Annotated in this window: 57 protein-coding genes and 1 tRNA gene (1 of these 58 only partly in view); 41 read left to right on the forward strand and 17 right to left on the reverse strand. The window is 52.5% G+C overall.

Annotated elements, in window-relative coordinates:
- Positions 1-471: 471 nt before the first annotated feature.
- Positions 472-1,356: a BglG family transcription antiterminator LicT gene (gene licT, locus ACESSO_RS13860; protein ID WP_373166102.1), complete on the forward strand. Its 885-nt coding sequence runs from the start codon at positions 472-474 to the stop codon at positions 1,354-1,356.
- Between the two features lie 6 nt (positions 1,357-1,362).
- A complete protein-coding gene (locus ACESSO_RS13865; RefSeq protein ID WP_373166104.1) occupies positions 1,363-3,468 on the forward strand; it encodes a glucose PTS transporter subunit IIA in 2,106 nt (701 codons plus the stop codon).
- Between the two features lie 109 nt (positions 3,469-3,577).
- Here ACESSO_RS13865 and ACESSO_RS13870 read toward each other — a convergent pair whose 3' ends face one another.
- Entirely contained in the window at positions 3,578-4,255 is a 678-nt protein-coding gene (locus tag ACESSO_RS13870; RefSeq protein ID WP_373166105.1) for a TIGR00266 family protein, read from the reverse strand.
- A gap of 729 nt (positions 4,256-4,984) precedes the next feature.
- Here ACESSO_RS13870 and ACESSO_RS13875 point away from each other — a divergent pair.
- The 11 genes from ACESSO_RS13875 (at position 4,985) to ACESSO_RS13925 (ending at position 14,218) form a co-directional block, all read left to right on the forward strand.
- Positions 4,985-5,668, forward strand: a complete 684-nt coding sequence (locus ACESSO_RS13875; protein WP_373166107.1) for a Crp/Fnr family transcriptional regulator — start codon at positions 4,985-4,987, stop codon at positions 5,666-5,668.
- An 11-nt stretch (positions 5,669-5,679) separates the two neighbouring features.
- Positions 5,680-6,441: a nucleoside phosphorylase gene (locus ACESSO_RS13880; RefSeq protein ID WP_373166108.1), complete on the forward strand. Its 762-nt coding sequence runs from the start codon at positions 5,680-5,682 to the stop codon at positions 6,439-6,441.
- Positions 6,441-7,058, forward strand: coding sequence for an ECF transporter S component (locus ACESSO_RS13885; RefSeq protein WP_373166109.1), 618 nt, complete (start codon positions 6,441-6,443; stop codon positions 7,056-7,058). Before ACESSO_RS13880 ends, ACESSO_RS13885 begins: the two co-directional genes overlap by 1 nt.
- Before the next feature lie 11 nt (positions 7,059-7,069).
- Positions 7,070-7,852, forward strand: coding sequence for an energy-coupling factor transporter transmembrane protein EcfT (locus ACESSO_RS13890; protein ID WP_373166110.1), 783 nt, complete (start codon positions 7,070-7,072; stop codon positions 7,850-7,852).
- Positions 7,834-8,670 carry an energy-coupling factor ABC transporter ATP-binding protein gene (locus ACESSO_RS13895; protein WP_373166111.1) on the forward strand — a complete coding sequence of 279 codons (837 nt, stop codon included), beginning with the start codon at positions 7,834-7,836 and terminating at the stop codon, positions 8,668-8,670. Before ACESSO_RS13890 ends, ACESSO_RS13895 begins: the two co-directional genes overlap by 19 nt.
- Before the next feature lie 13 nt (positions 8,671-8,683).
- Positions 8,684-9,481, forward strand: a complete 798-nt coding sequence (locus tag ACESSO_RS13900) for an energy-coupling factor ABC transporter ATP-binding protein (protein ID WP_373166112.1) — start codon at positions 8,684-8,686, stop codon at positions 9,479-9,481.
- 66 nt (positions 9,482-9,547) lie between these two features.
- Positions 9,548-10,714 carry a phosphopentomutase gene (locus ACESSO_RS13905; RefSeq protein WP_373166113.1) on the forward strand — a complete coding sequence of 389 codons (1,167 nt, stop codon included), beginning with the start codon at positions 9,548-9,550 and terminating at the stop codon, positions 10,712-10,714.
- A gap of 290 nt (positions 10,715-11,004) precedes the next feature.
- Positions 11,005-11,907, forward strand: a complete 903-nt coding sequence (locus ACESSO_RS13910) for a LysR family transcriptional regulator (RefSeq protein WP_373166114.1) — start codon at positions 11,005-11,007, stop codon at positions 11,905-11,907.
- Positions 11,908-12,052: 145 nt separating this feature from the next.
- Positions 12,053-12,577, forward strand: coding sequence for a flavodoxin (locus tag ACESSO_RS13915; protein ID WP_373166115.1), 525 nt, complete (start codon positions 12,053-12,055; stop codon positions 12,575-12,577).
- A gap of 3 nt (positions 12,578-12,580) precedes the next feature.
- Positions 12,581-13,408 carry an SDR family oxidoreductase gene (locus ACESSO_RS13920; protein ID WP_373166116.1) on the forward strand — a complete coding sequence of 276 codons (828 nt, stop codon included), beginning with the start codon at positions 12,581-12,583 and terminating at the stop codon, positions 13,406-13,408.
- Between the two features lie 357 nt (positions 13,409-13,765).
- Positions 13,766-14,218 (forward strand): low molecular weight protein-tyrosine-phosphatase, encoded by a 453-nt coding sequence (locus ACESSO_RS13925; RefSeq protein WP_373166117.1) that lies wholly within the window; start codon positions 13,766-13,768, stop codon positions 14,216-14,218.
- 270 nt (positions 14,219-14,488) lie between these two features.
- On the opposite strand, the gene ACESSO_RS13930 is transcribed toward ACESSO_RS13925, so the two are convergent.
- Both ACESSO_RS13930 and ACESSO_RS13935 read right to left on the reverse strand, forming a co-directional pair.
- On the reverse strand, positions 14,489-15,217 hold the full coding sequence (locus ACESSO_RS13930; protein WP_373166118.1) for a hypothetical protein: 729 nt from the start codon (positions 15,215-15,217) through the stop codon (positions 14,489-14,491).
- Positions 15,218-15,342: 125 nt separating this feature from the next.
- The gene (locus ACESSO_RS13935; protein WP_373166120.1) at positions 15,343-15,975 is read right to left on the reverse strand and encodes a copper amine oxidase N-terminal domain-containing protein; all 633 of its coding nucleotides are present in this window, start codon (positions 15,973-15,975) and stop codon (positions 15,343-15,345) included.
- A gap of 153 nt (positions 15,976-16,128) precedes the next feature.
- Here ACESSO_RS13935 and ACESSO_RS13940 point away from each other — a divergent pair, with 153 nt between their 5' ends.
- Together ACESSO_RS13940 and ACESSO_RS13945 are read left to right on the forward strand one after the other, a co-directional pair.
- On the forward strand, positions 16,129-16,713 hold the full coding sequence (locus ACESSO_RS13940; RefSeq protein WP_373166121.1) for an RNA polymerase sigma factor: 585 nt from the start codon (positions 16,129-16,131) through the stop codon (positions 16,711-16,713).
- 59 nt (positions 16,714-16,772) lie between these two features.
- On the forward strand, positions 16,773-17,765 hold the full coding sequence (locus tag ACESSO_RS13945) for a hypothetical protein (RefSeq protein WP_373166123.1): 993 nt from the start codon (positions 16,773-16,775) through the stop codon (positions 17,763-17,765).
- Positions 17,766-17,893: 128 nt separating this feature from the next.
- On the opposite strand, the gene ACESSO_RS13950 is transcribed toward ACESSO_RS13945, so the two are convergent.
- On the reverse strand, positions 17,894-18,922 hold the full coding sequence (locus tag ACESSO_RS13950) for a LacI family DNA-binding transcriptional regulator (RefSeq protein WP_373166125.1): 1,029 nt from the start codon (positions 18,920-18,922) through the stop codon (positions 17,894-17,896).
- Between the two features lie 332 nt (positions 18,923-19,254).
- Here ACESSO_RS13950 and ACESSO_RS13955 point away from each other — a divergent pair, with 332 nt between their 5' ends.
- The 10 genes from ACESSO_RS13955 to ACESSO_RS14000 all read left to right on the forward strand — a co-directional run bounded on the left by ACESSO_RS13955 (position 19,255) and on the right by ACESSO_RS14000 (position 29,962).
- Entirely contained in the window at positions 19,255-20,034 is a 780-nt protein-coding gene (locus ACESSO_RS13955; protein WP_373166127.1) for an SDR family oxidoreductase, read from the forward strand.
- A 22-nt stretch (positions 20,035-20,056) separates the two neighbouring features.
- Complete coding sequence (locus tag ACESSO_RS13960) at positions 20,057-20,881, forward strand: transketolase (protein ID WP_373166128.1); 825 nt, start codon at positions 20,057-20,059, stop codon at positions 20,879-20,881.
- A complete protein-coding gene (locus ACESSO_RS13965) occupies positions 20,874-21,809 on the forward strand; it encodes a transketolase family protein (protein ID WP_373166130.1) in 936 nt (311 codons plus the stop codon). The genes ACESSO_RS13960 and ACESSO_RS13965 overlap by 8 nt, the downstream gene beginning before the upstream one ends.
- 3 nt (positions 21,810-21,812) lie before the next feature.
- Complete coding sequence (locus ACESSO_RS13970; RefSeq protein ID WP_373166131.1) at positions 21,813-23,270, forward strand: glycerol kinase; 1,458 nt, start codon at positions 21,813-21,815, stop codon at positions 23,268-23,270.
- Between the two features lie 40 nt (positions 23,271-23,310).
- Positions 23,311-24,747: an alpha/beta hydrolase domain-containing protein gene (locus tag ACESSO_RS13975; protein WP_373166132.1), complete on the forward strand. Its 1,437-nt coding sequence runs from the start codon at positions 23,311-23,313 to the stop codon at positions 24,745-24,747.
- Positions 24,748-24,762: 15 nt separating this feature from the next.
- Entirely contained in the window at positions 24,763-25,890 is a 1,128-nt protein-coding gene (locus ACESSO_RS13980) for a PTS transporter subunit EIIC (protein ID WP_373166133.1), read from the forward strand.
- A 402-nt stretch (positions 25,891-26,292) separates the two neighbouring features.
- Entirely contained in the window at positions 26,293-27,846 is a 1,554-nt protein-coding gene (locus tag ACESSO_RS13985) for an ABC transporter permease (RefSeq protein ID WP_373166134.1), read from the forward strand.
- Positions 27,847-27,862: 16 nt separating this feature from the next.
- Positions 27,863-29,155, forward strand: a complete 1,293-nt coding sequence (locus tag ACESSO_RS13990; RefSeq protein WP_373166135.1) for an ABC transporter permease — start codon at positions 27,863-27,865, stop codon at positions 29,153-29,155.
- A 22-nt stretch (positions 29,156-29,177) separates the two neighbouring features.
- Positions 29,178-29,807 carry an ATP-binding cassette domain-containing protein gene (locus ACESSO_RS13995; protein WP_373166136.1) on the forward strand — a complete coding sequence of 210 codons (630 nt, stop codon included), beginning with the start codon at positions 29,178-29,180 and terminating at the stop codon, positions 29,805-29,807.
- A gap of 2 nt (positions 29,808-29,809) precedes the next feature.
- Entirely contained in the window at positions 29,810-29,962 is a 153-nt protein-coding gene (locus tag ACESSO_RS14000; protein ID WP_373166137.1) for a hypothetical protein, read from the forward strand.
- 16 nt (positions 29,963-29,978) lie between these two features.
- Here the strand turns inward: ACESSO_RS14000 and ACESSO_RS14005 are convergent, their stop codons facing one another.
- Genes ACESSO_RS14005 through ACESSO_RS14015 form a run of 3 tightly spaced genes read right to left on the reverse strand, consistent with a single transcriptional unit; the run spans position 29,979 to position 32,749 of the window.
- A complete protein-coding gene (locus ACESSO_RS14005; protein ID WP_373166138.1) occupies positions 29,979-30,623 on the reverse strand; it encodes a GntR family transcriptional regulator in 645 nt (214 codons plus the stop codon).
- Between the two features lie 60 nt (positions 30,624-30,683).
- On the reverse strand, positions 30,684-31,622 hold the full coding sequence (locus ACESSO_RS14010; RefSeq protein ID WP_373166139.1) for an AEC family transporter: 939 nt from the start codon (positions 31,620-31,622) through the stop codon (positions 30,684-30,686).
- Positions 31,622-32,749 carry an iron-containing alcohol dehydrogenase gene (locus tag ACESSO_RS14015; protein ID WP_373166140.1) on the reverse strand — a complete coding sequence of 376 codons (1,128 nt, stop codon included), beginning with the start codon at positions 32,747-32,749 and terminating at the stop codon, positions 31,622-31,624. Before ACESSO_RS14015 ends, ACESSO_RS14010 begins: the two co-directional genes overlap by 1 nt.
- Before the next feature lie 398 nt (positions 32,750-33,147).
- On the opposite strand from ACESSO_RS14015, the gene ACESSO_RS14020 reads away from it, so the two are divergent.
- From ACESSO_RS14020 to ACESSO_RS14045, 6 genes are all read left to right on the forward strand, one after another.
- Positions 33,148-33,873, forward strand: a complete 726-nt coding sequence (locus ACESSO_RS14020) for an amino acid ABC transporter ATP-binding protein (protein ID WP_373166222.1) — start codon at positions 33,148-33,150, stop codon at positions 33,871-33,873.
- A 50-nt stretch (positions 33,874-33,923) separates the two neighbouring features.
- Positions 33,924-34,631 (forward strand): amino acid ABC transporter permease, encoded by a 708-nt coding sequence (locus ACESSO_RS14025; RefSeq protein ID WP_373166142.1) that lies wholly within the window; start codon positions 33,924-33,926, stop codon positions 34,629-34,631.
- A 77-nt stretch (positions 34,632-34,708) separates the two neighbouring features.
- Positions 34,709-35,608, forward strand: coding sequence for a transporter substrate-binding domain-containing protein (locus ACESSO_RS14030; protein WP_373166143.1), 900 nt, complete (start codon positions 34,709-34,711; stop codon positions 35,606-35,608).
- A 96-nt stretch (positions 35,609-35,704) separates the two neighbouring features.
- Entirely contained in the window at positions 35,705-37,363 is a 1,659-nt protein-coding gene (locus tag ACESSO_RS14035) for a M20/M25/M40 family metallo-hydrolase (protein WP_373166144.1), read from the forward strand.
- Between the two features lies 1 nt (position 37,364).
- Complete coding sequence (locus ACESSO_RS14040) at positions 37,365-38,648, forward strand: aspartate aminotransferase family protein (protein ID WP_373166145.1); 1,284 nt, start codon at positions 37,365-37,367, stop codon at positions 38,646-38,648.
- Between the two features lie 12 nt (positions 38,649-38,660).
- Entirely contained in the window at positions 38,661-39,656 is a 996-nt protein-coding gene (locus ACESSO_RS14045) for an NAD(P)-dependent oxidoreductase (protein ID WP_373166146.1), read from the forward strand.
- 291 nt (positions 39,657-39,947) lie between these two features.
- Here ACESSO_RS14045 and ACESSO_RS14050 read toward each other — a convergent pair.
- The 6 genes from ACESSO_RS14050 to ACESSO_RS14075 all read right to left on the reverse strand — a co-directional run bounded on the left by ACESSO_RS14050 (position 39,948) and on the right by ACESSO_RS14075 (position 44,513).
- Positions 39,948-40,023: transfer RNA gene (locus tag ACESSO_RS14050), tRNA-Met, on the reverse strand.
- Positions 40,024-40,107: 84 nt separating this feature from the next.
- Entirely contained in the window at positions 40,108-41,670 is a 1,563-nt protein-coding gene (locus ACESSO_RS14055) for an ATP-binding protein (protein WP_373166147.1), read from the reverse strand.
- 2 nt (positions 41,671-41,672) lie between these two features.
- The gene (locus tag ACESSO_RS14060; RefSeq protein ID WP_373166148.1) at positions 41,673-42,353 is read right to left on the reverse strand and encodes a response regulator transcription factor; all 681 of its coding nucleotides are present in this window, start codon (positions 42,351-42,353) and stop codon (positions 41,673-41,675) included.
- Positions 42,354-42,481: 128 nt separating this feature from the next.
- Positions 42,482-43,354: a 16S rRNA (cytidine(1402)-2'-O)-methyltransferase gene (gene rsmI / locus ACESSO_RS14065; RefSeq protein WP_373166149.1), complete on the reverse strand. Its 873-nt coding sequence runs from the start codon at positions 43,352-43,354 to the stop codon at positions 42,482-42,484.
- 20 nt (positions 43,355-43,374) lie between these two features.
- A complete protein-coding gene (locus ACESSO_RS14070) occupies positions 43,375-44,064 on the reverse strand; it encodes a tRNA1(Val) (adenine(37)-N6)-methyltransferase (protein ID WP_373166150.1) in 690 nt (229 codons plus the stop codon).
- A 65-nt stretch (positions 44,065-44,129) separates the two neighbouring features.
- On the reverse strand, positions 44,130-44,513 hold the full coding sequence (locus ACESSO_RS14075; protein WP_373166151.1) for a metal-dependent transcriptional regulator: 384 nt from the start codon (positions 44,511-44,513) through the stop codon (positions 44,130-44,132).
- Positions 44,514-44,684: 171 nt separating this feature from the next.
- On the opposite strand from ACESSO_RS14075, the gene ACESSO_RS14080 reads away from it, so the two are divergent.
- The 5 genes from ACESSO_RS14080 to ACESSO_RS14100 all read left to right on the forward strand — a co-directional run bounded on the left by ACESSO_RS14080 (position 44,685) and on the right by ACESSO_RS14100 (position 49,011).
- Positions 44,685-45,584, forward strand: coding sequence for a precorrin-6B methylase (locus ACESSO_RS14080; protein WP_373166152.1), 900 nt, complete (start codon positions 44,685-44,687; stop codon positions 45,582-45,584).
- Between the two features lie 410 nt (positions 45,585-45,994).
- Positions 45,995-46,570: a 2-oxoacid:acceptor oxidoreductase family protein gene (locus ACESSO_RS14085; protein WP_373166154.1), complete on the forward strand. Its 576-nt coding sequence runs from the start codon at positions 45,995-45,997 to the stop codon at positions 46,568-46,570.
- Positions 46,570-46,875 carry a 4Fe-4S binding protein gene (locus tag ACESSO_RS14090; protein WP_373166155.1) on the forward strand — a complete coding sequence of 102 codons (306 nt, stop codon included), beginning with the start codon at positions 46,570-46,572 and terminating at the stop codon, positions 46,873-46,875. The genes ACESSO_RS14085 and ACESSO_RS14090 overlap by 1 nt, the downstream gene beginning before the upstream one ends.
- Positions 46,875-48,074, forward strand: a complete 1,200-nt coding sequence (gene porA / locus ACESSO_RS14095) for a pyruvate ferredoxin oxidoreductase (protein WP_373166156.1) — start codon at positions 46,875-46,877, stop codon at positions 48,072-48,074. The genes ACESSO_RS14090 and porA overlap by 1 nt, the downstream gene beginning before the upstream one ends.
- Before the next feature lies 1 nt (position 48,075).
- Complete coding sequence (locus ACESSO_RS14100) at positions 48,076-49,011, forward strand: thiamine pyrophosphate-dependent enzyme (protein ID WP_373166157.1); 936 nt, start codon at positions 48,076-48,078, stop codon at positions 49,009-49,011.
- Between the two features lie 135 nt (positions 49,012-49,146).
- Here the strand turns inward: ACESSO_RS14100 and ACESSO_RS14105 are convergent, their stop codons facing one another.
- Both ACESSO_RS14105 and ACESSO_RS14110 read right to left on the reverse strand, forming a co-directional pair.
- The gene (locus ACESSO_RS14105) at positions 49,147-50,058 is read right to left on the reverse strand and encodes a YitT family protein (protein WP_373166158.1); all 912 of its coding nucleotides are present in this window, start codon (positions 50,056-50,058) and stop codon (positions 49,147-49,149) included.
- 131 nt (positions 50,059-50,189) lie between these two features.
- Entirely contained in the window at positions 50,190-50,774 is a 585-nt protein-coding gene (locus tag ACESSO_RS14110; RefSeq protein WP_373166159.1) for a hypothetical protein, read from the reverse strand.
- 121 nt (positions 50,775-50,895) lie between these two features.
- On the opposite strand from ACESSO_RS14110, the gene aguA reads away from it, so the two are divergent.
- Both aguA and aguB read left to right on the forward strand, forming a co-directional pair.
- Positions 50,896-51,990 carry an agmatine deiminase gene (aguA, locus tag ACESSO_RS14115; protein ID WP_373166161.1) on the forward strand — a complete coding sequence of 365 codons (1,095 nt, stop codon included), beginning with the start codon at positions 50,896-50,898 and terminating at the stop codon, positions 51,988-51,990.
- Between the two features lie 36 nt (positions 51,991-52,026).
- Positions 52,027-52,890, forward strand: a complete 864-nt coding sequence (gene aguB / locus ACESSO_RS14120) for an N-carbamoylputrescine amidase (protein WP_373166162.1) — start codon at positions 52,027-52,029, stop codon at positions 52,888-52,890.
- A 70-nt stretch (positions 52,891-52,960) separates the two neighbouring features.
- On the opposite strand, the gene ACESSO_RS14125 is transcribed toward aguB, so the two are convergent.
- Both ACESSO_RS14125 and ACESSO_RS14130 read right to left on the reverse strand, forming a co-directional pair.
- Complete coding sequence (locus tag ACESSO_RS14125) at positions 52,961-53,392, reverse strand: hypothetical protein (protein WP_373166164.1); 432 nt, start codon at positions 53,390-53,392, stop codon at positions 52,961-52,963.
- Between the two features lie 57 nt (positions 53,393-53,449).
- Positions 53,450-54,118 (reverse strand): GntR family transcriptional regulator, encoded by a 669-nt coding sequence (locus ACESSO_RS14130; protein WP_373166165.1) that lies wholly within the window; start codon positions 54,116-54,118, stop codon positions 53,450-53,452.
- A 296-nt stretch (positions 54,119-54,414) separates the two neighbouring features.
- Between ACESSO_RS14130 and ACESSO_RS14135 the strand changes: the two genes are divergently transcribed.
- From ACESSO_RS14135 to ACESSO_RS14145, 3 genes are all read left to right on the forward strand, one after another.
- Positions 54,415-55,440, forward strand: coding sequence for a zinc-binding alcohol dehydrogenase family protein (locus ACESSO_RS14135; protein ID WP_373166166.1), 1,026 nt, complete (start codon positions 54,415-54,417; stop codon positions 55,438-55,440).
- A gap of 52 nt (positions 55,441-55,492) precedes the next feature.
- Entirely contained in the window at positions 55,493-56,560 is a 1,068-nt protein-coding gene (locus ACESSO_RS14140; RefSeq protein WP_373166167.1) for a C4-dicarboxylate TRAP transporter substrate-binding protein, read from the forward strand.
- A gap of 108 nt (positions 56,561-56,668) precedes the next feature.
- Positions 56,669-57,054, forward strand: the 5' portion of a protein-coding gene (locus ACESSO_RS14145; protein WP_373166168.1) for a TRAP transporter small permease. Its footprint extends 115 nt past the window's final position; the window shows 386 of its 501 coding nt (coding positions 1-386); the start codon lies at positions 56,669-56,671; the stop codon falls past the right edge of the window.

Below are 57,054 nucleotides of genomic sequence, written 5' to 3' on the forward strand. Positions count from 1 at the left end.
CGAACACAGTAGTTAAGCTCGTTTACGGTGACAATACTTGGCTGGCGACGGCCCGGGAAGATAACTCGACGCGCACATTAAAAACGCCGGTTTTTTGAACCGGCGTTTTTGTTTTCTCTATTCTCTGTATGGGAAAAAGACTGTCAAAATGTATAAAACATTGCGCTTTTCCTTGGATAATGCAACGAAATTCGCGTTTTTTGCAATAAATGAATTGACAAAAGGCGGGGAAACGCGTTATTCTTAATTTACAAAAAGATACAGGCTTGTGACTGCTGTGCAGGCAAGACCAAACGACCGAATAGGGATAGCTATATTCGGATGTTTGGTCTTTTTTGTTTTTTGAGGTAAGTTGCAGGAAAGGAGAATGGGGATGCGGCAGGGTGCAGACAAAGCGTATGACCTTAGCGATGCAGCATGGATGTATACAAGACCTGTAAAAAGAGAAAAATTTTTTTGGAGGGAGGCGTCATGACGGAACAAGCACAGGGCGGCGGTGCATATCGCATCAGTCGCGTGATCGGCAACAATTTCGTTTGTACGGTAGACGACAGCGGAAAAGAGATCATTTTGCGCGGACTGGGTATCGGGTTTAAAAAGCATGCGGGAGACCTGGTTCCTGCGCAGCAGGTGGAAAAGATTTACGATTTACGCGATCCGGAGAAATCCTCCCGACTGCGGGATTTGCTGGCGGATGTACAGCCGGAATTTCTGGATGTCAGTACAGAGATTATTGAGGCAGCGGAAAGCCGAATTGGGCGGCGGCTGAGCGAAAACATCTATATCACGCTGACCGACCATATCTGCTTTGCCGTGGAGCGGCTGCGAAGCGGCGTTCGCTACCCCAATCATCTGTTGTGGGAGATCACCAACTTTTATCCGGCGGAGTTTGCCATTGGAAAGCAGGCGCTTGATATCATTGAGGCAAGACTGGGGTTTCGGCTGCCGGAGGATGAGGCTGGGTTCATCGCGCTGCACATCGTCAACGCGGAAATCGACGGTAAAATGGCGGATATGGTGCGTATTACCGAGCTGATTCGCAAGATTATCGGCGTGGTGCAGGATTATTACGGCGTGGCGCTGGATGAGCAATCGCTCGATTACGGTCGGTTTATCACACATCTCAAATTCCTCGGGCAACGGATTACGCAAAACCGCTATGTTGCAGACGATGATTCGGAGTTTCAGGGCATGATAGTGCGGCGCTATCAGCAGGATTATCAGTGTGCGGAGAAAATCCGGGATCAGCTGCGGGAGTCGTTTTCTGTTCAGCTCCCATCCGAGGAGATGACGTTTTTGACCATTCATCTGCACCGGTTGGCGATATCTATGGGAATCACAGATCAAAAGGAGTAAAAGAATATGAAAGATAAGATTTTTGGCGTATTACAGCGCGTCGGCCGATCGTTTATGCTGCCGATTGCCATTCTGCCGGTTGCCGGTTTGTTCCTCGGTATCGGCGGATCGTTCACCAATCAAACCATGCTGGAAACCTATGGTTTGATGGGAATCATGGGTCCTGGCACCTTCATCAATGCAATTTTACAGGTGCTCAACGCGGCAGGCTCTATTGTCTTTGATAATCTGCACATTATCTTTGCAATGGGTGTCGCCATCGGTATGGCCAAGCAGGAGAAAGAAGTTGCGGCACTGTCTGCTGCGATTGCATTCTTCGTCATGCACGCCACCATCGGCGCATTGATTATCGATTTTGGCGCACCGAACCTGTCTGGTGCGACTGCGAGCGTGCTGGGCATCAACTCGCTGCAAATGGGCGTATTCGGCGGTATCATCGTCGGTTTGGGCGTTGCTGCGCTGCACAATAAGTATTACAAAATTCAGCTGCCGCAGGTGTTGAGCTTTTTCAGCGGCACACGCTTTGTACCGATTATCTCCGCGGCAGTTTATCTGGTCGTTGGCATTGCGATGTACTACATCTGGCCTGTCATCCAGACCGGCATCAACGCGCTGGGCGGCTTTGTATTGGCCTCCGGCTATGCCGGCACCTGGCTGTATGGCTTTATCGAGCGCGCGCTCATTCCCTTCGGCCTGCATCACGTGTTCTACATCCCCTTCTGGCAGACCGCGCTGGGCGGCACCGCTATGGTCAACGGTGTGCTGGTAGAGGGTGCGCAGAACATCTTCTTCGCCGAGCTGGCAACCCCCGGCATTCAGCATTTCTCGGTTGAGGCGACCCGCTTCATGGCCGGTAAGTTCCCGCTGATGATTTTCGGCCTGCCGGGTGCGGCGCTTGCACTGTACCGCTGTGCCAAGCCGGAGAATCGTAAGGCGGTCGGCGGTCTGCTGCTGTCTGCCGCATTGACCTCGATGCTGACCGGCATTACTGAGCCGCTGGAATTTACCTTCCTGTTTGTCGCTCCGGCAATGTATGTGGTGCACTGCGTATTGGCAGGCGCGTCCTACATGATTATGCATATACTCAACGTAGGCGTGGGCCTGACCTTCTCCGGTGGCCTTATCGACCTGACGCTGTTCGGCATCATGCAGGGCAACGCAAAGACCAGCTGGCTGTGGATTCCGGTCGTCGGCGTGGTATATTTCATTGTTTACTACTTCGTGTTCTCGTTCATGATTAAGAAGTTCGACTACAAGACGCCGGGCCGCGATGACAGCGAAATCAAGCTGTACACCCGTGCGGATGTGAACGCCCGTAAGGAAGGCGAAGCCGCAGCGGCGCAGAGCGGCGGCGATACCGCGCTGTCCCGTCAGATTATGATGGGTCTGGGCGGCAAGGCGAATATTTCGGACGTAGACTGCTGCATCACCCGTCTGCGCTGCACGGTGCATGACGCCTCCAAGGTTGACCAGCAGCTGCTCAAGGAAACGGGCGCGTCGGGTGTTATCTGCAAGGGCACGGGCGTACAGGTCGTGTACGGTCCGCGCGTATCGGTTATCAAGTCCGATTTGGAAGCGTTCCTTGCCTCTCCCGAAAGCAACGAGGCCGCTTCGCAGGCCGCTCCGGCGGCGGTGGAGGACAGCGCCCCAGCATCCTCCGGTGCGCATGTGATTGCCTCGCCGCTGACCGGCAACGTTATTCCGCTCGAACAGGTCGCGGACGGTGTGTTCTCTGAAAAGATGGTAGGCGAAGGTTTCGCCGTAGAGCCGGCAGACAATCAGGTGTACGCTCCGGCAGACTGCGAGGTGGTGACCGTGTTCGGCACCAAGCACGCCATCGGCCTGACCACGACGGACGGCGTAGAGCTGCTGATTCATTTGGGTATCGATACCGTGCAGATGAACGGCGCACCGTTCACCATCGACGTCAAGGAGGGCGATAAACTCAAGAAGGGTGCCAAAATCGGCAGCTTTGATGAAAAAATGATTATCGAGGCAGGCTATCGCACGGTAACGCCCGTGATCGTTACCAATTCGGATGCCTACACGAGCTTTACCCTGCAAAAGACCGGCAAGGTATCGGCAGGCGACGATGTGCTGACTGTCGAATAATCCAGTGATAAGGATAGCAAACCGCCCCCGTGCTGCGAAAGCAGCACGGGGGCGGTTTTATGTACAGTACAGAAATATTTTGCGCTGCCGCGGGCGGAAAGCGCGGAAATCAGCCGTTACCGGTGGGGATATAGGGCTGGATTGCGGATGCCACGCCTGCGATCGGCATGGTCTGCAGCCAGATTCTGCCCGGGCCGGTCAGCACGGTGTTGAAGAAGCCTTCTCCGCCGAGCAGCTTGTTCTTGATGCCCTTGACCTGCTGAATGTCAATGGAAACGCTGGAGTCGAAGCCCAGCACGTTGCCGGTGTCTACGACCATCTGCTGGCCGGATGCGAGCGTGTACTCGACCAGCTCGCCGTCGACCTCGACGAAGGCTGTGCCGTTACCGGACAGGCGCTGCATAATGAAACCTTCGCCGCCAAACAGGCCTGAGCCGAACTTCTTGTTGAAGTGGATGGAAAGCTGTACGCCTGCTTCGGACGCGAGAAACGCGGTTTTTTGCAGGATAAATTCGTGTCCAGCGTCAACCTCAAGCGCCAGAATACGGCCGGGGAAACTCGAACCGAAGGCAATCATGCCCGCGCCACGCGCGGTGTAGATGTTCTGGAACATGCTCTCACCGGAAAATGCCTTGGAAAACATTTTGCCCAGACCACCGCCGGTGGTCTCCATTTGCATGTTGGGCGTCATCCATACCATGGAACCCTTTTCCGTAATCATTTTTTCTCCGTCAGCCAGCTGGCATACGACGACCGGGAAAGCGCCGCCTTTGAGTTCATATTGCATCTTTTTTCTCCTTTCCTACGGGTGCAAAGTTATATCTGTTAAACGGGAGGTATGGCTCAGGCCGTCAGTCCCATATAACGCATCAGTATTTGCGCGGTTTGCGCGCGGCTTGTGTGTCATAAGCATCCTCTCCACTGGCATGTTTTTTCCTGTGGCGTGCCGCGGCTTGGGTATGTTCTATTGTATCACAGACTGCGGGACAAGTGGGGAAAAATATACATTTTGTTTTTCGATGAGGTGTTTTTGAAACGGCATGAGCTACAAGCCCCGACAAACCCTTTCGCTTTTGCAGGACTACGGTATGTATGGCACTTCCGCATGGCTAAACTGACAAAAGCTGTTTTAAAGAGAAAAAAACTATAGACACCTGCGTTCATATCGTGTAATCTTGGAGCGAGCGGTCAAGACAGGTGAGGACGGGCCGGGACAATATATTGTGGTTGGGAATGGAGCAAAAAAATTTTTTATGGCAAAATACCTATTAAACAGGTAATCATTCCGCTGAGAATTGGGCAAAAGGTAGATTTTGATTCTCGAGACATTTGTCTCGTGATGGCGAATAAAAATACAAATTCCTTGTCGGTTTTCTGGATATTGGAGACAGGATTCCTATCTATATAAAGTTATCAAATGTATAATAAAAGAAGCTGTAATGCCAAGTTGAGTTGATTATTTCAACCCGGCATGAGCCATTCAGGAAAAGGCGGGAGCGTGAAGGGAAGTGTAAAAATGAATCAGTCAAATTTTCTTGAGGTCATTTCCGTGCTGGAAGCGGACAGCAAGCTGTATGATATTTTCAAGCATTGCCCTTATGAGATTCTTCGGGAGGTACGCATCAAAAAATATCATAAAAATGCATTTCTTCTGGAACAAAATGAGGTGCACAACACGTTTTATCTGCTGGTCAAAGGCTATGTGGATGTGTTTGTGGTATCGGAACAGGGCAAAAAATACTATTTGAATACATATAGCAAGGGACAGTTCATTGGAGAACTGGAAATGTTTGAGCAAAAGCCGTACATGAGCCGCATCGAGTCCCGCGGATCGGTGACGATGCTGGAGCTGAGCCGGGAGAACTATTTGAAATGGCTGTCGCATGATTGCAATTTCTCCCAGTATGTTCTCAAAACGCTGTGCAACGGCACCTATGTTTCCATGCAGAAAATGGGAAATAATACGCTTTATACGTTAAAGCAGCGTATTTGCCAGTTTCTCATTGAAAGCTCCAATGAGAACGGCACGCTCCGTATCCCGCTGAGCGCAGAGCTGCTCAGCACACGCATGGCAGTGACCACAAGAAGCGTCAATCGCGTGTTGAAGGAACTGAGAGATAAGAAGATTCTGGAGATGTGCGGAACCCATGTCGTGATTCAGGATTACACCCGCCTATTCAAAGAAAAAGAGGAAAAATAGGAGGTTTTTGCATGAGTAACTTACAGCCCCACATTCGCTGCACGACAGAGGATGCCGCACCGTACGCGATTTTGCCCGGCGATCCGCAGCGGGTTGAACGGATCAAGGAATTTCTGACAGACGTCAGAGACATTGCTTTTAACCGGGAACATAAAAGTATTTCCGGCTATTATAAAGGCATCAAGATCATGGCGGTTTCCACGGGCATGGGCGGCCCTTCGACGGCCATCGCGGTGGAAGAGCTGGCGCGCATCGGCGTCAAAGCCATGATTCGCATCGGCAGCTGCGGCGCGCTCCGGCCGGGCATTGCGCTGGGCGACTTGGTCATTGTCAACGGCGCTGTAAGAGACGACGGCGCCTCCAAGTCCTATGTGGATGCCATCTTCCCCGCCATACCCGATACGCAGCTGTTGTTCCATGTGATGCAGGCGGCGAAAAATCAGGCTTTCCCGTCTCATGTGGGCATTGCGCGCAGCCATGATGCCCTCTATGCCGACCCGAAGCAGAATCTGGATGAGATTTGGGGGAAAAAGGGTGTCATCGGGTCGGATATGGAGACTGCTACACTCTTTGTGGTCGGCGGTCTGCGCGGTGTAAAGACGGCCTCCATTCTGAACAATGTGGTAGAGGTGCAAGGCAATCTGGAAGAAGAAATCAATCACTATGTAGACGGCGCATCCGCAGTGGCGGAAGGCGAGCGGCGTGAGATTGTGACGGCACTGGAGGCGCTGGTGGCGCTAGACAATGAGCGTGTATCGGGAGGGGCTTTGTGATGGCGCATAATAAGAGCTATAATAGTCCCTGGTCGTTGAAATTCAATACCGCGGCTTTGGTGCTGATTCCTGCCGCTGTCGGTATCAACTATCTGGGCAAGCTGTTTGTCGGTATGCTTCACCTGCCTCTTTGGATGGACTCCATCGGTACCTGCTTGGCGGGCTGTCTGGCTGGTCCTGTGGTGGGCGCCCTTTGCGGAGCGATTAACAATATCATTTATGGCCTGACGATGTCTCCCATTTCCATGGTTTACGCGCTGTCTCAGGCTGGAATCGGTATCGTTGTCGGTTTGATGGCCTATTACGGTCGGATGAGGACGATCGGCGGCGCGCTTCTGACCGGTCTGCTGGCGGGTCTTGCGGCTATCTGCATTTCCACTCCGCTGAATATCATCTTCTGGGGCGGAACAACCGGAAATATCTGGGGCGACGCGGTATATGCGGTGTGCCTGGCCAACAATCAACCGGTCTGGCTGGCATCCACATTCGACGAGATCATTGTGGACCTGCCGGATAAGATCGTCACCATTTTGATCGTAATGGGAATGTACAGCAATATGCCCAAGAGTCTGCTGTCGCTCTATCAGAGCAATGGCAAGATTGAAAGTTTGGACTAGGAGGAACCGCTATGAAAAGTCTGAGTCTCTATCAGGAGAACGGTACCGTTCTGAACAAGCTGCATTCGGATATCAAGCTCCTGTACGCTGTGGCTGCCATCCTTGTTCCCATTCTGATTTCGGGATTCCTTTCCTATGCATGTACCATTGTCATCAGCCTGATTCTGCTGGCATGTGGGCGTGTGCTGAAGAAAGCCGCTCCTGTGGTAAGCGTTTCCGGCGTTGTGCTGCTGACCATCGTTATCATTCAAGGGATGTTCTACTCCGCCAATTCGATAGAGGTTTTCCGTATCGGTCCGGCGGTGTTTTATCAGGAAGGCCTTTTATACAGCCTGGGTATTGTGCTGAATGTGTTTAATATTCTGCTGGCCATCTGTGTTCTGATTTTTAGCACCAAGCCCTCCGATATGATCGAGAGCTTTATTGAACGGGGCTTTTCACCGCAGATTGGATACGTCTTTATCTCTATCTTTCAGATTATTCCGCAGATGGCCGCTACGATGGGGACCATTACCGATGCACAGAGAAGCAGAGGTATGGAGGTTGAGGGCAGTTTAATGGTGCGCATCAAGGCGTTTCTGCCGTTAATTTCTCCCGTGGTCATGAGTTCTCTGGCAGATACCAAAGAGCGTGCGGTGGCATTGGAAGTCCGTGGGTTTAATTCCAAAAACAAAAAGGTGTTTTTGTATGAGCATAAAAAAACAACCTTGGACAAGGTGCTGCAAATCCTGTTGTTTCTGGCGATTATCGTGACCGTGATTTGGAGGGTAGTAATATGGCTAGGCTCGAAGTAACCAACTTAAAATATCGGTATCCATATACAGAGCGGCTTGCGCTGAACAATATTACATGTACCATCGAGCCGGGGGAGTTTATCGGCGTTATCGGAAAGAACGGCTCGGGTAAAAGCACGTTTTCGCAGGCCCTCACCGGTCTGGTTCCTAACTTTTATCGCGGTGCCTACGGCGGCAGCGTGAAGGTGGATGGAATCGATGTGCGGGATATTTCTGTGGATGATTTATGCCAGCGCGTGGGACTGGTGTTTCAGAACCCCTTCAATCAGGTCACGGGTTCCAAGCTGACCGTCTATGAAGAAATCTCGTTTGGATTGGAAAATATCGGCGTGCCGCGGGAAGAAATGCATAAGAGAATCCGAGAAGCGATGGAATTGCTGGATATCACGCGCTTTGCCGACCGCAATCCGTTTGATCTTTCGGGTGGCCAGATGCAGCGCATGGCCATTGCCAGCATCATCGCGATGAATCCGCAGGTCATTATTTTGGATGAGCCGACCTCGCAGCTGGATCCGCAGGGCAGCGAAGAGGTGTTCCGGGCAGTGCAGAATTTGAGCAAAAACGGCATTACAATCATCATGATTGAGCATAAAATGGAGAAAATTGCCGCATACAGTGACCGCGTGCTCCTTCTGGATGATGGGGAGATGGTCGCCTTTGACACCCCGCAGGCAGTCTTCTCGCGGGATGATTTGCCGCAGCACGGTATACAGGCGCCTGCTTTCACGCGGATTGGCAGAGGATTGGGATTGACCTGTCCCTCTACGCAGTTCTATCCGGTGACACTGGCGGAAGCCCAAGAAGTATTGCGTACATAAGGAGGAATAGCCCATGGGGCGACTGGAAATTCAAGATCTCCACTTCTCCTATACAGCCGGAGAAGAAATTCTAAAGGGAATTGATTTGGTGCTGGAGGGACGCTCCACTGCCATCATCGGTCAAAACGGCGCCGGAAAGACCACGTTTGTCAAGCTGCTCAAGGGACTTTTAAAGCCGACAGGCGGACGTATTCTGTATGACGGGACAGATTTGCAGGGGCTGACCGTCGCCCAGATTGCCCGCAGTATTGGCATGGTTTTTCAAAACCCGAATGACCAAATCTTTAAAAACAAGGTGCTCGACGAGGTGATGTTCGGCCCGATGCAGATCGGGATGTCCAAAAAGCAAGCGGAGGCCAAAGCGCAGGAAGCGCTGGAGATGGTTCATCTGTCCTCCATTCAAAAGGTCAATCCGTATGATTTGGGCCTGTCTGAGCGCAAGCTGATCTCGATTGCGGCAATTCTGGCGATGGACCCTGATGTTATGATTTTTGACGAGCCAACCATCGCACAGGACTATGCCGGAAAGTGCTGCATCGGCTCCATTGTCAGGCATTTGCAAGCGCAGGGCAAGCTGGTGCTCACCATTATCCATGATATGGATTTTGTTGCAGAGTACTTTGACCGTGCCATTGTTTTTGCAAAAGGGCGTGTCCTGCTGGACGATACGCCGGAAAAGGTGTTTGCGCAGCATGATATTCTGGAGCAGGCCTATCTGGAGCAGCCCAATGTGACACAGCTCTGCCATGCGCTGGGATATGAAAAAACCTTTTTGACCACCGATGCTTTTGTGGCGCATCTTCAAAAATAGAAGATTTTGCGGCTGAAAAGCACGGATGAAAACAGAAAACATTCTTATGCCATGAGAGGTGAAAAAATGAAACGAATTTTCTTGTTTGTGCTGGATTCCTTCGGTATTGGGCAGATGCCGGATGCTGAGAAATTCGGAGATGTGAATGTCAACACACTGGCTGCGTGTGCCGCATCGCCGGAATGCCGGATTCCGAATATGATTCAGGCCGGTTTGGGATGTATTGACGGCGTGACATGCCTGCCGAAGCCGGAGGGGGTACCCAGTGGGGCGTATGCCCGCCTGACAGAGGCGTCCATGGGAAAGGATACCACCATTGGACACTGGGAGCTGGCGGGTGTGATTTCCAAAAACCCGTTGCCCACGTATCCGAATGGGTTTCCGGAAGAAGTGCTCAAACCCTTTGAGGAGGCGACCGGAAGAGGCGTCCTTGCCAATATTCCCATTTCCGGCACGGAAGTGATTGCAAAATATGGCGATGAACATGTCCGTACCGGTAAGCTGATTGTGTATACCTCGGCCGATTCGGTATTTCAGATCGCCGCCCATGAAGACGTTGTTCCGTTGGAGGAGTTGTACCGATACTGCCGAATTGCGCGTCAGCAGCTTCAGGGAAAGCATGGCGTAGGACGTGTGATTGCCCGTCCCTTTGTGGGAACTTCGGGCGCATACACGCGTACGGCCAACCGGCATGATTTTTCGCTGGAACCGCCGGCCGAAACGATGCTGGACGCCATTCAGGCAGCGGGACTGGATTGCATTGCTGTGGGCAAAATATATGATATTTTTGCCGGGAGAGGCATTACAGAGAAGGTATATACCAAATCCAACGCCAATGGTTTGGAGTACGCGATGGAGTATGCCAAGCGTGATTTTCACGGTCTTTGCTTTATCAATCTGGTGGATTTTGATATGTTGTATGGCCATCGCCGCAACGTCGACGGTTATGCAAAGGCCCTCGCGGAATTTGATGCATGGCTGCCGGCGTTTATGGAGCAGATGGGAGAAGATGATGTGGTCATGATCACCGCAGACCATGGCTGCGACCCCTCTTATCAGGCTACCACCGATCATACCAGAGAATATGTGCCGCTGTTGGTCATGGGGCAGGGGATTAAGCCTGTCAATCTGGGAACGCGCACCAGTTTTTCCGATGTTGCGGCCACCATACTGGAGATGCTGCATGTTTCCGCAAATATTTCTGGCAGCAGCTTTGCACAGAAGCTGCAGTGAGAGCTTGTCGGGAACGGCCAATCCGCTTTCCCGTACGGTAATCCCGTATTGTATCGAAAGAAACCGAGCGGGAGAGCAAAGATGAGACGGGCTTTTGTTTGAAGCGAGAAAATAAGCGGCGATATTTCCTGACAGGAGTATCGCCGCTTGCTTCATTCATAAGAAAAAAATATGTTGCATAGAGTGACGCAGAGCTTAGTAAAAAGTTACTCTATTATTCTATATTGCTTTGGAAAGTTCACATTGATATGTTATAATGATAAAAATTGTTTTTCAGGGGAGGTATGTCCTTGCTGCGGCAGATCAAATACTTTCAAGCCGTTGTACGCAACAACAGCTTTTCAGAGGCGGCGGAAGAATGCCACATATCGCAGTCGGCCATATCTCAGCAGATTAAGGCGTTGGAAACAGAACTGGGGTTTCCGTTGTTGGAGCGGAAAAACCGAAAGTTTGTTTTGACTCCTGCCGGGGAACATTTCTACAAGAAGAGCCTGGTGCTGATCGCTGATTACGAGCAAATGTGCAGAGAGGCCGCAAAGATCGCCCATGGAGAAGCGGCGGTCTTAAAGATCGGCTACCTGCGCAGTTACAACAGCCCGGAGGTTCATCAGGCGCTGGACGAGTTTTCGGCAAAATACCCTGACATTTCCGTCCAGCTTTTGTACGGCAACCATGAAGAATTATTCACTCTGCTGCGTACCGGCGGCGCGGATCTGGTGCTCAACGATCAGCGCAGAGCCTTTTCCGATGAATATGTCAACCTGATTCTGGCTACTGGCAGGATGTATATTGAGCTGGCGGCCCGAAATCCAGTGGCCACACTTTCTTCGGTCACAGTGCAGGAACTGAAAAACATTCCCTGTATTCTGGTGGCCTCCAAAGAACAGCAGGCTATCGAAAAGGAGTTTTACCAGACGATTATCGGCATACAGGGCGAAATTCTCTATGCAGAAAATTTGGAGGAGGCTCGTATGATGGTCATCAGCGGACAGGGCTTCTTGCCGGTGGAGGGCAGCAGCCAGGCGATGACCTTTGGCGCTTCCATTCGCCGTGTGCCCCTTTGCCGCGGAGAGGAACAGATTACCCGCAACTATTGTCTGTTCTGGAAAAAGGATAACTCCGGCTATTATGTGGAGGCATTTTCTGATATCCTGCGAAGTAAATTTGAATCGTCAACCGGCGATGCTTTATGACTGCTCTCGCTTTGCGAGGGCAGTTTTTTTCGTATAAGATAAACTTATCAAACAGGGTCAAAACTTGAATTGATTGAGCGATTGCAGATTTTTATAATAAATAATAGACCGTTCAAAGGAATTTGAAAAATAAGGAGACATTCAAATGGCAAAACTGGTTGCGTTTTACTCACGAGCCGATGAAAATTATTTTGGCGGTCAATACCGCAGTGTTGCAGTGGGCAACACGGAAAAGGTCGCGAACATGATCGCGGAAGCTGTCGGCGGAGAACGGTTTAAAATCGAGCAGAAGGCGCCGTATGCCGCCGACTATCAGACCTGCATCCAACAGGCGAAGGCGGATCAGTGCAGCCATGCCCGGCCGGAGCTGACTGCGCTTCCGGACAGCTTGGACGGCTATGATGAAATTTATCTGGGCTACCCTAACTACTGGGGCGATATGCCGATGGCGGTTTACACCTTTCTGGAGGCTTTCGACTGGACGGGCAAAACCATCCATCCCTTCTGTACCCATGAAGGCAGCGGCCTGAGCGGGACTGAACGGAAGATTGCCCGCACCTGCAAAGGTGCCGACGTCAAAAAAGGTCTGGCAATCCACGGCTCCTATGTAGACCAAAGCGGCGAAGCGGTTTTGCAATGGCTTAAAAGCAATGGAAAGGACGGAACATGATAAATGGATCAAAAGGTAATGATTTTGACCGGCGCCGGCCAGATCGGTATGGCCATTGCTCGCCGGATGGGATATGGAATGAAAATCGTCGTCGGCGATAAAAAGCTGGAAAATGCCCAGAGCATCGCAAAAATCATGAATAACGCCGGATTTGATGTGGTACCGGTGGAGATGGACCTCTCCGGTCGGGCATCCGTCCAGCGCATCATCGCCGAGGCGCAGAAATACGGCGACATTACCATGATGGTCAATGCCGCCGGGGTCTCGCCTAGCCAAGCACCCATCGAGGCCATTTTGAAGGTGGATCTGTACGGCACGGCAGTGCTGCTGGAGGAAGTGGGCAAGGTAATTGCTCCCGACGGCGTGGGTGTGACCATCTCCAGCCAGTCCGGCCACCGGATGAAGCAGCTCACACCCGAGGAAGATGAACAGCTGGCGTGTACACCCACTGAAAAATTGCTGGAATTGCCTTTGCTCCAGCCCGAGAACATTCGTGACACCCTGCACGCGTACCAACTCGCCAAGCGGTGCAACGAAAAGCGTGTCATGGCGGAATCCGTTAAGTGGGGTGCAAAGGGAGCGCGGATCAACTCCATCTCTCCCGGTATTATTGTCACACCGCTGGCCATCGATGAGTTTAACGGTCCCCGTGGGGACTTCTACAAGAATATGTTTGCAAAGTGCCCCGCTGGGCGTCCGGGCACAGCGGACGAGGTGGCCAATGTCGCGGAACTGCTGATGAGTCATAAGGGCGCCTTCATCACTGGCGCCGACTTTCTCATTGATGGCGGAGCAACTGCCGCCTATTTCTATGGGCCGCTGAAACCTTAAATTTGCAAGCTGTTTGGGTTAGCAAACGGTCAGGATGAACGGCGCTTCGGGCAACACCGCCCCTCTTTCTTATCCCAAAAGGGGAGTGACGGAAACAGAATATCAGATAGCTATCCAGCATACCCATGACGCTTACTGCAAGGTTGTCACGCACCATACCGATGCCAACGCCTGAAATTTGTGGTATGAAAGGCTGCCGGAATATGGTACAATAGTTGATGCTACACCATTTGCCTGTGAAATTGCGTAGAATTACGCAGATTTGCGTGGGCAGAGTAGAAATCACAACGAAAAGAAAAAGCGCCGAAAAGCCAGTCATATCGGTGGTTTGAAGGCTTGTGAAGGGATATATACGAGATGAAAAAAATACTTTTCGTGTGCCACGGCAACATTTGCAGGAGCCCGATGGCTGCATATGTAATGAAAGACCTCGTAGAAAAGGCCGGTTTGCAGGATGATTTCGTGATTGACTCTGCAGCGACCAGCCGCGAGGAGTTGGGAAACCCCGTATATCCATCGGCCAAGCGTAAGCTGTTGGAGCATGGGATTTCATGTGAGGGCCATGCAGCCAGACAGATGCAAAGCAGTGACTACGAGCGGTATGATCTGCTGATCGGTATGGATCAGGCGAATATCCGCAATATGCAGCGCATTTGCAAGGGCGATCCCGATGAGAAGATGCACTTGTTGATGGATTATACAGAGCATTCCGGCAGAGAAGTCGCAGATCCCTGGTACACCAGAGACTTTGAGGCTACATGGAGAGATATCGAAGACGGCTGCAATGGATTGCTCCAAAAAATACAATGAAATATCGGTTGGCTTTAAAGCATGATTTGAATGGTAAAAACGGTGCGGTTTAGAAAACCACACCGTTTTTGGCTGCGCTGGCAGCAGCGAGATGGTTTATATAAAGAAAATACAACTTCAATCAGGCTGCTTTCACCAGTGTTAAACGTCGAACCCTGTTCCGTTGTCTTTGCGTATGGGTTTTGCATGATATCCGTATTTTGAGGAATACCATGTCAATACAGCTAGCAATCTGCCAAGCTCATACGGATTTTATTTTCATACCCCAAATCAAAAAACAGGGCAAGCAGAGGTCCTCGCAGATATGGTACCTATACCTTCTCCGGTAGATACCTTTTCAATAGTAACTTGTACATTTTGAGAATTCCCTGATGTAAATCTCCATGAAAAATCAGAATACGGTGCAATAGTGGTTTTAGTTGCTCCGCCCGCTAATGTTGTATAAGTAACATACAGTGGTTGCTTGCCTGTATTATTTATATACATTTTGCAAAATGGACGTTTGAAATCCAAATCAACCTGATAAACTTGCTTTTTCATCGTTGCATTAAATTGAATATTATCGATTGGTTTTTCATCGATATAGGTAGCATCGGATGGCAACAACTCAGGAGAAATATAATAGGGATTTGTAAATTCGGCATCAGTAGATGCACTAATTTTAAGGGAAATTTTTGCTGAGGTTCCATCATTGCTTTTGACAAAAATAGAATAAGAATTAGGTTGCCGATCTTCAATAATTGAAGAAGTCCATTTATCCCCAGCTTCAACATTGACATGTGTTACCAATTGATTCGGCTCAATAAAGTCAATATGAACTATTCCATCTGACGTGTTAATCACATCAATTGAATAATAGGGAAACTGGTTTTGCGTTGAAAACGTATAACCTACAGAGCTTTTGAATATCTCAACTCCGTCGGCTTCATTAAATGCAAGCGCAATAGGAACAAACATAGTAATAATAATTGACAACACAAAACACCTAATTTGTTTCACACGAATCCTCTCCTTTAAGCATTATTCGGTAAGATGAAAAGCGCTGGGAAACTCGCTGAGCGTGAATTTTATCTGCCCCTCTATAACTGTTAACACCTGACAGTTTCAAAGTGTGACAAAAATTTTCAGAAACCGCTGGCAAACTCGCTGATCCGGAATTGGCCGCCGACCTTTTCTGCATAGATCAGGCACGAGGTCTTGGTCTGATTCGGATCATAGACCGAGTTTGCAGCCGGCTTCATTTCAAAAGAACACTCAAAAACTAGTTTGTTTGCCCTTGCGGAGTAATCTCCGTTATAGGTGCAGGACAATAGCTTTGCCACCTTCATTCCGAAAACCCCGGAAGCATAGTCAAAACCCGCGGCATCGCCGGTACACAACGCTTTCATTTCCTGATACTGCCCAGCGCCGAAAAGGCCAAAGAAGTTTTCAATAACATCCTCGGCAGCGGAAACCTCTGTATCAGAAAATGCAGAATCGCTGATAAGCACAGAGTTTGTGCTGCCTTGCCAGGTAACGGTTTTGCCAAACCACTCGCTGATGGCGCGCACCGGCACATAGGTCGTTCCCTCGTAAATCAGCGGCTCTACAGCCTTGCCGCTCACGTCTGTTGCGACCTTTTTCTCACCATTCAGGTAGATCGTGATATCACCATAAGATACGGTAATCGTGCGATTGCTGACGGCAAAAGCAACGGAAGATAGAAGTAATCCGCAGATAAGGCATAGAACAGGTACTCGCAAACTTTTCTTTTTCATAAAACTCCCTCCAATCCTGTTGGTCATGTATACGCGGGCCAATATGAACGGTCTCTATCAAATATAACAATTGGAACTGCCTGTGCGTGACAAAAATGCCTGAGAAAATTAATTTATTTTTTTTGAAAGTTTTTGTCACGAAAGCCTGTCGCTATGTGTTATTTTAATAGAGCATATTTTACTTTGCCGGCAGCGATATGCGCCGCGCATCCCAAGCGCAGAAGGTACAGAGGGGGGGTGGCCTTGGAAAAAGAGAGCACCGCCTTTTTTGAGGAACTATATAGAATGTATTATCTGAAATTGTTTCGCGTGGCGAAAGGAATCGTCCAGAAAGATGGCGTTGCGGAGGAATTGGTGGAGGAAACCTTTGTAATCCTGCTGACGCAGATCGGAAAGATCCGAACTCATCCCAACCCATTGGGATGGCTCTATAAAGTGCTGACCAATCAGGCGCTTAATGAGCTGCGTAGGGAGCAGCGGCATGGGGAGATTCTTCTGGACAATATTTCGGAAATGGGCGAAGAGATCGATTTGCTGTCCTTTCAGAACGGCTTGCCCAACGGTTTAAAAGACGAGGAAAAGAATATCCTGTTGCTGCGGTATCAGGAGCAAATGAGTTATGCCGAAATCGCGCAGCAGCTGGGAATCAGTCAGGAGCTGGGCCGTACCCGACTGCACCGGGCAAAAAAGCACTATGCGCAGCTCATGGAACAGGAGCGAAAGAAACATGGTATTTGAAAAAACTTGTCACAATTCGCCCTTTTCATGTGTTATCCATGTAGAGGAGGTGCTTCTGAATGGAGAATAAGCGTCAGCCCCCCAAGCAGCCTGACAAAGCAAATATTGACGATTTGAAGGCAAAATTGGAACAGATGGATGAATACAGCTTTGATGAAGCGGTTTTGGATGACTATTTAGAGGCAACCGCTGAGGAGAACATGCCTGCAACCCCCATCAATGTGGAACAATCTTTGGCATTATTCAAGGCGAAACATGCGGTTTTGATTGACACTCTGAGTGCGGAAGAAACCGTTATTCCGCGAAAAAGCACTGGACGCAAGCTGCTGAAACGATTGACTGTAGCAGCAGTAGCAGCCATACTGGTTAGCGCTATGTGCGTTGGTGCGTTTAGCAGCAATGTATTTGCGTTGGTTGCCAAATGGGGCGATGAAACATTTAGTTTCCGCTCTGATTTCAAAAATGACAATATTGGCGGTATCATTTATGAAGATCGCAGTGATGGTGACGCTGAACCGGACGACTATAAAGACACGGTTTCCGTTACTGGAGACAACAGTGCGTTTTACAGCTATCAGGAGTCGGACACCTCTGCAATGGGGATTAAAAAGTCTGAATCAGAATGGGACGAATCCGGTTCAATAGAAACTTTCTATGTTCTGAATATGAACATCGTGGATGCGGTCAAAGCCTACGGTATTAACGAAAAGCTGTTTCCAACTTGGGTACCAAATGGTTTCACACAGGATTATGTTAAGGTAACACGCGACTATTTCTATAACCAGATAGATTTTACAGCAAACTACCTGCACGAAGATGGTACACGAGAATTCGCGGTCAAATCCTTCACGTTAGTAGAAGGTGAAGATGGCGGAATTACTGAAAAAGATGATTGGCCAGTAGAAAAATATACTGTCAACGGCGTGGACTGGTACATTATGCGTAACCTGTCTCGTGTAAATGCCATGGCTATGGTTGGTAACCGTGAAATGTTGTTCTGGGGCGATGTATCTGTTGATGAAATGAAACAGATTATTGATTCTGTCTATTAAGAAGCTGAATAACCAAAGCGGCATCTCGAGCATTATGCTTGAGATGCCGCTTTTTTGTTGCAATCCTCTGGTTTTAACAAGAATAGGGGGTGTTTTTTATCTGCTTATGGTGCGTTTTCTGGCGATGGTTATATGCGGGCAACCGATTGGCGCACCACCAGTTTTGTACCGATGCGGATTTTTCGGGAACGAGGTTCGGGGTTGTTTTGCGGTTGCGATTGGATGAGTCGGAGTAGTTCATCCACGGATTCTATGGCCAGCGCAGATTTGGAAACGTTGATGGAGGTCAAAGGCGGTATAGTGACTTCGCATGTAGGACGGTCGTTAAACCCGACGATGGAGACGTCCTCCGGAACACGGTATCCCTGCTCGGTCAGAGCGCGCAATGCCCCTACTGCAATGGTATCGTCGTCGGAAACAAACGCGGTAGGCAGCGGGGTGGAGCGAGAATGCTCCAAATACTGTTTCATATCTCGGTAGCTGCTCTCTTCAGTGTAATGCAGCGTAATAATATCGGAATCTTGAAAGCCCAAACCAAAATAAGCCAGGGCACTTTCATAACCGGATTGACGCTCCATAAAACTGCTGATGCGGATGTGGCCCCGCAGGTATCCGATACGGGTATGCCCCATCTTGGTCAGATATTCAATCGCTTGAAATGCCCCCATTTGATTGTTGATGGCGATGGTGTTGCAGGTGAGTCGGGTGAAGTCATTATCCATACCGACAACAGGGATGCGCAGATTCTGAAAAACTGCCATATCTTCATCCTGCATTTCGGTGGCAAAAAGAATGGCGCCTTGGCAATCCAAACTGTTAAGATGTTCGATTTGCGGCTCCATCGGGTGCCGTTTGTCAATCGTATATAGCAAAATGCTGTAGCCGCGGGAGCGGGCGTGATTTTCAATGCTTTCCATTAACAGAAGAAAAAAAGGATGCAGATCCAGAATTTCGCCGTGGCGTTTATAGATGATAAAACACAGGTTATTGCTTGGGGAGGAGGTGGCTTTCTTGACCAATGCGCCGCAGCCCATTTCTTCCAGTTGTGCCAGTACCCTTTCGCGCGTGCTGTCGGATACGCCGGGCTTGTGATTGATAATCAGGGAAAGCGCGGCGGGTGATATTCCTAATTTATGGGCAATTTCTTTATTCGTCATAGGTGGTTCTCCCAAATATAAAATGCGTGCATTGCTTTATATTCAGTATAAATAAAATTCCATAATTCGTCAAGAAAATAAACGAATAGAAAAACGTTTAGTAAACTGTTTTTGCGACGATTAGCACTGCCAAAAAATTGAAAATGCGTAAAAATGCTTGAGTAATCGTATAAGGTGGCGATAGAATATGCTAAAAATAATGATAGATTGTGAATGATGCATAAAAAAGAGACGAAAAGAATGTTGAACATTTAGGATTTACAATATAAATATTTAGTTATAAAATCTAAATTACAGAAACGAATAAACTAAACGTTCAGGAGGGAAATGAAATGATTCAGTACGAGAAAGTAACAGGCGATTTTGATCTTACCGGAAAAAATGCAATTGTTGTGGGCGGCGCCGGCGGCATCGGCGAGGCTACTGCACGGATGTACGCAAAGAAGGGTGCAAATGTTGCCATTGTGGACTGCAAGGAAAACTGCCCGGAGGTTGCGGAAGCCATCGCCAAGGAGTTTGGCGTAAAAACCATCGGCGTTAAGTGCGATGTCACGCAGCAGGAAAGCGTAGATGCGATGATGGCAAAGGTGGTCGAGGCCTTTGGCGAGGTAAACATTCTGGCGGCGATGCCGGGATTCGTCGATCTGTACCGCGCCACGGACATTGAGATCAGCACGATCGAAAAGCATATCGCCATCAATGCGGTGGGCGTGTTCCGCGTATGTCAGGGCGTTGCCAATCAGATGATCAAGCAGGGCAAGGGCGGCAAGATTGTCTGCATCACCTCGCAGGCGGATTTCATCGCCATCAATAAGCACGTCGGCTACACGATGAGCAAGGCTGCACTGGTTGGCATGATCAAGGTTTGCGCATTGGAATGGGCGGAATACGGCATCAATGTCAATGGCGTGGCACCGACCGTAGTCAATACTTACATGGGTGAAAAGGCATGGCAGGGCAAGGTGAAAACCGATATGATCGAGAAGATTCCGGCGCATCGCTTTGCAGAAACCGATGAAATTGCGGCGGCAGTCCTGTTCCTCTCCTGCAAGGAATCCAACATGATAACCGGTGAAGATCTGGTAGTTGACGGCGGCTTCACCATTTACTAATCGCGAAAACGGAGGAGACAAGATGGACGCACTGACAAGAAAGTCTTATGAAATGCGCAGGGATATCATCGAGATGGTGCATCTCTCCCGCGCAGGCCATGTGGGTGGCGATTTGAGCGTCGTTGATATTTTGACCACCCTGTATTTTGGTGTGATGAACGTATCTCCCCAGCAGGTAAAGGACCCTGACCGGGACCGGTTCCTTCTGAGCAAAGGACACTGTGCGGATGCACTGTACTGTGTGCTGGGAGAAAAGGGCTTTTTTAATAAGGAAGAAGCAATCAAAACGTTCAGTCAATATCAAAGCCGTTATATCGGGCATCCCAACATGGAGGTGCCCGGAGTGGAAATGAACTCCGGTTCGCTGGGACATGGATTGTCGGTTGGCGTAGGCATGGCGCTCGCAGCAAAAATGGATCAGCGCGCTTACCGCACTTATGTGGTGCTGGGAGACGGTGAAATGGCGGAAGGTTCCAATTACGAAGGAATGATGGCTGCAGGACATTATCATCTGGATAATCTCTGCGCCACGGTGGATCTCAACCGTCTGCAAATCAGCGGCACAACCGAACAAGTGATGAACAGCGCAAGCCTCGCGGATAAGTTCCGCGATTTTGGGTGGCATGTCATTTCGGTGCAGGACGGCAACAACTGCAGCCAGTTACAGGCCGCATACGAGCAGGCTGCCGCATACAAAGGAAAGCCTACCGCTATCATTGCGAACACCGTGAAGGGCAAGGGCGTGTCTTTCATGGAAAATCAGATTTCCTGGCATCACGGCGTGATGACGGAGGAACAGTATCAGCAGGCAGTAAAGGAAATTGAGGAGGTGCTGCAAGGTGAATAACATAACCAACAGGCAGGCCATTTGCGAAACGTTGTTGGAGGCGGCCAAAACAGACAAGGATATCGTGGTGCTTTGCACAGATTCCCGTGGTTCTGCATCCATGACACCGTTTGCCAAGGAATTTCCGGAACAGTTTGTTGAGCTGGGCATTGCGGAACAGAATCTGGTTTCGGTTTCGGCCGGCCTTGCAGCATGCGGCAAAAAAGCCTTTGCGGTTTCTCCGGCCTGCTTTTTGTCCACCAGAAGCTATGAGCAGGCAAAAATTGATGTGGCCTACAGCAACACCAATGTCACCTTGGTGGGCGTCAGCGGAGGCGTAAGCTACGGTGCTCTGGGCATGAGCCACCATTCCTGTCAGGATATCGCGGCGATGTGCGCGCTGCCGGATATGCGGGTGTATCTGCCCAGCGACCGGTTCCAGACGGCAAAGCTGATGAAAGCGCTGCTGCAGGATGAAAAACCGGCTTATGTGCGGGTGAGCCGCTCCGCGACCGAGGATGTGTATGATGAAACGATGGCGTTTGAGCTGGACAAAGCAAATGTCATTTCCAGCGGAGCGGATGTGATGCTGATTGCCTGCGGTGAAATGGTGCCCTATGCAGTGAAAGCGGCGGAAATCCTGAAAACAGAAGGCATCCATGCCGGCGTTGTGGATATGTACTGCTTAAAGCCGCTGGATGAAAAGGCGGTGCTGGAATGCGCCAAGGCGTCCAAATTGCTGGTAACCATCGAAGAGCACTCCGTGTTTGGAGGACTGGGCAGTCTGGTATCTCAGGTGACTGCCGCTAAGCATCCGACCAAGGTTTGTCAGATTGCTTTGCCGGATGCCCATCTGGTCCCGGGCACCAATAAAGAGGTATTTCATTACTACGGTATGGACGCGGAAGGGATTGCGTGCACGGTAAAGAAAGCGCTTGCGGAGGAATGATCCATGGGCTACATACTGGGCATTGATCAGAGCACGCAGGGGACGAAAGCCATCCTGACGGACGAAAACGGTCGTATGGTGGGGCGGGCAGACCGCCCTCACCGGCAAATTATCAATTCGCAGGGATGGGTCTCGCATGATCTGGAGGAAATCTATCAAAGTGTGATTACCTCCGCCAAGGATGTGGTGGAGCGAACCGGTATCTGCAAAGAGGATATTTGTGCCGTAGGCATCAGCAACCAAAGGGAAACGACTGCGATTTGGAATCGGCAGGGGCGGCCCTTAAACCTTGCCGTTGTGTGGCAATGCGCCAGAGCCAAGGAGATTGCGCATCAGAAACAGGCGTATGGCGAAGAAATTGAAAAAAAGACGGGACTGCCGCTGTCCCCGTACTTTCCGGCGGCAAAAATGGCCTGGCTGCTGCAAAATACCGAAGAACTGCCGGACACGGCGGAGATTCGCTTGGGCACGATAGACAGCTGGCTGATTTACCGGCTCACGAACGGAGAACAGTGGAAAACCGATTATTCCAATGCGTCCAGAACTCAGCTGTTCGACTTGCATACCCTGCAGTGGAGTGAGGAAATCTGCCGGATTTTTGGAATTCCCGTGGAATGCCTGCCAACGGTCTGCGACAGCAACAGTCTGTTCGGTATGACCGATTTGGATGGCTTCTTGCAAAAGAAGGTGCCGATTTACAGCGCGATGGGCGACTCTCATGCGGCGCTGTTTGGACAAGGTTGTCACAGCTGTGGTATGATAAAAACCACCTATGGCACCGGCTCGTCCATTATGATGAATACAGGCGAAAACTGTATTGCCAGCCGACATGGTCTGGCCACCTCTCTGGCTTGGGGCATAGATGGCAAGGTAAACTACGTGCTGGAAGGCAACATCAATTATACAGGCGCGGTCATCACCTGGCTGAAGGATGATTTGCAGCTTATCCAATCCCCGGGGGAGACGGAGGCGGCGGCAAAAGCGGCCAATCCGCAGGACCGTACCGTGTTGGTGCCGGCGTTTTCCGGTTTATCTGCCCCTTATTGGAATGATGAAGCCAAAGGAATGCTTTATGGCATGACGCGCACGACCGGAAGAAACGAGATCATCCGTGCGGCGCTGGACAGCATTGTCCTGCAGATCCAAGCGGTACTGGATGCCATGAGCAAAGACAGCGGGTTCCAAATCGAAGAGCTGGGCGCGGATGGCGGTCCCACGCAAAACAGATATTTGATGCAGATGCAAAGCGATATCTCCCGGCTGACGGTAGCAATCTCAGATGTGGAGGAGCTGTCAGCGTTGGGAGCAGCCTATCTGGCCGGTATCAGCGTGGGTTTATATGAGAAGAAAAAACTGTTTGCACAGAGGCAAAAGGTTCGTTATACGCCGAAAATGCCGGAGGAACAAAGACAGCACAAGCTGCATGACTGGAATCGAGCGGTAGAGCTGCTTATGCGGTAGGCATGAAAAACGAACGAATATTTGATTGGGAGGAAATGTTATGATCAATAAAATAAGAGAGATCCCGGTTTCGGAACATTCTTATACTTTTGAAGCAGCCACAAAGAACCCCCAATTTCGTGAAAAAGGCTATGAGGAAAAAGAGTATTTCCTTTACGGGACGGCGAATGTCTATCACTGGAAAGATGGGGAAGCTGCAATCAAATATGCAGATATTCCTTATGTGAACCGTATGGTGGTGCGGCGGCCGGTTGATCCAGCGGGTTTCAGCGGCAACGTCATGGTGGAAATCCTCAATTCCACGAGTAATTTTGACGTGGACCGTGTGTGGTATTTAACGCAGGATTACATGATGGATCACCGCGATATCTATATTGGTATCACCAGCAAGCCCAATGTGCTCAAGGCGTTGAAACAATTTGACAGTGCGCGCTACGGAGAACTTACCTGGGACTTTACCGATCAGAATCCGGATCGGGCGGAAGTGAAGTTCTTGGGAAATCTGGCAGGCGCATCTTCTGCCGACACAGAGGACGGCTTGTTTTGGGATATGCTGATGGATTTGGCCGATTATCTGAGAACGCCGGATAATGAACTGCTGCAAGGTTATGGAAAATACTATCAGTATCTCGCGGGCTGGTCGCAGTCGGGCGGATACATGAACCGGTTTTTGAAGACCTTTGCCTACAGCAAGGAAAAGGAAAACAGCTATTTTGACGGCTATTTCTCGTGCGGCAGTGCGGTAAGCCTGATGCCGGATCTGAACCAGTCCTATGGTCCCACTGGCGAAGCGCTTACAGAGAAGCTGGAAAAAATAACAGAGCCGTTTGTCGATGTGCATACCGAAAGCGAGAATCAGCTTTGGGGCAACTATGCGCTGCGCGGCCGCAACAGCGATAAGCCGGACTTTCAATATCGCGTGTATGATATCGCCGGTGCAACGCATGACTCGCAAGGCTCTCTGCTGGATTGTTACCGGGATGATGCGGATTTGGAGAAGTGCGGCATTTCCTTCCAATATCCCGGCGTAGAAAATCATCCGAATGATTTCCCGTATCATCTGGTGTTCCACAGTGCGCTGGACGCCTTGTATCGCTGGGTGCGCGAAGGAGTCGCCCCGATGGTTTTGCCGTGTATTGCAGCAGACCCCGATCTGAAAAACTGTACGGATGCCACCGGAAATGCCGTGGGTGGCTGGCGTTTGCCAATGATCGTGTATCCGCTTGCCGTATATCACCCTGTCTGTGAGCCTTCTGCACCGGAAAATGCCTTTGGCGCAAGTCTTTTCGGATATGTAGAGCCGTACAGCAAGGAGAAGGCGGTCGAACTCTATGGCTCGGCGGAGCATTACATGAAGCTGGTGGAAGAAGAAGCACAGCGCTGCGTCAATGATGGACGCCTCCTGCCGCGGGATGTGCAGGAATGTCTGGATTACTGCAAAAAAGCAGTGGCTGAATGCGGTTTGGGAGAAGTGTAAAAGGAGGACAGCAGAATGGAAAATCTTGCGACAACACCGGAAACCACGACTCAGGAAAAAAAGAATAACCTGCTGGAGAAAGTGCTGAACGTTATTTGCGATATTTTTTCTCCGCTGCTTCCCCTTATGACCACCGTTGGTCTGCTCAAGGGCATTTTGGCCATGCTGACCTCTATGGGGGTGCTTTCGGCAGAGGGCGGCACTTACACGGTGCTGTATAACATTGCAGATGCCTTTTTCTACTATCTGCCTGTGTTTCTGGCCTTTTCTGCGAGCCGGAAATTCAATGTCAATATTTTCGCGTCCGTTACCGTGGCATTGTTCACGGTGCATCCTACCATTGTGGCATCGATTGCGGGTGACACATTGACCTTTTTGGGCTGGAAGGTGCCGAACGTCACCTATTCTTCCAGCATCATTCCGATGCTCCTTGCCATTTTCTGTTTAATCTACTTGGAAAAGCTGGAAAAGAAAGTGCTTCCGGAGCTGCTGGAAGGCATTCTGGGGCCGCTATTTTCGTTGGTGATTTTGGTTCCGCTGACCCTGTTTGTTCTGGGGCCAATTGGCTCGACCATTTCCAACGGCATCGCATCGGGCTACAATTGGCTCTATCAGATCAGCCCCATTGTTGCCGGAATTATTCTGGGCGCGCTGATTCAGCCCATGGTATCGCTGGGCCTGCACTGGGGCCTGATTCCGATTGCAATCAACAATATTGCAACCACCGGATCGGACACCATCCTGTCTTTGGTTGCACCGGCTGCATTCGCCGTAATGGGCGTATCGCTGGCAACCTGGCTGCGCGCGAAGGATAAGAAGCTGAAGGTACTCGCGTTTGGTGCAGCGATTTCCGCAATCTGCGGCGAGACTTCTCCGGCGCTGTTTGGCGTGCTGGTGCCGTATCGGAAAACGCTGCTGTTTACCAGCATCGTTGGAGGTATTGGCGGTGCGGTCATCGGTGCAACCGGCGGTGCCGCAAGATCGTTTGCCATGCAGTCGGTCTTGACGCTCCCGATCTACATGGGCCCCGGTTTCACGGAACTGCTCATCACTTGCGGTCTGGCCGCTGTGGCCGGGTTCGTGCTGGTTATCCTGTTTGGTTATGAGTCCAAGCAGCAGCTGAACGGCGCAAAGGTGCAGTAAGCTTCTTTGAAATTCCTTTTCGTCCGTGCAGGAAGCTGTTCGGACAAAATCTCAATCATATATTCGATCCAAAGGCAAGAAATAAAGCCGGGGTACATCAATTTCTGATGTACCCCGGCTTTTGGCGTGCGGTCAGATGGGAAACACGAAAAGAGGTAAAACCTTGCGAAGCGTGACATAAGTTGCCGCATTTTAACAGAGGTTTTGCATAAAACGAAATCAGAAAAAACAGCATGTTACAATAGAGAAAAATGTGAAAATTCTTTGTGGAATATGCCGCCTTTCGCAAGGCTTGGCGTCTTGCTATCATAATAATATAGTGAGATGGGATGAGGATTGCGTGCGGAGCAAAGAAGTGTTTTGTGCGGAACAGCGCAGAAACAGACAATGGAGGGGTGGAGAATGTTCAAACGGTCATTACTATACCTTCGCAGGAAGTACAAGCGCAGCATTCTGCTGTTTTTACTGCTGTTTGTGATTTCATTGAGTCTTTCCATCGGGGTGGCGGTGTGGGGCAGCATCGGCGCGGTCACCAAAGAGGTACAGGACAGGCTGGGGACAAGCTTTGTCCTTAAAATGCCGACGCTTGACCCAGAGAACACAGAGTATTATCAGCCGGTTACTTTACAGGATGGCAGCACCAGTAAGGTGTATGTGGGTTCAACTTTAGACCAGCAGTTGGCCGACACTGTTATGCAGGTGAATGGAGTGACTGCATACAATGGTGAGGTGTCCACTTTTGTTTGTGTGGATAACATTCAACTTATTGATGGACTGGTTAATGTAATGTATCAACTGGCATTAGAAGATCCGGATTGGATGAATAACATCCTTTTTAATTATAAAGATAGGGGAGAATTTGCATATTTTGAGGTCGAACGGAAATCAACATTACTATATGGTAATACGGAAACAACTTTGTATAACAAATTCCGCACGGGTGCGTTTGAGTTGATAGGGGGTCGCCATATCACCGAAAAGGATCGGAGAAAAGTATTAATTTCTGAGGAATTAGCTGAGTTGAACGATCTACATATTGGGGACACCATCGATATTAGCCTGCGTGAAATACATCTAGGAAAATATGAAGATGTAAAAAGGGTTTTGGGAAATACGGAATTAGAAATTGTGGGTATATTTCACGTAAATGGATATCAACCAACAGGAGATCTTGTTGATGAATCAGAAATTACATACAATTGGCTTCTGACCGATATTGATACGGTATGCTGGGCAAAAACGATATGGGATGAAAATAAATATAAAGATTTCGTTCATGATTTTGCGTATGATAACCTCAGCTTCTTTGTGGATGAGCCAGCTAAATTGGAGCAGATTATATCGCAGGTAAAGTTGCTGGATCAGGGCGCTGTCTCCTTTTTTGATATTTCATTGGACGACACGATGTACAAATCTACTGTTGATCCGCTCAACTCCATTCGCAATCTGGTGGCGGGTCTCGTGGGCGTGATCACGGTGGGCTGTACAATCGTGCTGCTGATTGTGTTCACAATGTGGGTGCGTAGCCGCCGGCAGGAAGTTGCGATCTACCTGTCGCTCGGCATCAGCAAGGTGAAGATTTTTGGCCAGTTCGTGCTGGAAGCTGGGATTGTGGCGGCGCTGGCGCTTGCGATCGCGCTGCCGGTCAGCGCGCCGGTCACCGATGCGATCGGTAATCAGATGCTGGAGGCTACGATCGAAGCGTCGCAGCCGCAGGAAAAAGAGTATTCCCAAGAGGAGATCTACAATGCGGCAATGAACGGCAAAATGTCCGAACTGTTTACGTATGAAAGCAGCACTTACGCTGGCCCGGAGAGCATCGACTTTTCGTTTGGCTTTGTCCAGCTGCTGGTGCTGGCGGGGCTCGAACTGCTGATCATCATTGCAGCGATCTGCAAGGGCGGCTCATTTATCTTCAAATTGCAGCCGCGGCAGATTCTAACGACATTGCGGTAAAGGGAGGGAGTTCGCTATGCCAACCACGAAACGCGCGTGGCTGTACGTTATCCGCAATCCTAAGCGGACGGTGCTGCTCCTGATTCTGCTGGCCGCGCTGATGACGATTTCGCTGCTGGGGCTGGCGCTGTATTCTGCGAGCGGTGACGCGGTCAAGGAGCTGCGCAGCAGCATCGGCGGATATTTCACCATCCAACAGTCGTCTGAGGGCACGCAGAAAACCGACGAGCAGCTGCTTCAGCAGGTGAGCACGCTGGACAACGTAAGCCGTGTCAACGGCGTGGAGACTTACTACATGTATTGCGAGGGGCTTGATCTGGTTCCCGGTTCATACAGCGGCACCGGGCTGCCCGGCGAGTATGTGCCCAAATTCATCGCCTGCACCTCGTCCGAGCTGCACGAGCGGTTTATCGCCGTCTCGTACCAGCTGACGGACGGACGGCAGATCACGCCGGAGGATGAGCACAAAGCGATGATTTCCAAGGAGGTTGCGGAGCTGAACGACCTGTCAGTCGGTGACACGCTGCACGCGAGCGTGGTCGAGGGCGTGATGGGCTGGCAGCCCGAGCACGTGGGCACGCAGGTGGCGTTCGAGATCGTTGGCATCTATGCAGTGACGCGCAGCGAGCCTGCCAGCCCGAGCACGCCCGAGAGCGAATTGCAGGAAAACGTGGTTTTCACCGACATCAACACCGCCAGAGAACTGTATAAAATCAAGTTTCCCGATCGATCGGCCGAACAGTTCGATTACAGCTCGGGCATTATGCTGTTTCTGGACGACCCGGCGCAGATGGAACAGACGGTGGCCGACCTGAAAGTCCAGCCCTACGCGGATTGGGACAGCTACATCATTTCGGAGAACAATGCACGCTATGAGCAGACGGCGGGCGCGATTCAGAAGGCGGAAACAATCAGCTTTTTCCTGCTGATCGTCATTCTGGTGCTCAGCGTGGGCATTCTGGCGCTGATTCTGCTGATGTGGACGCGTGAGCGCATGACCGAGGTCGGTATCCTGATTTCGCTGGGCATTTCCCCGAAGGCCATCACGGGGCAGATTGTGCTGGAAAATTACTATGTCGCGCTGCCGTCGTTCCTGTTCGCCGCGGTGCTCAGCTTCGGCTTGTCTGGGATGATCGGGAAAGCAATCGGCGGGCTGCTGCAGGATATCAAACTGGCAAGCTACATCGGGCCGATGCAGCTCATCATCGTCGCGGTGTGCGCAGCAGCGGTGATTGCGGTGTCTGTGTTGTTGGCTTCTGTCTCTATCATGAGAAAGAAGCCCAAGGACATCCTGACCGATCTGAGCTGAACTAATCAAAGGAGGGATAAATATGCCGGTTTTACAGGCCAAAGACCTGAAATATTATTATTTTTCCGATCATATTATCTTTGAAAACCTCGATTTGTCCTTTGAACGAGGCAAGGTATATGTGATCTTAGGTGCGTCGGGCAGCGGTAAAACGACGCTTTTGTCTTTGCTCGGCGGGCTGGACGCGCCCAAGGGCGGTGAAATTTTGTTCGAGGGGAAAAACATCGCGGAGATGGGGCTGGAGAAGTACCGTCATGACTGCGTTTCGTTCGTTTTTCAGAATTACAACCTGATTGAGTACATGACTCCACGTGAAAATGTGCAGCTGGTGGACGCGCATGCCACGGCAGACACCTTGCATCAGGTCGGCCTGACGGACGAGGAAATCGACCGAAACGTGCTGCAATTGTCCGGCGGACAGCAGCAGCGCGTCGCGATCGCGCGTGCGCTGGCGTCGGCCGCGCCGGTCATTCTGGCGGATGAGCCGACCGGCAGTTTGGATGAGGATACGGCGCATGACGTGACCGAGCTGCTGGTCGGGCGCGCGCGGTCGCTGAACAAGTGCGTCATCATCGTCAGCCACTCAAACGAGGTCGCTGCGGCGGGTGATGTCATTCTGCGGTTTTCTCACGGGGAGATAGAGGTGTCGTGAGCTTGGCAAAACAAAAAGCACTGATTTGGCAAAACCAGTGCTTTTTGTTTGTCAGCGGCGCAGGCTGCGGCGGGGGTGTCGGCATGCAGAAGATTGCGGTATTATATGCGCAAAAAAGCATGGAGTCATTCGCAGCTGTGTTGGGGCGAAACTAGGGTTAGCGTTTTTGCATCACCGCAGAAGACGATTGTCCACCTGTTCCAGATGCGCGCGCAGCGCGGCTTCAGCCTGTGCATAGTCTTTTTGCTCCAGTGCATCCAGAATCGCCTTGTGCTCTTCTACCGCAACCGGCGCATGCTGGGACAGGGTACCGGTCAAGGTATGAAAACGCTGTATGGTCAGATTGCTTTTGCTGACCAGCTCATACAGAAAGTTGTTGCCGGACAGCTGTGCCAATGTAATATGGAACAAGGTATCCTGTTCCAGAAAGGAAAGACTGTCTCCGTTTTCTGACGCTTCACGCTGCCGCTCGTTACAGTTGTGCAGTTGGGATAACTGCCGCGCGGTCAGCCCGCCGCGCTGGGCAATGAGCTGAATCGAGAGCGGCTCCAGATGAATACGGATCACATCGATATCCCGCACATCCTGTGCCGTTACCTCGGCAACAACCAGTTTCTTGCCGGAGGATACGACGATTTTTTCCAATTGCAGCCGTTGCAACGCAGCCCGGATGGGGGTACGGCTGATGCCAAGCTGTGCAGCAAGGCTTTCTTCCGCCAGCATGGTACCGGGTGCGAGTTCGTTAGAAATAATGGCCTCTTTGATAGCCGCATAGGCCTTATCGGTCAGTGAAGGTTCTTTTTTGAGGTTTTTCAAGATCGCGATCCTCCCAAAGCATACTGTACTCAGTATACTGCCTGACATTCTGGTTGTCAATTATACCAGAATGAGCGTGGTTGTAAATGACAGAAGGGGAATCGCGGCAACGGACAGTAGACTGGTGAGCAGAATGATGCGGGAACCGTACCCGGAATCCATGCCAAGCGAAGCGGTCATCAGCACGCTCGAAGCAGCAGAGGGGCAGCTCGCGCACAGCATGGTTACCAAACCGAGTTCGACGCCGGCCGTGCACCAGTGCGATACATGGAGTAAGCACAGCAGTCCCAGCAGGCAGAGGGGACACACCAGCATGCGCAGCAGGGCGGGATAGATCACGTCATGGTGCAGCAGTGTACGCAGATGGCAGTGCGCCAGAAAGGAGCCGATGACCAGCATCGCGAGCGGTGTGTTGAGCGATGCCAGCGAAGCGATTACATCGGAAGCGATGGACGGCAGCGGCGGCTGCAAGAGATACAGCAAAAGACCGGCCAGCGTGCCGAGCACACCGGCATTGCAGAATGCGCTGCGGAGTTTCAGTCCGTTGCGTCCGCGCAGCAGATATTGGCCATGTGTCCAGAGGGACAGGTTGAAAACGCCGACAAAAGCGCTGCCATAAAACAGGCCGGTGTCTCCCAAAACGCTGGAAATCAGGGGAAACGCCATAAAACCGCAGTTGGAATACACCATGCTCATGCGTGCTATGGCCTGCTTATCACGATCCCCTTTGCGGATAAGAACCTGTGCCAGTGCCGCAGACATCAGGTGGAATATCGCGCCGAGTACGCCGGCAAACAGCAGATTGAGCGCCATTTGCGCCTCAAACGGTCGGTTGTATGCGTTGAGCAGCAGAGCCGGGGTGACAAACCAAAGCAGGAATTTACTCAACCCTTGTGCGACTGCTTCGGTAAACCAGCCGAGCCGGGCGCAGATTGCGCCGACTATGAGCAGCGCAAGCATAAGCACCACCTGATGCAGGGTAAGTAGTACGGTTTCCATCAGTTTCCGTAATACGCGGCGCGCACGATGGGGGCAATGGTTTCCGGTGTCATGGGGATCGGGTTGACTGCGGTTGAGCCCAGCATGGACCCCGCGATGAGAGCCGCTTCATCGCGTTCAAAATCTGCTTCTGCGATCCCGCAGTCGCGCAGACAAGCCGGGATACCGACCTGCGCAGCCAGCGCGCGCACCTGTCCGATGATATCGCCGCCGACGATGTGAGACAGATGGTCAAGTTCAGCGGCAACCCAAGCGTCCTGCCGGTTATATTCCAGCACATAGGGCAGGATAACGGCGTTAGCCAATCCATGCGCCGTGTTGTAATGGGCGGAAAACGCGTGTGAAATGCCGTGTACCATGCCCAAACCGGCATTGGAGAATGCCATTCCAGCCATGCAGGAGAATTCGTGCATTTTCTGGCGGCTTTCGGGCGTTGCCTGTTCAACGGACTGCAGCAGCCACTGCAAAATACCAGTGATCGCGCCGATGGCAAGCGCGTTGGTGAAGGTTTCTTTGCTGCGATTGGTGAAGCATTCGATTGCATGCGTCAGCGCGTCCATGCCGGTTTCGGCAGCAATGTGCGCGGGCAGGGACATGCACAGCTCACCGTCCAGTATGGCGATATCCGGGCGCAGCGCTTCGGTTTTGATCGCCAGTTTGTTCTGCTGTTCGGGAAAGGTGATAACTGTGACGTGCGTGACCTCGCTGGCCGTGCCCGAGGTAGAGGGCACAGCGACAAATGTGGTCTTGGTGCGCTTCTGTGGCAGCGTGCTCTGAAATACATTGTCAAAGTTCAGCGCGGGCCACTCATAGAATAATAGCATGGCCTTGGCTGCGTCGATGGACGAGCCGCCTCCGATCGCAATGACCAGATCGGGAGCAAAGCGGCGCATGACGGCAAGACCGGCTTCCACATCCGCACAGGTGGGGTTTGCCGGGATACCGTGGCAGACCTCTACCGCGCCGCGGGGGGAGAGCAGCGTCTCGGCGCGGTGAATGGTGCCGTTGCGGAACATCGATTTGCCGCCGGTGATGATAAGCGCACGGGTAAAAGTAAGTTCGCTGAGCGCGTTCAGCGCGCCGGCGCCGGTGATGAGACGTTCGCCGGTCAGTCGAAGATTTTTCATGGTACAACCTCCTCGTATAGAACGTATACTGTATACAGAATACGACTGGGGGGTTGGAATGTCAATGGGAAAATACAATTTTTTCGGTTTAAAGAAAACACACAGAGAAAAAAGACTGTGCTAATTATCCAAAAAACAGTGGAATGGTTTTGTACAGAATGAATACAATGCTGAAATCCCAAAAATCGGTTGACAAGATAATTCCCACGGTCTATAATGAGCGCATCAAGCAGAGACGAGGATGTCCGGCAAGGGCAAACTCGTCTTTTTTGTTTATCCTGAACTGATAGGAGGAAGCGGCTATGAAATGGGGTCCAATGGCATTTGGCCATGATAAGAACCCAAAATCCCAGAGCTATGGCGTGACGGGTCGTCCGTTCAATCCGGAAATCGATCCGTTGATTGCGGTGATTGATTTGCATAAGCGTTTCAAGAGTCTGGAAGTGCTCAAGGGAGTGGAACTTTATGTGAAGAAGGGCAGTGTGACGGTGCTGATCGGGCCTTCAGGCTCAGGCAAGTCCACATTGCTGCGCTGCATCAACCAATTGGAGAATATTCAGGGTGGGGATATTCAGTTCGAGGGGCACAGCATTGCCAACGGTCCGGTTGATATCAACCGCGTACGTCAGAGAATTGGCATGGTTTTTCAACATTTCAACCTGTTTCCGCATTTAACCGTGCTGGAAAATATCACGTTGGGGCCGCGCAAGCTGCGCAAGATGCCGAGACAGGAGGCCGATGACTTGGCAGAACGTCTGCTCGAGCGGGTCGGTCTTTTGGATAAGCGGGACGCATATCCGAGCCAGTTGTCCGGCGGTCAGAAGCAGCGCATCGCCATTGCCCGGGCGCTGGCAATGGAGCCTGATGTGATGCTGTTTGACGAGCCGACTTCGGCACTGGATCCGGAAATGGTCGGCGAGGTATTGGAGGTCATGAAGGATCTGGCGCACGACGGCATGACCATGATCATCGTTACACATGAGATGGGCTTTGCGCGTGAGGTTGCCAACAAGGTTGTCTTTATGGCTGACGGCATCATACAGGAATATGGCTCGCCGGAAAAGGTGTTCGAGCATCCGCAGAGTGAACGGCTGATAAGCTTTCTCGGCAAGGTGCTCGCTTAGCAAAAATTGTATACAGTATACGACTGCGGAGAGGAAAAAGGAGGGGTATTATGGATTTGAATACTTGGCTGATCGATGTAGGACAGTTCCTGTCCCGCTATTCGGCGTTATTCATCGGCGGCCTGCGCAATACGTTGATCCTATCGATCGTTGCAGGTGTGTTGAGTGTTCTGGTGGGCGGCGGTTTGTGCGTGCTGCGCATGAGCAAAATTCCGCCGCTGCGCTGGCTGGCAAATATATGGATTGAATTCGTGCGCGGCACACCGGTGCTGGTGCAGATCATGATGGTGTATTACGGCCTGCCGATGATTGGCGTGGAACTGCCTGTGCCTAGTTTTTTAGGCAGTGCGGGTGAACGGTCGGTATACGGCATCATTGCGCTGACGATCAACTCGGGCGGTTATATTTGTGAGATTATCCGCTCGGGCATCCAGTCGGTAGATCCCGGCCAGATGGAGGCCGCGCGGTCGCTGGGTTTTGGATCGGTCAGCTCCATGCTGCGGATCGTAATGCCGCAGGCGGTCAAAAATATCCTGCCGAACTTCGGCAACGAATTTGCCAATCTGGTCAAGGCATCCTCGCAGGTGATGGTGATCGGCGTGGCAGAACTGATGTTCTCCTATAATACCATCAGCGGTACCAGCGGGCGGCCGTTTCTGCCGCTGTTGGTCATCGCATTGCTGTATTTCGTGGTGACTTTTGCGATTGGCCTTGGTGTGCGCGCGATGGAGCGCCAATTCAAAAAGAGCGACCGGTAATCCGGTGCGCCGTTTATTCCACAGTTTATCATGAATCCATGATAGAAACCGTTGTTTCCACAAAAGGAGGAAAAGAAATGAAAAACACAGTAAAACGAACGCTGGCATTGCTGATGGCAGCCAGTCTGGCGCTTGCGGTATCCGCCTGCGGCAATTCGGACACGACAAGCAGCACCGCGGGCAGCGATACCGCAGCAGACAATGCGGCGGCCGGTGATTTTGGTCCTGTGCTGACGCGTATTCAGGAGAGCGGCAAGATGGTTGTGGCCACAGCGTCCGGTTATATGCCCTATGAGTTCATCGACATTTCGAGCGCGGATCAGAAGGTCATCGGCGTGGATATGGCGCTGGGCGAAAAGATTGCAGAAAAACTGAGTGAAAAACTGGGCGTCGATGTGGAGATGCAGATTGAGGACACCACCTTCACTGCCAATCTGGCGGCGGTTGCAGCCGATCAGGTGGACATCATGCTGGCCGGTATGTCTCCAACCGAGGAGCGCAAGCAGAATATGGATTTTTCGGATGTTTACCTGCAGGCTGAGCAGCGTCTGATGGTCCGTGCGGAGGATGCGGATCAGTACAAGGACCTGGGCGCCTTTGATGGAAAGACCATTGCGGTGCAGAAAAATACCACGCAGGAAACCATAGCCAAAGAAGTATTGACCAATTCCTCTGTTACTTCGCTGGAGAAAATCCCGCTGGCGGTGCTCGAATTGACCACCGGCAAGGCGGATGCAGTCGTTATTGAATCTACAGTGGCGCAGCCATACCTGATTGCCAACCCGGATTTGGTTCTGTGCGATGCCATGTTGCCGGAGGACCGTCTGTATAAGGATACAGCCATTGCAGTGCCCAAGGGCAACGAGGACTTTTTGGAGATTATTAACGAGACCATTCAGGAGTGCAAGGATGATGGCCTGATCGATCAGTGGATCGAGGAATACAGTCAGATCTGTGCCGAGCAGAACGAGAGTTGAGGATTTTTCCTGTGGGGAACGCTTCCGATACTGGAAGCGTTTCTCTCAGATATGAATTGTATACCGTATACAATATGAAATGAGGAGGAAATCTTCATGGAGTTTTTGGAAGAAATCAAAGCGCTGACCGAGAAACTGGTCGCCATTCCCAGCGTCAACGGTACATCCGGCGAACGAGACATCGCTGATGCTATCGAAGCCTATTTGCGTGAAATACCGTATTTTCAGGCGCATCCAGAACTGGTGATCGCGCAGCCGCTGAAAGACGACCCGCTGCACCGGCGCAACGTAGTGGCGCTGCTCAAGGGCGGAGATGGAACCGAGCGGGACTGCATCATGCTGCATGGTCACATCGACACGGTAGATGTGGACGACTATGGGAAGTATGAGCCGTATGCGTTTGACTGTGCAAAGCTCGCTGAGATGCTCCGGTCGGCGGAACTGCCCGAGGAAGTCAGACATGATCTGGAATCCGGAGATTATTTATTCGGCCGCGGCGCATGTGACATGAAGGGTGGAGATGCGGTTTTTCTGGTTTTGGCGCGCTATCTGGCACAGGCACTGGACAAGATGCACGGAAATCTGTTGCTGTCGTTCAATCCGGTCGAGGAAACACTGCATCGCGGCATCATTGAGGAATTGCCGCTGATACAGGCGCTTCAAAAGGAGCACAATCTGCGTTTTCGGCTGGCGATCAACAACGATTTCATCTGTCCCATGTATGCCGGCGATACCACACGATATGTGTATACCGGCGCGGTCGGTAAACTGCTGCCAATGTTTTATATCATTGGTCGGGAGACCCACGTGGCACAGTGCTTCGAGGGCTTTTCGCCCGACCTGACCGCGGCCGAGCTGGTTCGCTTGATCGACCGCAATCCGGATTTCTGTGACGGATATCAGGGGGAATATACCTTGCCGCCGACTGTGCTCAAAATGCAGGATCTCAAGCCATGTTACAATGTGCAGACGCCGCACAATGCTTGTGTCTATTTCAACTACTTTGTACACAACCGACAGGTCACAGACAGCATGGCACTGCTCAAGGACGCTGCGCGCACTGCGCTTAATAATGTGATGCAGCAGGCAGATGAGCGCTACAAAGTATATGCGAAGCTGTCCGGCAATCAGTATTCCAGCCTGATGGAAAAAACACAGGTATTGGATTACCGCGAGGTCTATGAACGGGCACAAGCAGTATACGAAGGCGATTTGGATGCTTTCATCGACCGTGTAACAGACGACTCTATTGCAGCAGGCGATGATATGCGTTTCACCTCGCTGCGCATCGTGCAGGCACTGTGCGAGCTGTGTGACATCAAGACACCAACCGTGGTTGTGTTTTTTGCAACGCCGTTTTGTCCGCATAATACGCTCAAGCGTGAGGTGCCTGAGGAGGCACTGGTGTTTGCCGAAGTGGAGAAGATTGCCGCAGAATTTGCGGCGGAGAGTGGGGAGCAAATGAAATTGCAGCAGTTTTTCCCCAGTCTGACCGATTCCAGCTATCTGAAGATCGACGACGACGCGGACTCGATCGCCATGCTGCAGGCGTGCTTCCCAGGGTATGAAAAGTTGTATCCAGTGCCGCTGACAACGGCCAAAGAACTAAATATTCCGGCGGTAAATTATGGTGTTTGGGGCAAGGATTGTCACAAATGGACCGAGCGCATTTATATGCCGTATTCTTTCGGCAAACTGCCGAAATTTATACTCAAAACCATTCAGTATTATTTTAGCGAAGCGGGGAGGGCTTGATATGGCTACATTACAGGAACGTTCTGCGGCAGTGATGCCGCCGATGGCGCTGCATGCGCTGCCGTTTGGAATTTCGCATGCACAGGGCAGGTACCTTTATACGGATGACGGCAGAAAGCTGCTGGATTTCGCCAGCGGCATCGCGGTCAATAATCTGGGTCACAATTATCCAACGGTTGTGCAGGCGGCCAAAGAACAGTTGGACAAAATGGTGCACTGTTGCCACAACCTGTTCCATTATGAGGTGGAAACGGCACTGGCAGAGCGTCTGGTGGGCCTGATGGGCGGCGGATATAAGGTGTATTTCTCCAATTCCGGCGCGGAAGCGGTCGAAGGCGCGATTAAGCTGGCCAAATATGCAACAGAGCGACCGGCGATCATCGCGTTCAAGGGTTCGTTCCATGGAAGAACCATGCTGTGCACTTCTTTGACGGCATCCAATTCAGCCTACCGCAAGCATTATGAGGGGCTGGTGCCGTCGATCTATTTTGCAGAATATCCTAAACTGTTCGGAACACCGTACAAAATGCAGGACGGCGCATGCCCGAAAGAATATTTTACGCAGTTTGATGACATGTTCAAGCGCCTGATTGATCCGTATTCGGTGGCGGCTATCCTGATGGAGCCGGTTCAGGGCGAAGGCGGCTATGTGGTACCGCCGCGCGAATGGGTGCAGTATGTGCGTAAACTGTGTGATAAATATGGTATTCTGCTGATTTTTGATGAAGTGCAGACCGGCTTTGGCCGTACCGGCAACATGTTTGCATGGCAGACCCATGGCGTCAAGCCGGATATCATGTCTTGCGCTAAGGGGATTGCCAATGGCCTGCCGCTGTCCGCGGTGATCGGTAAGACCGAAATAATGGACAAATGGGTGGCTGGTGCGCACGGCGGTACGTTTGGCGCCAATCCGGTTTCGTGTGCAGCAGCATTGGCAACGATTGACGCGCTGGAAAACGGCGTCATCGTGAATGGTCGACACATGGGCGAATATTTTATGGGGGAACTGAAAAAGTTGCAGCAAGCATATCCGAGCATCGGGGAAGTGCGCGGTCTGGGGCTGATGATCGGCATGGAATTGGTCTATCCGGATGGTTCGCCGAACCGTGAACTCACCAGTCAAATCATTGCCCTTGCGCTGGAGCGTGGACTGTTCCTGTTGTCATGCGGCTGCGACAAAAATGTGTTGCGCTTTATTGCGCCGCTGACCGTGACCAAGGAAGAGATCGACACAGCGATGACAATTTTGCGTCAGTCGTTTGAAGAAACTATGTCCGAGGCGTAAAGAGGCAGCACTATGAAAATCGTTATTGCAGATTATCCGGATGTGCTGGGACGTGACATTGACAAAGAATATGCGCTTTTGAGACAGGAGATACCGGATGCGGATATTGTGCTGCATCCGTATACCGACCCGGAAGCATTTTACCGGGAAATGGCGGATGCGGACGGCCTGCTCACGGCCTTTATCCCACTGGACCGAACGGCGCTTGACCGGATGCCGCAGCTTAAGGCCATCTCCATCAATGCGACGGGCTATAATTTCGTCGATCTTGAGGAAACCAGGCGGCGTGATATTCCGGTTTGTGCCATTGGAGAATACTGTACACAGGAAGTTGCGGATCATACCATTGCTTTGCTGCTGGCATTGGAACGAAACCTGAAGTCGTATACCCGGCTAGTCGACCGGGAATATCGGTGGCAGTATTATGCTGCACCGCAGCCGATGGGGCTTTGTGGCAGCGTGATAGGGATATTCGGGTTCGGCAAGATTGGACGCGCAGTGGCGCGGCGGGCACAGGCTTTTGGCATGCGGGTGATGGCCGTAGATCCCCATGCAGATGAACAACAGACACAGCTGATGGGTGTGTGTCTAACCGATACGGATACGCTGCTGCAAACAGCAGATGTGATCAGTAACCACATGAACCAGACGGCGGAAAACGAATGCTTTTTTGACGAAGATTGTTTCCGCCGCATGCAGCGGCACCCGATTTTTCTCAATGTTTCCCGCGGTGTCAGTGTCGATGAGCAGGCATTGGTACTCGCATTGGATGAAGGATGGATTCGCGCAGCGGGATTGGATGTGCTGCGGGAGGAAAAGCCGGATCTGGCACAGTGCCCCTTCCTTGGTCGGGAAAACGTGATTGTCACGCCGCATGCCGCTTTTTACAGCGCACGATCGATTGAAGCATTGCAGCGGTTAAGCTGCCGCAATCTGATCGACTGTCTCACTGACAGGCGGCAGCGCGCATTCCGGATTGTCAACAAAGTGGGGGCCGCCCCTGTTTAGGCTCGAACTCCATTTATGGATGGGAGGCGGCGCTTATTGCAGTGGCAGCGCAATGGATATGGTCCGTCACGCTCTCGGCCAAATCGTCAAATGAGCTTTCCGTCAATAAAGTCGACATCCACTTGATAGAATATACACAGGAGAAGTGTGGAGCTGGCGGTATGAAAAAGTGAAAGGAAGTACCTTTGTTTTGCCTATGTGCGAAATATGCGCTTTTGCAGTACATAAAAGATCGGAAATAGTGAGAGTAAAAAAAAAGCACTGATTTCTTTCGAAATCAGTGCTTTTTAATGGTTGCGGGGGCTGGACTTGAACCAACGACCTCCGGGTTATGAGCCCGACGAGCTACCAACTGCTCTACCCCGCGATATAAGACCTTCATTTGAAGTGCTTATTTACTATACCACGGGATATGGTGGATGTCAAGAGAAAAATGAAAAAATAAGAAAAATTATTGTGACTCCCCGTCCGACTCGCTGCTTTCCGGCGTGTCTGGCACTTCAAACCAGAAGGAAATGCCGCCCGGCACATTTTCAGCGCCGCAGGAGCCGTGCAGCGTATCGGCAATGGCATGCACCAAAGACAGGCCGATGCCGGTACCGCCTGCTTCACGGGTTCGGGCGCGGTCGGTACGGTAAAATTTCTCCCAAATTTTCGGAAGCTCTTCTTCCGGCAGGCCCTCGCCTTCATTGAATACAGTCAGCCGGATGCCGGAATCCGTGCTCGCTGCCGAGATTTCGATATGTCCGCCGTCCACCGTGTAGCGGATTGCATTGGAAAGATAATTCATCAGTACCTGCTCCAATAGGTCGCCGTCTGTGCGAACCGTGACACAGGTATCTGCAAAATGCACGGTCAAGCCGCGGCTCTCGCAGAGTACCTTGGTCTTTTGAACAGCTTCTGTGCAAAGTTCGTGGATATCAATGTCCTCATAGAAGGTTTGCTCAGCGCCCAGTTCCAGCTTGGACAGGTTCAGCAGCTGCATGACCAGCTTGTTCATGCGGTCGGCTTCGTCCGCAATGGTGTCGCAGTAAAACTCCCGATCCTCCGGGTCGTCTGCCACGCCGGCGGTCAGGCCCTCTGCATAGCCCTGTATCAACGCGATAGGGGTTTTCAGCTCATGCGATACATTGACAATAAATTCGCGCCGCATGCTGTCAATACGCTCTTTCTTTTCGATTTCCTGCGCGAGTTGATCGTTGGACTGCTTGAGTTCCCCGATGGTCTGTTCCAGATAGGCGGACAGGCGGTTGAGTGATTGACCAAGGTGACCGATTTCGTCGCTGCCGCCGGCAGGACACTTGGTCGAGAAATCCAATTCGCTCATACGGTCGGCAACACCTGCCATATCAATCAGCGGTCGGGTGAATTGACGCGAGATAAAATAGCCGCAAATCAGACAGATAAGCAGCGCACAGCCGCCCGCAATGAGCAGGAAAACCAGATTGAGCGAGGAGTTCTGTTCAATATAGGCATAGGGCATATAGGCAAACAGACAGTTTTCTCCCCGGCTGTCCAGCGTACCGGCAAGGCACAGGTATTGATCGCCGTCCCACAGCGAAACGTTTAAAAACTGATAGTTATGCTTGACAAGTGTATCCAGATTGACGCTTTGGGCGATGGATTGCAGGATGGCATAGCCGCGTCGCTGTTGGTCGAACAAATCAAAATCCGGCAATTGGAAGGTTCCCTGCAAGGAGGATTCGCCGCCGGTCGGGTTACCGTTACCCGGCGAGAAGAAGGAGGAATAGCGTACCGTGCCGTCTGCTGCCACGATGGAGAGACGAATTACGCTCCGGCTTTCATAGTTGTCCAGCACGGTGGCGATGTCATCCACACTGCCCGTATAGCTGCTGCGGATGCTCTGATAGGCGTCGCGCAATTCATTACGCCGCGTCATCATGTAGTAATCCTCGTAGAAGAACAGATTGAGCAGCAGCAGCATGCCGATAAAGACCAGCGCAACTGCACTGATCGCGGCAAAAAACTTAAACCGGATGGAACCGTGTTTCATCTTTATCCCTCAAAACGGTAGCCGTAACCGCGGACGGTGGCAATCATCGAGCCGCAGTCGCCCAGCTTGGCGCGCAGCTTTTTGACATGGGTGTCGACCGTGCGCAGATCACCGAAATAGTCGTAGCCCCAGACTGCGTTGAGAATGCTCTCGCGCGACAGGGCAATGGCACGGTTGTTTTTGAAATAGACCAGCAGTTCGTATTCCTTCGGGGTCAGATCAACCGGGGTATTATTGACCAATACCTCGCGGCGTAGTTCATTGATGGACAGCGCGCCGAATTGCTCGACCGGTGCGGCGGTGCGGCCTTCTCGTTTCAGCAGGGCGCGCACACGCGCGGCCAGCACGATGGGGGAAAACGGCTTGGTGACGTAATCATCCGCGCCGTCCTCTAATCCGCGCACCTGATCCGCATCCTCCGCGCGGGCGGTCAGCAGCATGACGGGCAGGTGCTTGTCCCCGCGCTCCTGTGCGCGCAGCTCACGCAGCACCTCAAAGCCGTCCATGCCGGGCATCATCACATCCAGAATGGCAAGATCCAGACTGGGATGCCGGGTTTCCAGTATTTGCATGGCCTCGCGCCCATCGGCGGCCTCCACAATGTTGTGGCCGTCGCGCTTCAAAAAGTCGCTGACCAGACGGCGAATGCGCGCCTCGTCATCGGCAATCAAAATCGTAGACATCATATCCCACCTCTGTGTTGATATATAGCAAAGTATACGGGGAAAGTTTGTCCGTTGTGTGAACAAATAGAAAAGGGATAGAGGATTTCTTGAAATAATGTTGTGTATTCTGGCGGCGCAGCGGTGGGTCAGTCGTCTGCGTTTTCCTGCTCCTCCTGCTCCAGCACAAGGCGGTACAGCGCATTCTTTTTCACACCGGCCTCAGCGGATACTGCCTTGACTGCGTCCTTTTGCGTTTCCCCTTGTGCGACACGGCGGCGCACCTCATCTGCGGCAGCTTGCAGACGCGCGTCCGCATCCTCGGGCGTGTCCGGCATATCGGGCGCGCCCTCGACAATCAGCACAAATTCGCCGCGCGGCGGGGTTTGGTCAAAATACTGCACAGCTTCAGAAAGTGTAAAACGCAGGGTCTCCTCGTGCAGCTTGGTCAGCTCACGCGAAAGCGAAATGCGGCGCTCGCCGCCGAAGGCTTCCGCGAGGTCGCGCAGCGTGGCGCACAGCTTGTGCGGCGCTTCATAGAAAATCATCGTGCGCTTTTCGCCTTGGAGCGCGTCCAGATGCTCGCGCCGCGCCTTTTTGTTGACCGACAGAAAGCCTTCGAAGCACCAGCGGCCGGTCGGCAGGCCGGAAGCCGCCAGCGCGCACACGGCGGCGCAGCAGCCCGGAATCGGAATGACCGGCACGTCATGGGCCGCGCAAAGAGCCACTAAATCCTCACCAGGGTCGGAGACAGCGGGCGTGCCCGCGTCGGTTACAAGCGCGCAGCTTTCGCCGGCGAGCAACTTGGCGAGTACTTCCTCGCCGCGTGCGCGGCGGTTGTGCTCATAGTAGGAAATCAGCGGCTTTTTGGGCAGCGCGCAGGCGGTCAGCAGCTTTTGGGTGACGCGCGTGTCCTCGGCCGCGATGAAATCCACCGAGGAGAGTACTTCGCGCGCACGGGGCGACAAATCGCTGAGGTTGCCGATGGGTGTGGCAACCAGATATAATGCAATTTCACTCATTGTAATATTTCCTTAATAAATTATTTTTCGTATATTCTTTGGTATTCCTCGCTCTCGACCAGCAGCGGCGGTTCGACGCTCAGGCCCTCCGCGCTGCCGCCCTTCCGGCACTCGACCAGCACGGCGCTGGGCGCGGCAGCCGCGTTCTGATGCACAAATCGCAGCCGCTTGGGAACGAGCCGCACGCGGTCGAGCGCTTCGAGCAGCACCCACATCCGTTCCGGACGGAATACAAAGGCGGCCTTGCCGCCCGTGTGCAGCACAAAGGAAGTGGCGACCGCCACATCCTCCACCGTGCAAGTGCCGTCCTGCCGGGCGGTGCGTTTTTCGGGGGAGGGAGCGCTTTTTCCCGCCGTGCGGTCAAAATAAGGCGGGTTGCAGATGACATAATCCATGCTGCCGTGCGGGAAAATCGTGCGAATCGCGCGCAAATCGCCCTGCATGGCGGTAACGCCTACGCCGTTATCCACAATCGAGCGACGGAATAGCGCAAGCGCGTCCTCTTGCAATTCCAGCCCTGTAATGCGCAGGTCGGGACGGTAAATCAGCAGCGCGAGTGCGCCCGTACCGCAGCCGAGGTCGAGCACCTTGGCGTTCCGGCGCGGTTTGGCGAATGCGGAGAGCAGTACGCTGTCCTGTCCGAGCTTGAAAAAACGGTCGTCCTGCCATAATTTCAGCCCGTTCGGCAGGACTTCGATGGTTTGCGGCATGGGTTTTCCTCCTTGCGGCGTATGCGAAAGGCCGGCCTTAACCGGCCGGCCTTGGGGCACTTGAGTTATTGTTCGGCGTCGCCGCGATGCCGGCGCGCGTGCTCTTTGAGCTTTTCAAAGGTTTCCGTGCTGATGACATGCTCGATGCGGCAGGCGTCTTCGGCTGCGGTTTCGGGCGAAACACCCAGCATGGTCAGCAGCTCGGTCAACACCGTATGGCGCTCGTAGATGGTTTCCGCGATGTGCAGACCGGATTCCGTCAGACCGAGCAAACCGTTTTGGTCGATGGAAACATAGCCGTTGTCCCGCAGCAAGCCGACCGCGCGGCTGATGCTCGGCTTGGAAAAACCGGTGTAGTGGGCCACGTCAATCGACCGCACCTGCCCGTTGCGCTGCGTCAGCACGAGAATCGCTTCCAGATAGTTTTCCGCGCTTTCCTGTATTTTCACGGGGGCGGCCTCCTTTGATGCTTAGGGATAATATATTTATTTTAGCATGTCTTACGTTTTTTGGCAACAGGAGCGCAGCGGCGGCGGCAAACAAAAACGTCTCTGCGGGGCTTTTCATTTGCTTTGCCGCTGTGCTATAATAAATTATACGGACAAAAAGGAGTGACCGCAATGGATAAGCAGATGTTCAACAATACGCAGATTCTCGCTTGGCTGCAATATTTTTCGGAAAACACGCAGGTTGATCTGGAAAAGGTCAAAATTCTCGACATTACCCGCAAGAACAAAAATCTGATCCCGACCGTGGAATCCAACGACGCGGTGCTTGTATTCACCGAGGCCGGTCATGCAGACATCTTCTATCGCATGTGGGATGCGGGATTGGGCGAGTGTGATGTGTGGTACAATACCGGCTCCGACCCCTCCGGTCCGATTCAGCACAACAAGCTGCGCGATATGATTAACCGCGGCATCAACGCTTCGGCGGCGATGCTGATTCTCAATCCGACCGCGCGCTCGACCTACAAGATCGGTATGCGCAACTCGAGCTTTTCGCGCGGGTCGATTCACTATGTCGGCAGCGAGATTCGTGCGGTCATCCTCAACAAAATGCACATCGCAAACGATGATACCGTGTGTATTATCTCAGGCGAGTCAATTGCGGTCGAGTCCGCGATCATCGCAGGAGAGGGTACGGTCATTGCGGTCGAGTATAACCAAAACGACCGCCGCACGATGGAGGAGAATATCGAGCAGTTCGGTCTGAACAACATACAGATTATCGACCATGTGGATGACGAAACGATGAAGAACCTGCCTGTGCCGTCGCTTACCATGCTGGTCGCTTCTGCGAGCATGGAGCAGGAGATCGAATGCCTGCTGCGCATCAACCCGCATATGGAGTTTGTCATTTATACGCTGGACTTCCGCTGTGCCGCGTCCATCCCGGATTTGTTTGCACGCTATGGCATCGGAGAGACCGAGGTCATCCAGATTGCGGTGTCCAAGCTGAGCAGCAAGCATACCTTTGTCACCGAGCCTGCGCCATGGCTGATTTCGGGCAAGGCTTGACGTGTCCGCGCAGGAGAAACAATTGTTTTTGTGCGAAATGCCGATTGACATTGCTCTACCCCTTTATTATAATAAAGTGCAGTTACAACAAAACAGCCAAAGATGATGAGGGAGACAGTAGGATCGCATCCCAACGCCGCAGCGAGCCGGGGCATGGTGTAAGTCCGGCGCCAGTAGGACGATGCCGAATATCACTCCGGAGTTGCAGCCCGAAACCCTGTGGGGGAGTAGGTGCTGACGGTTTTCCCCGTTACAGGAAGCGCGTATGATGGTATGCAGTAACGGGTGGTTACACGTAAGTTTTCGACAGGCTTTCGTCCCTTTACGGGGACGAAAGCCTTTTTGTTTTCACCCGCGGAAAGCCCCGCGCTTGGATGGACAGGACAAAGAACATACGAGGAGGAAACAGCATGAAAAACATGGTGGAGATTCGCTGGCACGGCCGCGGCGGACAGGGCGCCAAGACCGCCTGCCTGCTGCTGGCGGACGCGGCGTTTGCATCGGGTAAGTATGTGCAGGGCTTTCCCGAATACGGCCCGGAGCGCATGGGCGCGCCGATTACGGCCTATAACCGCATTTCGGATGAGCGGTGCACGATTCACTCCAATATCTATGAGCCGGACTACGTCGTTGTGGTCGATGAGACGCTTTTGCAGTCGGTCGATGTGACGCACGGACTCAACCCTAAGGGGGCTATCGTCATCAACACGCACAAGTCGCCTGATGAGGTGCGTCCGCTGCTGCGCGGCTATGAGGGCCGCGTCTATACCATCGACGCGCGCGCGATTTCCGAGCGCACGCTTGGCAAGTATTTCCCCAACACGCCCATGCTGGCCGCGATTGTCAAGGTCAGCGGTGTGCTCGACCCGTGGCGGTTTCAGTCGGATATGGAGGTTTCCTTCAAGCATAAGTTTGCGACCAAGCCGCAGGTTATCGCAGGTAATATGGAATGCCTGACCCAGTCTCTCAAGGAGGTGCGCGGATAATGGCAAAGAGCGCAAAGGATATCAATGAGCAGTCGCCGTGGCAGGATTTGACACCGGGCGGCGAGATTTACGAGGGCGGCACCGCCCGTATGACCATGACCGGTGAGTGGCGCGCCAATATCCCGGTCTGGCATGAGGAAAAATGCAAACAGTGTCTGCTTTGCGCGCCGTTCTGCCCGGATTCGTCCATTCCGGTGTGTGACGGCAAGCGCACGGACTTTGATTTTGACCACTGCAAGGGCTGCGGCATCTGCTGGAAGGTGTGCCCCTTCGGCGCAATCGACTTTGTGAAGGAGGAAAAGTGATGAGCATTCGAGACCGGCTTTCGGGCAACGAGGCGGTTGCCTATGCCATGCGGCAAATCAATCCGGACGTGTTCGCCGCGTTCCCTATCACGCCCTCGACCGAGATTCCGCAGTATTTTGCGCAGTATGTGGCGAACGGACAGGTCGATACCGAGTATGTGACGGTCGAGTCCGAGCATTCGTCCATGTCCACCTGCATCGGCGCGTCGGCGGCAGGCGTGCGTGCGGTCACCGCGACCTCGTCCTGCGGCCTTGCGTATATGTATGAATTGCTGTATGTGGCGGCATCCGCCCGCCTGCCGATTACGCTTGCATGCGTCAACCGCGCGCTGACCGGCCCCATCAACATCAACAACGACCATTCGGATTCGATGGGCACACGCGATGCGGGCTGGATTCAGTTATATGCTGAGAACAATCAGGAGGCCTATGACAACTATTTGCAGGCGATGCGTATCTCGGAAACGCCCGACGTGCGCCTGCCGATTATGGTCTGTCAGGACGGCTTTATCACCTCGCACGCGGTCGAGAACATTCTGCTCGAAGAGGACGAAGCGGTTAAGGCGTTTGTGGGCGAGTATCATCCTGAGCATGCGCTGATCGGCCGGGAAACACCGCTGGCCGTCGGCCCGTACGACGTTTCGCCCTATTACATGGAGCATAAAGTACAGCAGGCCGAGGCGATGAAAAATGCCAAGCGGGCGATTCTCGATGTTGCAGCGGACTTTGAAAAGACCTTCGGCCGCAAATACGGCTTTTTTGAAGAATACCAGATGGAGGACGCAGAAGTCGCGCTCGTGCTGATTGGTTCGACCGCGGGCACGGCCAAGGCCTGCATCGACCAGCTGCGCGCGGCGGGCCGCAAGGTGGGCCTTATCAAGATTCGCGTGTTCCGTCCCTTCCCGGCCGAGGAACTCGCGCAGGCGCTCAGCCATGTCAAGGCGGTCGCCGTGATGGATAAGAGCGAGGGCTTTTCCGCCTGCGGCGGCCCGATTTACGCCGAGACCTGTGCTGCGTGCTATGATTTGGAGAAGCGTCCGGTGCTGATTGACGTGGTGTACGGTCTGGGCGGCCGTGATGTGGCGACAGAGGATATCGCGCGGGTGTACGACCACCTGTTCCTGCTGACCGAAAACGGCGGCAAGGGACCGAAATACATCCACATGGGCCAGCGCAGCAGCGAAACGGAGGTGCTCTGACATGGCGTACAATCATAAGAAAGAACTTTCCAAGCCCGAGCGCTTTGTCGGCGGTCATCGCCTGTGTGCGGGCTGCGGCGCGGGTCTGGTGTGCCGCGGTATGCTGCGTGCGCTCGATGAGGGGGACAAGGCGGTTGTATGCAACGCGACCTCGTGTCTCGAGGTTTCGTCCTTCCTGTATCCCTACACCGCATGGGAGGATTCCTACATCCATTCCGCGTTCGAGAATGCGGCCGCGACCTGCGGCGGCGTCGAGGCGGCGTACAATGTGCTCAAGCGCAAGGGTAAGCTGGACGGCACCTATAAATTCCTTGCTATCGGCGGCGACGGCGGTACCTATGACATCGGTTTCCAGTCGCTGTCCGGCGCGATGGAGCGCGGACACGATATGGTTTACTTCTGCTATGATAATGAGGCGTATATGAATACCGGTATTCAGCGCTCGTCGTCCACACCGCGCTTTGCCAGCGCGACCACCACCCCGACGGGTACGGTTTCGGTTGGCAAAAAGCAGAATAAGAAGGATTTGACCGAGATTATGGTCGCGCACAATATCCCGTATGTGGCACAGACCACCTTCCTCGGCAACTTCAAGGATTTCCATGAGAAGGCACATCGCGCAATTTATACGGAAGGGCCTGCATTTGTCAATGTTATGTCGCCCTGCCCGCGCGGCTGGCAGTATTCGACCGAACTGCTGCCCGAAATCTGCAAAATGGCGGTCGAGACCTGCGTCTGGCCGCTGTATGAGGTAATCGAGGGCAAGTGGCATTTGAATTACATGCCGAAAAACAAGCTGCCTGTCACTGAATTTATGAAATTACAGGGCCGCTTCAAGCACTGCTTCAAGCCGGGGAATGAGTGGACGCTCGAAGCCGCGCAGCAGTACGTCGACGAACAGTGGGAGAAATTGCTCAACCGCTGCGAAAGCAACTGAAATCAATGAAAAAGCCGTTTCGCTCCCATTCGGGAACGAAACGGCTTTTGTGTCGGTAGAGTAATTCTCGCGTAGCTTGGGCGGTGTCCGCGCGCTGCCTCTTCGTTCGAAACTGTAGTTTCAAACAAGACACTGTTAGTCGTGCGGGCGGCGGTAGAAGTTGCCCGCCACCTGATCGGTTTTCAGAATGTTAATGAAGGCGTGCGGGTCAATCTCGCGCGCGGCGCGCGTGATCTCCTTAACCTGATCGCTGGTGATGACCGAGTAAATCAGGTCGCGCTCCTCGCCGTTATACAGGCCGGTGCCGTGAAACAGCGTAGCACCGTGGTGGGTGGTGTCTTTGATTTGCTCGTAAATCTCCGGCGCACGGTTAGAGATGATGAACAGCGTCGTGCGCTTGAAGCGTGGGTCGAGCAGATGGACAACCTGCGTCGAGGCGAATTGAAAGATGATGGAGTACAGCGCTTTATCCCAGCCGAACAGCATGCCTGCCACCACAAGCATCAGACAGTTGCCGATGAAGATGTAATTCCATGCATCTACATTCAGCCGTTCGCTGAGGGCGACCGCAATGAAGTCTGTGCCGCCGCTGGTGGCGCGGCCAAGCAGACAAAGGCTGATCGAAAAACCATTGATGATGCCGCCGAAGATACAGACGAGCAGAACGTCGTTGGTCAGCGGCATAGAGGGGATAATATCGGTCAATACACTGGTCAGTGCAATCATCAGGCAGGAATAAAGGGTGAAGCGTTTACCGATGAGCCGGAAACTGATGACAGCCGGAATGGCGTTGAGCAGCAGGTTAATCGCAGTAAACGGCAACGCTATGCCTGCAAATTGCTGTGCGCTGCGCTGAATGAGCAGAGTCAGACCGTTAAATCCGCCGGGAAATAGTCCGCCGGCATCGACAAAGCTCTTGATGTTGACCGCCATCACAACCGAAGCCAGTACGATGAGGAACAGACGGCGTGCCTGTCCGGTGAGCGGCGGCTCCCAGCCGCTCTGCGGATGGGTGTTTTGGGCACCCGATGCTTGCTTTGACTGCATGAAAATCCCCCTCTTTGACCGGCTGTGAAGCCGGTGGATGTTCGGTTATATTATAGCACAGCGGCGCGCAGAAGTTAACCGACATTCTGCACGCCGCTGTGAAAAATTCCGAAGGGGAGTATGAACTTATGTTATGGCTGCTGACCGTCCTGCGGAGGCACAGGCGGCTGCTGAGGAGCTTCCTGCGGCGGTACCGGAGCGTCTGTCTGCGGAGGGACGGACGGCTGCGGGTTGACCGGCGGCACAGGGGGCTGCTGCGGAGCGGCAGGTGCCGGGCCGGCGCCGGGGGCAGGCGGAACCGGCTGCTCTTCGGGGAGCGGTCCCATCTTGCGGTTGATTTCCTGCGTGTTGCGGCACAGCACAAGCAGCAAAAGCGCATATTCATACACGATGCGCGCCGCCAGATTGCCGAGCACAAACAGCAGCAGGGCGGTAAAGAAGTGTGAGAACAACAGCGCGACGCTGTAAATCACGATACCGACAACCGTGATGCAGTACAGCGCACGGATGAGCTTTTCGGTATAGAAGGTTCGGAAGTTGAGTGCATCATGCAGCTTTGCGGCCGTGCCTTGAAAACGGTTGGGCTTGCGGACAAACAGGAAGTACAGCGCAAGGCCGCCTGCAATAATGACAATCGCTGCGATAATCGGAAGGATAACAGAGAAAAACGGAGTATACGTATAGGTATGTGTATAGGAATAAGGATAGCTAAACATGATTTCCTCCTGATAAAAGGATAAAGTGTGTATATTTAGTGTAACATATCCGGGAAAATCTTGCAAGTCTTATCGAAATGTTGTACCCTATTAGGGAGAAAACAGGACGGAGAGAAATGGTATGAGAATTTTACACACTACGCCCGCCGAAGACGGGTTTTCTATGCCTGCGGAGTTTGCACCGCATGAGGGCTGCCTGATGATCTGGCCCGAGCGGGCGGATTCGTGGCAGTACGGCGCATATGCCGCGCGCAAGGCGTTTTTGAGGGTGATTGAGGCCATTTCGGCAAGCGAAAAGATGACCGTTTTATGCTCGGAGGGGCAGTATGACAACGCGCGTGCGCAGCTGCCCGAGCGGGTGCGGCTCGTCGTGATGGAAACGGACGACGCATGGGCGCGCGACGTTGGACCGACGTTTGTCATAAACGGAAAGGGCGAGCGCCGCGGTATCGACTGGGGCTTCAATGCATGGGGCGGATCGTTCGATGGCTTATATCCGAGCTGGGAGCGCGACAACCGCGTGGCGCGCAAGTTCTGCGACCTGCTGGAAAACGACTGCTACGATAAGCGGGACTTTATCTGCGAGGGCGGCTCCATCCATGTCGACGGCGAGGGCACCGCGCTGGTAACCGAAGCGTGCCTGTTGTCCAAGGGACGCAACCCTGACCTGACCCGAGAGCAGATCGAGCGCACGCTGTGCGAGTATCTGGGTGTTTCCAAGGTGATCTGGCTGCCGCGCGGCATTTACAACGATGAGACCAACGAGCATGTGGACAACGTATGCGCGTTTACCGCGCCCGGCGAGGTCGTACTTGCGTGGACGGACGACCAAAACGACCCGCAGTATGCGCTTTCGGCGGCGAGTCTGGCCGTGCTGGAGGCAGCGACCGACGCAAAGGGACGCAAAATCCGCGTGCACAAGCTGCCGCTGCCCGCACCGGTGACCATTACGGCTGAGGAATGTGAAGGGCTGGATTTGTGCGACGGTGAGCCGACGCGCACGCCGGGCGAACGGCTTGCGGCGAGCTATGTCAATTTTTATATTGCAAATGAAGCAATCGTTATGCCGGCCTTTGACGATCCGATGGACCAAAAAGCGCAGACGATTTTGCAGGACTTGTTCCCGACGCGTCAGGTCGTGGCGATTCCCGCGCGCGACATTTTGATTGGCGGCGGCAACATCCACTGCATCACACAGCAGATTCCCCGTGCATAAGCGGAGACGGATAACCACAAAGGAGAAGAAAAAACGATGAGCAAAGTGACCGTAGCTGCGATTCAGATGACCTATGGGCTGGAAACCGCGACGGAAAAAGTACGCGAGGCAGCGGCGCAGGGCGCGCAGATTATTCTGCTGCCCGAATTGTTTGAAAACTGGTATTTCTGTCAGGAAAAGAATTACGAAAACTATCATCTGGCGACCACGCTGGAGGAAAATCCGGCGGTGAATGTGCTACGCACGCTGGCGCATGATTTCCATGTGGTGCTGCCGGTCAGCTATTATGAGCGTGTGGGCAACACCACCTTTAACACGGTGGCGGTGATTGATGCGGACGGCACCATTCTGGGGCAGTATCGCAAGACCCATATTCCGGACGACCATTTCTATCAGGAAAAGTTCTATTTTACGCCGGGCGATACCGGTTTCCGCGTATGGGATACGGCTTACGCCAAGATTGGTGTGGGCATTTGCTGGGACCAGTGGTTTCCGGAGTCCGCGCGCTGCATGGCGCTGCAAGGCGCGGAGCTGCTGTTTTACCCGACGGCGATTGGTTCCGAGCCAATTCTCGACTGCGACTCCATGCCGCACTGGCGGCGCTGCATGCAGGGACACGCGGCGGCGAACATCATGCCGCTCGTTGCGGCAAACCGAGTCGGGACAGAGACTGTGACCCCCTCGCCGGATAACCAGAACCAGTCCTCCAGCCTGACGTTTTACGGCTCGTCCTTCATTGCCGACGAGACGGGCGCGTTGGTCGAGCAGGCGGGACGGGAGGAAACCGGCATCCTGACGCATACCTTCGATCTGGACGAAATCCGTGAGTTGCGCCGCAGTTGGGGCGTGTTCCGCGACCGTCGGCCGGAAATGTATGGTACCATGGGGCATTTCGGATAAGAATACGGGATAGCAAAAACGCCCGCTGCGGCTGAAGCTGCAGCGGGCGTTGCTGTCTGTTGAGGTAAAATCAGAAGGCCTTTTTGGCGATGTGTGTTTCCTTGGCTTCGCGTAGCTTGCGGATCAGTTCCGGGTCAGCATCGTCCAGACATTCATAGACTTCGATGGCAAAATCCACGCTGTCAATAGATTTCTGCACCAGACGGATTTTTTTATCGCTTTCGATCGCGTCAAGCAGGCCCTGTGCGATTTCGTGACCCGGCTCACGTGCGCACTGCTGGGCAAAAGCCTTGACCAGATTGTGCGGGAGCAGGCTGGAGCCGCCGATAATCAGCAGGAATGCGCCGAATGCGGCCAGCAGAAGGCTGACAGGCAGCAGACTATTCCCGATAAGCAGATTAAGAACGATGGCGACCAAAAGCAGTACGCCTCCGATGATTTCAAAGCGTATGGCAGCCGCGCGATAGCGGCTGAAGTAGGAGGCGTCCTTGTCGTTTTTCATGTTTTTGCAATCCTTTCTGCATGACGGGACATGCTCAGACATAAGATGGAATCAAAGTCAAACAATGCTGGTGTTGCTATAGCCCTTAAGCAGCGTTGCCAGCGACGACTCTTCGGAATAATGCAGATGCTGCACCATGGCCAGAGAGGCGCGCTCCCAATTGTGCTCCAGGCAGGCATCCGCTATTTCTGCGTGCTCCGTCATTGTCCGTTGCAGGCGGCTTTCAATCATTTGGCCGCTCATGACGCGCAAACGGATAATCTGCGTCTGGATGCGGGAATAGAGGTCGGACAGGTATTCGTTGGGCAGGGCCGAAACCAATGTGGAGTGAAACCGGTCATCCAACTCATAAAAGCCTGTAAACTCTTCTGCGTCAGCATGATCATGAAAAATCTTGGAAAACTCTGCAATTTTATTCATATCAAGCCGACTGCCGTAGTTGCGCAGTGTGTAAGGCTCCACCAGGCGACGCACCTCGAAAATCATGCTGATATCGCTGATGGTAAAGCCGGACACAACAATGCCGCGTTTGGGAAACACTTTGAGCAAGCCCTCCTGTTCCAAACGGCCGATGGCTTCACGCACTGGCGTACGGGAGAAACCCAGTTCCGCCTGCAAAACGGCTTCACTGAGCAGTTGATTGGGGGCATACTCGCACATCGTAATTTTTCTTTTGATAAAATCATAGGCCTGTGACTGCATTGAGGATGTTTTCGCAGTGGACATGTATGTTGATACCTCCGAAGGGGCGTAAATCACCCTGATAAATTTATTATATCGGATTGGAGGAATTTTGCAAGAGGTGAAAGAACGGCGCTGGTTCGTGATTTTAGACATATTGCATTGAGCTGGATTGGATAAACTCACGGTTTTTGGGAAAAACGTGAAACAGGAATTGACAAATGGGAAAGAGGGGAATAAGATTACAAGTAAAGAACAACTTGTATACAAGTGATATACAAGATTTTGAGACTAATTTTAGCGGGAAAAACCCGAACAAAAGAAAGTTTGGAGGGAAAAAGATGAAAGCAATTTGCATCAAGGAGCCGGGCAAGGTTGAAATCGTGGAACGGGAGATGCCGGTTCGTAAGCCGGGCGAGGCACTGCTCAAGCTGCTCTATGGCGGTATCTGTGGCAGCGATCTGGGTTCCTATCGCGGCGCAAACGCCTATGTATCCTATCCGCGCGTTCCGGGCCATGAGTTTTCGGCGGAAATCATTGAGATCGACGATAATGACAAGGGTCTCAAACCGGGCATGATTGTCACCTGCAACCCGTATTTCAATTGCGGAAATTGCTATTCCTGCAAGCGCGGTCTGGTAAACGCCTGCACGGATAACCAGACCATGGGCGTGCAGCGCGAAGGCGCTTTTGCCGAGTACATCACCATGCCGATTGAGCGCATCTATGATGGTCAGGGTCTTGACCCCAAGGTACTGGCGCTGATTGAGCCGTTTTGTATCAGCTATCACGGCGTCTCTCGCGCGGATGTTAAGCCGGGTGAGCGCGTGCTGGTAGTCGGCGCAGGCACCATCGGTGTGCTGGCAGCGGTTGCAGCCAAGGCTAAGGGCGCAGAGGTTACCATCTGCGACGTTGCACCGGATAAGCTGGACTACGCTTACAAGACCTTCGAATTGGATCACAAGCTGCTCAACGAGTCGCCCGAAGCCTTTGAAAAGGGCGTTGCAGAATTAACCAACGGCGACGGCTTTGATGTGACCATCGAAGCGGTCGGCCTGCCGAACACCTTCCAGAACTGCATTGACGCTGCTTGCTTCGGCGCGCGCGTGGTTCTGATTGGTGTTTCCAAGCGCAATATCGAAGACTTCTTCTTCACCATCATTCAGAAGAAGGAGCTGAACATCTACGGCTCACGCAATGCGATGAAGAAGGACTTCCTCGAGCTGATTCAACTGGTCAAGGGCGGCGGCGTTGCGCTGGACAAGATTGTCACCAATACATATAAGTGGACGGACGCGCCCAAGGCGTTTGAGGAGTTTGCTGCAAACGCAGGCAAGATGCTGAAGGTTGTTATCGACTTCACCTGAGCGGCACGGCAATGGTGTAGTAAATAAAAGAAAAGAGAAAAGGAGAATCACTATGAAAGCAAACGTAAGCAAGAGACTGCTGGCCATGCTGTTGTGTGGTGCGATGGCGGCGAGCTTGACCGCATGCGGCGGTTCGGGCAACGGGGGTTCGACAGGCACTGGCGGCGATGCTGCGTCTACCTCGGGTGATGTGATCGAACTCCAGATTGGTTTTGAGAACTCGATCTCCGAGCCGATTGGTCAGGGCATTGAGAAGTGGGCGGAACTGCTGGAAGAGGCTTCCGGCGGCACCATGACCATCACGCCTTATCCGGACAGCCAGTTGGGCAGCAAGAATGAGTTGATTGATTCCATGATGCTGGGTGAGCCGGTTTGTACGTTGGCTGACGGCGCGTTCTACGCAGACTATGGCGTACCGGATTTCGGTATCGTGTTCGGGCCGTTCCTGTTTGACAGCTGGGATGAGTGCTGGACGCTCATCGAGTCCGACTGGTATGCTGACCAGTGCGCACAGCTTGAGCAGCAGGGCCTTAAGATTCTGACCTCGGACTGGAAGTATGGCGCTCGTCACACGCTGACGGTTTCTCCGGTCAATTCGGTTGAGGACCTTGCCGGCATGAAGATTCGCGTGCCGAACAACCAGATTCAGTCCTATGGTTTTGACGTTCTGGGTGCAGTGTCTACCGGCATGGATTTGGGTGACGTTTATCAGGCGCTTCAGACCAAGACCATTGATGGCGCTGAGAACCCGATTGCCACTCTGTATGGCCGCAAGCTGCACGAGGTTGCCAAGTACCTGATTCTGGATGGTCATGTGCTGAACTTCACCACTTGGGTTTGCTCGGCTGACTGGTTCAACAGCCTGACTGAGGAGCAGCAGAACTGGCTGATCGAAACGGGTAATGAAGCCGGTCTGTACAACAACGAAGTACTTGACCAGCAGGAACAGGATTACCTGCAGCAGATGAAGGACGAGGGCGTTACCGTTGTTGAGCCGACCGAAGAAGTGCTGCAGGGCTTCAAGGACAAGGCACAGTCCTTCTATGACATGGGCGATACTTTTGGTTGGTCCGACGGCCTGTACGAGACTGTTTGCGAGGCAATGGGCAAGCAGGCCTGATTGGAAGCGTTTGATTATAACACAGAAAAGATGAAGTGACTTCCAACCGGCAGCGGCAATGCGCGTTCTGCCGCTGCCGGTTATCCATTTCTGAGGAGGGTAAAACACATGAAGCAAGGCAGTAAGCTGCGCGCGGTTGTGTGCAATCTGGATACGATTGTAGCCTCCGTTGTGCTGGCGATCCTGATTATCCTGACCTTTGCGGGCGTTATTTTCCGTTATGTGCTTGGCGCGCCGTTCACTTGGCTGGAAGAAGTGCAGACGTCCTGCATGGTATGGATCGTATTTGCAGCGGCGGGCGCGGCATTCCGTGCCGGCAACCAGGTGGCAATCGAAATGATTGTCGATATGATGCCGAAAAAAGCACAAAAAATTGCGCAAATCTTTATTTCCGTGGTTGTAGTTGTCGTTTTGGCGTATCTGTTCTATCAGAGCATTGGCTTTATCAATATTTTTGTAAAAAGCGGTCGTTCGACTCCGATGCTGAAGATTCC

It is taken from the genome of Agathobaculum sp. Marseille-P7918 (genome assembly GCF_964248325.1).
Taxonomy (GTDB): Bacteria; Bacillota; Clostridia; order Oscillospirales; family Butyricicoccaceae; genus Agathobaculum.

Bases quoted from the DNA above. Each gene is read 5' to 3' on its own strand.
- licT (WP_373166102.1), top strand. From the start codon at position 472: ATGACGGAACAAGCACAGGGCGGCGGTGCATATCGCATCAGTCGCGTG.
- ACESSO_RS13865 (WP_373166104.1), top strand. From the start codon at position 1,363: ATGAAAGATAAGATTTTTGGCGTATTACAGCGCGTCGGCCGATCGTTT.
- ACESSO_RS13870 (WP_373166105.1), bottom strand. From the start codon at position 4,255: ATGCAATATGAACTCAAAGGCGGCGCTTTCCCGGTCGTCGTATGCCAG.
- ACESSO_RS13875 (WP_373166107.1), top strand. From the start codon at position 4,985: ATGAATCAGTCAAATTTTCTTGAGGTCATTTCCGTGCTGGAAGCGGAC.
- ACESSO_RS13880 (WP_373166108.1), top strand. From the start codon at position 5,680: ATGAGTAACTTACAGCCCCACATTCGCTGCACGACAGAGGATGCCGCA.
- ACESSO_RS13885 (WP_373166109.1), top strand. From the start codon at position 6,441: ATGGCGCATAATAAGAGCTATAATAGTCCCTGGTCGTTGAAATTCAAT.
- ACESSO_RS13890 (WP_373166110.1), top strand. From the start codon at position 7,070: ATGAAAAGTCTGAGTCTCTATCAGGAGAACGGTACCGTTCTGAACAAG.
- ACESSO_RS13895 (WP_373166111.1), top strand. From the start codon at position 7,834: ATGGCTAGGCTCGAAGTAACCAACTTAAAATATCGGTATCCATATACA.
- ACESSO_RS13900 (WP_373166112.1), top strand. From the start codon at position 8,684: ATGGGGCGACTGGAAATTCAAGATCTCCACTTCTCCTATACAGCCGGA.
- ACESSO_RS13905 (WP_373166113.1), top strand. From the start codon at position 9,548: ATGAAACGAATTTTCTTGTTTGTGCTGGATTCCTTCGGTATTGGGCAG.
- ACESSO_RS13915 (WP_373166115.1), top strand. From the start codon at position 12,053: ATGGCAAAACTGGTTGCGTTTTACTCACGAGCCGATGAAAATTATTTT.
- ACESSO_RS13920 (WP_373166116.1), top strand. From the start codon at position 12,581: ATGGATCAAAAGGTAATGATTTTGACCGGCGCCGGCCAGATCGGTATG.
- ACESSO_RS13925 (WP_373166117.1), top strand. From the start codon at position 13,766: ATGAAAAAAATACTTTTCGTGTGCCACGGCAACATTTGCAGGAGCCCG.
- ACESSO_RS13935 (WP_373166120.1), bottom strand. From the start codon at position 15,975: ATGAAAAAGAAAAGTTTGCGAGTACCTGTTCTATGCCTTATCTGCGGA.
- ACESSO_RS13940 (WP_373166121.1), top strand. From the start codon at position 16,129: ATGTGTTATTTTAATAGAGCATATTTTACTTTGCCGGCAGCGATATGC.
- ACESSO_RS13945 (WP_373166123.1), top strand. From the start codon at position 16,773: ATGGAGAATAAGCGTCAGCCCCCCAAGCAGCCTGACAAAGCAAATATT.
- ACESSO_RS13950 (WP_373166125.1), bottom strand. From the start codon at position 18,922: ATGACGAATAAAGAAATTGCCCATAAATTAGGAATATCACCCGCCGCG.
- ACESSO_RS13955 (WP_373166127.1), top strand. From the start codon at position 19,255: ATGATTCAGTACGAGAAAGTAACAGGCGATTTTGATCTTACCGGAAAA.
- ACESSO_RS13960 (WP_373166128.1), top strand. From the start codon at position 20,057: ATGGACGCACTGACAAGAAAGTCTTATGAAATGCGCAGGGATATCATC.
- ACESSO_RS13970 (WP_373166131.1), top strand. From the start codon at position 21,813: ATGGGCTACATACTGGGCATTGATCAGAGCACGCAGGGGACGAAAGCC.
- ACESSO_RS13975 (WP_373166132.1), top strand. From the start codon at position 23,311: ATGATCAATAAAATAAGAGAGATCCCGGTTTCGGAACATTCTTATACT.
- ACESSO_RS13980 (WP_373166133.1), top strand. From the start codon at position 24,763: ATGGAAAATCTTGCGACAACACCGGAAACCACGACTCAGGAAAAAAAG.
- ACESSO_RS13985 (WP_373166134.1), top strand. From the start codon at position 26,293: ATGTTCAAACGGTCATTACTATACCTTCGCAGGAAGTACAAGCGCAGC.
- ACESSO_RS13990 (WP_373166135.1), top strand. From the start codon at position 27,863: ATGCCAACCACGAAACGCGCGTGGCTGTACGTTATCCGCAATCCTAAG.
- ACESSO_RS13995 (WP_373166136.1), top strand. From the start codon at position 29,178: ATGCCGGTTTTACAGGCCAAAGACCTGAAATATTATTATTTTTCCGAT.
- ACESSO_RS14010 (WP_373166139.1), bottom strand. From the start codon at position 31,622: ATGGAAACCGTACTACTTACCCTGCATCAGGTGGTGCTTATGCTTGCG.
- ACESSO_RS14015 (WP_373166140.1), bottom strand. From the start codon at position 32,749: ATGAAAAATCTTCGACTGACCGGCGAACGTCTCATCACCGGCGCCGGC.
- ACESSO_RS14025 (WP_373166142.1), top strand. From the start codon at position 33,924: ATGGATTTGAATACTTGGCTGATCGATGTAGGACAGTTCCTGTCCCGC.
- ACESSO_RS14030 (WP_373166143.1), top strand. From the start codon at position 34,709: ATGAAAAACACAGTAAAACGAACGCTGGCATTGCTGATGGCAGCCAGT.
- ACESSO_RS14035 (WP_373166144.1), top strand. From the start codon at position 35,705: ATGGAGTTTTTGGAAGAAATCAAAGCGCTGACCGAGAAACTGGTCGCC.
- ACESSO_RS14040 (WP_373166145.1), top strand. From the start codon at position 37,365: ATGGCTACATTACAGGAACGTTCTGCGGCAGTGATGCCGCCGATGGCG.
- ACESSO_RS14045 (WP_373166146.1), top strand. From the start codon at position 38,661: ATGAAAATCGTTATTGCAGATTATCCGGATGTGCTGGGACGTGACATT.
- ACESSO_RS14055 (WP_373166147.1), bottom strand. From the start codon at position 41,670: ATGAAACACGGTTCCATCCGGTTTAAGTTTTTTGCCGCGATCAGTGCA.
- ACESSO_RS14060 (WP_373166148.1), bottom strand. From the start codon at position 42,353: ATGTCTACGATTTTGATTGCCGATGACGAGGCGCGCATTCGCCGTCTG.
- rsmI (WP_373166149.1), bottom strand. From the start codon at position 43,354: ATGAGTGAAATTGCATTATATCTGGTTGCCACACCCATCGGCAACCTC.
- ACESSO_RS14070 (WP_373166150.1), bottom strand. From the start codon at position 44,064: ATGCCGCAAACCATCGAAGTCCTGCCGAACGGGCTGAAATTATGGCAG.
- ACESSO_RS14080 (WP_373166152.1), top strand. From the start codon at position 44,685: ATGGATAAGCAGATGTTCAACAATACGCAGATTCTCGCTTGGCTGCAA.
- ACESSO_RS14085 (WP_373166154.1), top strand. From the start codon at position 45,995: ATGAAAAACATGGTGGAGATTCGCTGGCACGGCCGCGGCGGACAGGGC.
- ACESSO_RS14090 (WP_373166155.1), top strand. From the start codon at position 46,570: ATGGCAAAGAGCGCAAAGGATATCAATGAGCAGTCGCCGTGGCAGGAT.
- porA (WP_373166156.1), top strand. From the start codon at position 46,875: ATGAGCATTCGAGACCGGCTTTCGGGCAACGAGGCGGTTGCCTATGCC.
- ACESSO_RS14100 (WP_373166157.1), top strand. From the start codon at position 48,076: ATGGCGTACAATCATAAGAAAGAACTTTCCAAGCCCGAGCGCTTTGTC.
- ACESSO_RS14105 (WP_373166158.1), bottom strand. From the start codon at position 50,058: ATGCAGTCAAAGCAAGCATCGGGTGCCCAAAACACCCATCCGCAGAGC.
- ACESSO_RS14110 (WP_373166159.1), bottom strand. From the start codon at position 50,774: ATGTTTAGCTATCCTTATTCCTATACACATACCTATACGTATACTCCG.
- aguA (WP_373166161.1), top strand. From the start codon at position 50,896: ATGAGAATTTTACACACTACGCCCGCCGAAGACGGGTTTTCTATGCCT.
- aguB (WP_373166162.1), top strand. From the start codon at position 52,027: ATGAGCAAAGTGACCGTAGCTGCGATTCAGATGACCTATGGGCTGGAA.
- ACESSO_RS14125 (WP_373166164.1), bottom strand. From the start codon at position 53,392: ATGAAAAACGACAAGGACGCCTCCTACTTCAGCCGCTATCGCGCGGCT.
- ACESSO_RS14130 (WP_373166165.1), bottom strand. From the start codon at position 54,118: ATGTCCACTGCGAAAACATCCTCAATGCAGTCACAGGCCTATGATTTT.
- ACESSO_RS14135 (WP_373166166.1), top strand. From the start codon at position 54,415: ATGAAAGCAATTTGCATCAAGGAGCCGGGCAAGGTTGAAATCGTGGAA.
- ACESSO_RS14140 (WP_373166167.1), top strand. From the start codon at position 55,493: ATGAAAGCAAACGTAAGCAAGAGACTGCTGGCCATGCTGTTGTGTGGT.